This is a genomic window from Streptomyces sp. NPDC056061 (assembly GCF_042266885.1).
In the GTDB taxonomy this organism is placed as follows: Bacteria; Actinomycetota; Actinomycetes; order Streptomycetales; family Streptomycetaceae; genus Streptomyces.
This window is the reverse complement of record NZ_JBHJWQ010000045.1, coordinates 1-40,503: the sequence shown is the minus strand read 5'-3', so window position 1 is coordinate 40,503 and position 40,503 is coordinate 1. Positions and strand designations below refer to the sequence as shown.

Annotated in this window: 37 protein-coding genes, 3 pseudogenes and 1 riboswitch; of the genes and pseudogenes, 21 read left to right on the top strand and 19 right to left on the bottom strand. The window is 70.3% G+C overall.

Annotated features, from left to right (window positions below):
• The 3 genes from ACFC79_RS35415 to ACFC79_RS35405 form a co-directional block, all read left to right on the top strand.
• The coding region (locus ACFC79_RS35415) for a HEAT repeat domain-containing protein (RefSeq protein ID WP_376249008.1) at positions 1-1,050 on the top strand (1,050 nt) is incomplete at its 5' end.
• 165 nt (positions 1,051-1,215) lie between these two features.
• On the top strand, positions 1,216-1,911 hold the full coding sequence (locus ACFC79_RS35410; RefSeq protein WP_376249006.1) for a hypothetical protein: 696 nt from the start codon (positions 1,216-1,218) through the stop codon (positions 1,909-1,911).
• 153 nt (positions 1,912-2,064) lie between these two features.
• Entirely contained in the window at positions 2,065-3,462 is a 1,398-nt protein-coding gene (locus ACFC79_RS35405; RefSeq protein ID WP_376249012.1) for a Cmx/CmrA family chloramphenicol efflux MFS transporter, read from the top strand.
• Between the two features lie 34 nt (positions 3,463-3,496).
• On the opposite strand, the gene ACFC79_RS35400 is transcribed toward ACFC79_RS35405, so the two are convergent.
• Together ACFC79_RS35400 and ACFC79_RS35395 are read right to left on the bottom strand one after the other, a co-directional pair.
• Positions 3,497-3,841: a DUF4031 domain-containing protein gene (locus ACFC79_RS35400; RefSeq protein ID WP_376249005.1), complete on the bottom strand. Its 345-nt coding sequence runs from the start codon at positions 3,839-3,841 to the stop codon at positions 3,497-3,499.
• Positions 3,838-4,206, bottom strand: a complete 369-nt coding sequence (locus ACFC79_RS35395; RefSeq protein WP_376249003.1) for a hypothetical protein — start codon at positions 4,204-4,206, stop codon at positions 3,838-3,840. Before ACFC79_RS35395 ends, ACFC79_RS35400 begins: the two co-directional genes overlap by 4 nt.
• Before the next feature lie 146 nt (positions 4,207-4,352).
• Here ACFC79_RS35395 and ACFC79_RS35390 point away from each other — a divergent pair, with 146 nt between their 5' ends.
• The 3 genes from ACFC79_RS35390 to ACFC79_RS35380 all read left to right on the top strand — a co-directional run bounded on the left by ACFC79_RS35390 (position 4,353) and on the right by ACFC79_RS35380 (position 8,108).
• Positions 4,353-5,270 (top strand): MurR/RpiR family transcriptional regulator, encoded by a 918-nt coding sequence (locus tag ACFC79_RS35390; protein ID WP_376249001.1) that lies wholly within the window; start codon positions 4,353-4,355, stop codon positions 5,268-5,270.
• 126 nt (positions 5,271-5,396) lie between these two features.
• A complete protein-coding gene (murQ, locus tag ACFC79_RS35385) occupies positions 5,397-6,380 on the top strand; it encodes an N-acetylmuramic acid 6-phosphate etherase (RefSeq protein WP_376248999.1) in 984 nt (327 codons plus the stop codon).
• Between the two features lie 90 nt (positions 6,381-6,470).
• Entirely contained in the window at positions 6,471-8,108 is a 1,638-nt protein-coding gene (locus tag ACFC79_RS35380; RefSeq protein WP_376248997.1) for a PTS transporter subunit EIIC, read from the top strand.
• A 91-nt stretch (positions 8,109-8,199) separates the two neighbouring features.
• Here the strand turns inward: ACFC79_RS35380 and ACFC79_RS35375 are convergent.
• The 3 genes and pseudogenes from ACFC79_RS35375 to ACFC79_RS35365 all read right to left on the bottom strand — a co-directional run.
• Positions 8,200-8,319, bottom strand: a pseudogene (locus ACFC79_RS35375) (Uma2 family endonuclease); the annotation flags it as partial.
• A gap of 152 nt (positions 8,320-8,471) precedes the next feature.
• Positions 8,472-8,708, bottom strand: coding sequence for a hypothetical protein (locus ACFC79_RS35370; RefSeq protein ID WP_376248995.1), 237 nt, complete (start codon positions 8,706-8,708; stop codon positions 8,472-8,474).
• Complete coding sequence (locus tag ACFC79_RS35365) at positions 8,705-8,944, bottom strand: hypothetical protein (protein ID WP_376248993.1); 240 nt, start codon at positions 8,942-8,944, stop codon at positions 8,705-8,707. The genes ACFC79_RS35370 and ACFC79_RS35365 overlap by 4 nt, the downstream gene beginning before the upstream one ends.
• Before the next feature lie 732 nt (positions 8,945-9,676).
• Between ACFC79_RS35365 and ACFC79_RS35360 the strand changes: the two genes are divergently transcribed.
• Positions 9,677-11,317, top strand: a complete 1,641-nt coding sequence (locus ACFC79_RS35360; protein WP_376248992.1) for an adenosine deaminase — start codon at positions 9,677-9,679, stop codon at positions 11,315-11,317.
• Positions 11,318-11,377: 60 nt separating this feature from the next.
• Here ACFC79_RS35360 and ACFC79_RS35355 read toward each other — a convergent pair whose 3' ends face one another.
• The 3 genes from ACFC79_RS35355 to ACFC79_RS35345 all read right to left on the bottom strand — a co-directional run bounded on the left by ACFC79_RS35355 (position 11,378) and on the right by ACFC79_RS35345 (position 13,153).
• Entirely contained in the window at positions 11,378-11,593 is a 216-nt protein-coding gene (locus tag ACFC79_RS35355) for a hypothetical protein (protein WP_376248990.1), read from the bottom strand.
• A gap of 310 nt (positions 11,594-11,903) precedes the next feature.
• Positions 11,904-12,248, bottom strand: coding sequence for a hypothetical protein (locus ACFC79_RS35350; RefSeq protein WP_376248988.1), 345 nt, complete (start codon positions 12,246-12,248; stop codon positions 11,904-11,906).
• 290 nt (positions 12,249-12,538) lie between these two features.
• The gene (locus ACFC79_RS35345) at positions 12,539-13,153 is read right to left on the bottom strand and encodes a TetR family transcriptional regulator (protein WP_376248986.1); all 615 of its coding nucleotides are present in this window, start codon (positions 13,151-13,153) and stop codon (positions 12,539-12,541) included.
• 112 nt (positions 13,154-13,265) lie between these two features.
• Between ACFC79_RS35345 and ACFC79_RS35340 the strand changes: the two genes are divergently transcribed.
• The 4 genes from ACFC79_RS35340 to ACFC79_RS35325 all read left to right on the top strand — a co-directional run bounded on the left by ACFC79_RS35340 (position 13,266) and on the right by ACFC79_RS35325 (position 17,663).
• A complete protein-coding gene (locus tag ACFC79_RS35340) occupies positions 13,266-14,456 on the top strand; it encodes a cytochrome P450 (RefSeq protein ID WP_376248984.1) in 1,191 nt (396 codons plus the stop codon).
• A gap of 4 nt (positions 14,457-14,460) precedes the next feature.
• Complete coding sequence (locus ACFC79_RS35335; RefSeq protein ID WP_376248983.1) at positions 14,461-14,697, top strand: ferredoxin; 237 nt, start codon at positions 14,461-14,463, stop codon at positions 14,695-14,697.
• 656 nt (positions 14,698-15,353) lie between these two features.
• A complete protein-coding gene (locus ACFC79_RS35330) occupies positions 15,354-16,250 on the top strand; it encodes a hypothetical protein (protein WP_376248982.1) in 897 nt (298 codons plus the stop codon).
• A gap of 171 nt (positions 16,251-16,421) precedes the next feature.
• Complete coding sequence (locus ACFC79_RS35325) at positions 16,422-17,663, top strand: esterase/lipase family protein (protein WP_376248981.1); 1,242 nt, start codon at positions 16,422-16,424, stop codon at positions 17,661-17,663.
• Here the strand turns inward: ACFC79_RS35325 and ACFC79_RS35320 are convergent.
• Entirely contained in the window at positions 17,644-18,897 is a 1,254-nt protein-coding gene (locus ACFC79_RS35320) for an RNA-guided endonuclease InsQ/TnpB family protein (RefSeq protein ID WP_376248980.1), read from the bottom strand. The two genes, ACFC79_RS35325 and ACFC79_RS35320, sit on opposite strands and share 20 nt — an antisense overlap.
• Before the next feature lie 26 nt (positions 18,898-18,923).
• Between ACFC79_RS35320 and tnpA the strand changes: the two are divergent.
• Positions 18,924-19,334: pseudogene (gene tnpA, locus ACFC79_RS35315) on the top strand (IS200/IS605 family transposase); the annotation flags it as partial.
• 325 nt (positions 19,335-19,659) lie between these two features.
• Here the strand turns inward: tnpA and groL are convergent.
• The 4 genes from groL to thrC form a co-directional block, all read right to left on the bottom strand.
• Complete coding sequence (gene groL / locus ACFC79_RS35310; RefSeq protein WP_352280049.1) at positions 19,660-21,282, bottom strand: chaperonin GroEL; 1,623 nt, start codon at positions 21,280-21,282, stop codon at positions 19,660-19,662.
• A gap of 408 nt (positions 21,283-21,690) precedes the next feature.
• A complete protein-coding gene (locus ACFC79_RS35305; RefSeq protein ID WP_003967346.1) occupies positions 21,691-21,897 on the bottom strand; it encodes a cold-shock protein in 207 nt (68 codons plus the stop codon).
• Positions 21,898-22,342: 445 nt separating this feature from the next.
• Entirely contained in the window at positions 22,343-22,621 is a 279-nt protein-coding gene (locus ACFC79_RS35300) for a MoaD/ThiS family protein (RefSeq protein WP_376248978.1), read from the bottom strand.
• Between the two features lie 32 nt (positions 22,622-22,653).
• On the bottom strand, positions 22,654-23,976 hold the full coding sequence (gene thrC / locus ACFC79_RS35295) for a threonine synthase (RefSeq protein ID WP_376248977.1): 1,323 nt from the start codon (positions 23,974-23,976) through the stop codon (positions 22,654-22,656).
• Positions 23,977-23,994: 18 nt separating this feature from the next.
• Positions 23,995-24,122: riboswitch (SAM riboswitch) on the bottom strand.
• 153 nt (positions 24,123-24,275) lie between these two features.
• Here thrC and ACFC79_RS35290 point away from each other — a divergent pair.
• Complete coding sequence (locus tag ACFC79_RS35290) at positions 24,276-25,286, top strand: glucosyl-3-phosphoglycerate synthase (protein ID WP_376248975.1); 1,011 nt, start codon at positions 24,276-24,278, stop codon at positions 25,284-25,286.
• Positions 25,287-25,428: 142 nt separating this feature from the next.
• A complete protein-coding gene (locus tag ACFC79_RS35285) occupies positions 25,429-26,841 on the top strand; it encodes a trehalose-6-phosphate synthase (protein WP_376248974.1) in 1,413 nt (470 codons plus the stop codon).
• A gap of 31 nt (positions 26,842-26,872) precedes the next feature.
• Here the strand turns inward: ACFC79_RS35285 and ACFC79_RS35280 are convergent, their stop codons facing one another.
• From ACFC79_RS35280 to otsB, 3 genes are read right to left on the bottom strand one after another with little or no spacing between them, the layout of a single operon-like run.
• Positions 26,873-29,614: a KGGVGR-motif variant AAA ATPase gene (locus ACFC79_RS35280; RefSeq protein ID WP_376248973.1), complete on the bottom strand. Its 2,742-nt coding sequence runs from the start codon at positions 29,612-29,614 to the stop codon at positions 26,873-26,875.
• Positions 29,615-29,616: 2 nt separating this feature from the next.
• Positions 29,617-30,060, bottom strand: a complete 444-nt coding sequence (locus ACFC79_RS35275) for a hypothetical protein (protein WP_376248972.1) — start codon at positions 30,058-30,060, stop codon at positions 29,617-29,619.
• Positions 30,061-30,090: 30 nt separating this feature from the next.
• A complete protein-coding gene (gene otsB, locus ACFC79_RS35270) occupies positions 30,091-30,969 on the bottom strand; it encodes a trehalose-phosphatase (protein ID WP_376248970.1) in 879 nt (292 codons plus the stop codon).
• A gap of 304 nt (positions 30,970-31,273) precedes the next feature.
• On the opposite strand from otsB, the gene ACFC79_RS35265 reads away from it, so the two are divergent.
• From ACFC79_RS35265 to ACFC79_RS35255, 3 genes are all read left to right on the top strand, one after another.
• Positions 31,274-32,152: a helix-turn-helix transcriptional regulator gene (locus ACFC79_RS35265; RefSeq protein WP_376248968.1), complete on the top strand. Its 879-nt coding sequence runs from the start codon at positions 31,274-31,276 to the stop codon at positions 32,150-32,152.
• Complete coding sequence (locus tag ACFC79_RS35260) at positions 32,109-32,450, top strand: DUF397 domain-containing protein (protein ID WP_376248967.1); 342 nt, start codon at positions 32,109-32,111, stop codon at positions 32,448-32,450. The genes ACFC79_RS35265 and ACFC79_RS35260 overlap by 44 nt, the downstream gene beginning before the upstream one ends.
• Before the next feature lie 453 nt (positions 32,451-32,903).
• On the top strand, positions 32,904-33,188 hold the full coding sequence (locus tag ACFC79_RS35255; RefSeq protein WP_376248965.1) for a DUF4333 domain-containing protein: 285 nt from the start codon (positions 32,904-32,906) through the stop codon (positions 33,186-33,188).
• Between the two features lie 46 nt (positions 33,189-33,234).
• On the opposite strand, the gene ACFC79_RS35250 is transcribed toward ACFC79_RS35255, so the two are convergent.
• The 3 genes and pseudogenes from ACFC79_RS35250 to ACFC79_RS35240 form a co-directional block, all read right to left on the bottom strand.
• Entirely contained in the window at positions 33,235-33,597 is a 363-nt protein-coding gene (locus ACFC79_RS35250) for a DUF3263 domain-containing protein (protein WP_376248963.1), read from the bottom strand.
• A 188-nt stretch (positions 33,598-33,785) separates the two neighbouring features.
• Positions 33,786-34,064: pseudogene (locus tag ACFC79_RS35245) on the bottom strand (DUF664 domain-containing protein); the annotation flags it as partial.
• 129 nt (positions 34,065-34,193) lie between these two features.
• Positions 34,194-35,447 carry an ABC transporter substrate-binding protein gene (locus ACFC79_RS35240; RefSeq protein ID WP_376249010.1) on the bottom strand — a complete coding sequence of 418 codons (1,254 nt, stop codon included), beginning with the start codon at positions 35,445-35,447 and terminating at the stop codon, positions 34,194-34,196.
• A 568-nt stretch (positions 35,448-36,015) separates the two neighbouring features.
• Here ACFC79_RS35240 and ACFC79_RS35235 point away from each other — a divergent pair.
• The 4 genes from ACFC79_RS35235 to ACFC79_RS35220 all read left to right on the top strand — a co-directional run bounded on the left by ACFC79_RS35235 (position 36,016) and on the right by ACFC79_RS35220 (position 40,436).
• On the top strand, positions 36,016-36,948 hold the full coding sequence (locus tag ACFC79_RS35235; RefSeq protein ID WP_376248961.1) for an ROK family protein: 933 nt from the start codon (positions 36,016-36,018) through the stop codon (positions 36,946-36,948).
• Positions 36,948-38,102 carry an N-acetylglucosamine-6-phosphate deacetylase gene (nagA, locus tag ACFC79_RS35230; protein WP_376248960.1) on the top strand — a complete coding sequence of 385 codons (1,155 nt, stop codon included), beginning with the start codon at positions 36,948-36,950 and terminating at the stop codon, positions 38,100-38,102. The genes ACFC79_RS35235 and nagA overlap by 1 nt, the downstream gene beginning before the upstream one ends.
• A 243-nt stretch (positions 38,103-38,345) precedes the next feature.
• Positions 38,346-39,452, top strand: coding sequence for a 1-phosphofructokinase family hexose kinase (locus ACFC79_RS35225; RefSeq protein WP_376248958.1), 1,107 nt, complete (start codon positions 38,346-38,348; stop codon positions 39,450-39,452).
• A gap of 135 nt (positions 39,453-39,587) precedes the next feature.
• Positions 39,588-40,436 carry a ketose-bisphosphate aldolase gene (locus ACFC79_RS35220; RefSeq protein WP_376248956.1) on the top strand — a complete coding sequence of 283 codons (849 nt, stop codon included), beginning with the start codon at positions 39,588-39,590 and terminating at the stop codon, positions 40,434-40,436.
• The last annotated feature ends 67 nt before the right edge of the window (positions 40,437-40,503 follow it).

Genomic DNA, 40,503 nt, shown 5'->3' with positions numbered 1-40,503 from the left:
ATGGAATGTAGCGGCGCCGCCGGGGTCCTCTCCCCGATCGCCGAGGGAGCCGAGCACGAGGACGACCGGTACGAGGCTCTCGGGGCCCTGCTCGTCCTGGGTTCCGCCGACCTCCCGGCCGTGCTGTCGCACGCCCTGCGGGACCCGAGCGCCAAGGTCCGCGTCCTGGCGGCCGGTGCCGCACGCCGGAACGCGGCAGCCGGCCCGTGGGCCCCGCTGTCCGAGACCGTCCTCGTGGATCCGTCCCCGGCTGTACGTTCCGCCGCCGCGGAGAGCCTGGCCGGCGGCCCCGACGAAGCCCGGGAACCACTCGCACGGGCGCTTCTCCTCGATCCCGATCGTGCGGTGCGCCTGACGGCCGCCCGCTCTCTCGCCTCGTTCGGGGACGACGCGGCCCCCCACCTGATCCAGGCTCTCGCGGACCACGACGCCCGCGTACGCCGTGCGGCGGTGATCGGGCTCCGGTCCGCAACCACGCCCGAGGCGGTCCTGGCCCTGAGAACCCTGGGCGGCGTCGAGCGGGACGAGGAGGTCAGAGCGGAGCTCGTCGACCTCCTGACCGCGTCGGCCAGGAGCGGCGGACGGGGCTCGCGGGACGAACGGGAATCTCCGGACGGACAGGGGCCTCGGGACCGGTGGGAGTCTCGGGACGGACAGGGGCCTCGGGATGGGTGGGGGCCTCGGGACCGAGAGGCTGCCCGCCTCCTGTTCGATCCGGGTGCTCGATCCAGGGCCTTCACCTCCTGGCTCAGGGATCTGGCTCGATACCCGACCTCCGCAGGCGTCATTTTCTACGCCACCGGATACGTCCGAGTGGTGGCCGAGGCGACCGCGGGCGCGCTGTACGCCTTCCGAGTCCCGCAGGACGGCCTTCTCCGCATCACCCTGCCGGAACGGCCGGATTTCCGTACCGGCTTCTCCGTCACGGAGGAGCAGTTCACCGACGCGTACGGCGCGAGCCGGGGGCGCTACCGGCTGACTCTGGAGGACTTCGGACCACCGTTCCGGCAGGAGGAGGGCCCCGTTCACTTCTACTGCCTGAAGCGCTGACTCCTCCGTGCCGAACATGCCGAACATGCCGAACATGCTGAAAACACCATTCATCCCGTTCATGCCGTTCATGCCGTTCATGCCGTTCATGCCGTTCATGCCGTTTCCAGGACACCCGGACAGGACGGACTGACCTCGCAGCCCGGGGAGCAATAAGGTCGTGCCATGACCGACAGTTCGCGCGGAAGCAGTGACCCATCAGTCGCCCGCGGCTCGGGCGGCACCGAGGAGGCGCTCCGGGAGCGCTGGCGGCGGGCGCTCGTCGGGGCCCGGCGCGGGGCCCCGGGCCCCGATCCGCTGCCGTACGCGGACAACCTGCTGGCACGCTGGGCCGAACCGCAGCGGCGCTACCACACCACCACGCACCTGATCGCGGTACTCGACCACGTCGACACACTCGCCGAGTACGCCGCAGACGTGGACGCCGTACGCCTGGCCGCCTGGTTCCATGACGCGGTGTACCGGCCCGACCGGTCCGAGAACGAGGAGCGCAGCGCCGCCCTCGCCGAACTCGCCCTGCCGGAGGCGGGCGTACCGGCCGAGGTCACCGCCGAGGTGGCCCGGCTCGTCCGGCTCACCGTCACGCACAACCCGGCGGACGGGGACGCCGACGGCGAGGTGCTGTGCGATGCCGATCTGGCGGTCCTGGCGGCACCGCCCAGGGAGTACGCCGCGTATGCAGCCCAGGTGCGCGAGGAGTACGGCTTCGTGCCCGACGACGCGTTCCGGGAGGGGCGGGCGACGGTACTGCGTCAACTGCTCGAACTGCCAAAGCTGTTCCGCACCCCGTACGGGATCGCGAGGTGGGAGCCGCGGGCGCGGCAGAACCTGCTGACCGAATGGGAGCTGCTCAACCACTGAGACCGGCCGTCGAGCGACGTACGGGGAAACCGCCGAGGCGTCGGGCGCGGCAGGAATGTGACAACTGCGTAAATACGACAGGCGGTGGGAATCCCGCGGCGCCGAGCACGGTTGTCTGCTGTCATGCCCGACTCTCCCGCCCGACGTTCCCCCATGCCTCTGGCCGTCTACATCCTCGGTCTCTCCGTCTTTGCCCTGGGCACCAGCGAGTTCATGCTCTCCGGGCTTCTGCCGCCCATCGCCGAAGACATGAACGTGTCGATCCCCCGTGCCGGACTCCTCATATCCGCCTTCGCGATCGGCATGGTGATCGGCGCCCCGCTGCTCGCCGTGGCCACGCTCCGGCTGCCCCGCCGCACCACCCTCATCTCCCTGATCTCCGTCTTCGGCATCGGACAGGTCGTGGGCGCGCTGGCGCCGACGTACGAGGTGCTTTTCGCGTCCCGGGTCGTGAGCGCCTTCGCCTGCGCCGGGTTCTGGGCGGTCGGCGCGGCGGTCGCCATCGCGATGGTGCCGGTGAACGCGCGGGCCCGTGCCATGGCCGTGATGCTCGGCGGTCTCTCGATCGCCAACGTGCTGGGGGTGCCGCTGGGAGCCCTGCTCGGCGAGAACCTCGGCTGGCGCTCGGCGTTCTGGGCGGTCGGCGCGGCGTCCGCGGTGGCCCTGGTCGGGGTGACGACCCTGATTCCGCGTATCCCGCTGCCGGAACGAAAGCCGCAGCTCAAGCAGGAGATGGGCATCTACCGGGACCGTCAGGTCTGGCTGTCGATCGTGGTCACGGCGCTCGGCGCGGGTGGTGTCTTCTGCGCGTTCAGCTATCTGGCCCCGCTGCTCACCGATGTCGCGGGTCTGGACTCCGGTTGGGTGCCGACGGTGCTCGCGCTGTTCGGCATCGGAGCGCTGGTCGGCACGACGATCGGCGGCCGGATCGCCGACGCGCATCTCTTCGGGGTGCTGATGAGCGGTATCGCGGCCTCGACAGTGTTCCTGGTCGCGCTGGCGCTGCTCTCCTCGTACCAGGTCGCCGCGGTCGCCCTCTCGTTCCTGCTGGGCGTATCGGCGTTCTACACGGCCCCGGCACTGAACGCCAGGATGTTCAACGTCGCGGGCGCCGCCCCGACCCTGGCCGGAGCGACGACGACGGCCGCGTTCAACCTGGGCAACACCGGCGGCCCCTGGCTGGGCGGTGCGGTGATCGACGCGCACTTCGGTTACGCCGCGACCGCGTGGGCGGGGGCGGCCATGATGGTGCTGGCCCTGGTGGCCGTGGTGTGCTCGCTGAGACTCCAGAGCAGAGGCGTATCGCGAGGGGTGACCGGTTCACCCACCGCGGCGGCCTCCCCGGAACCATCGGCCGGGCCCACGCCCGGAGCCGAGCACCCGTCCGGGCCGGATTCCCCGTCGGGGTCGGATTCCCCGTCGGGGTCGGATTCCCCGTCGGGGTCGGATTCCGATTCCCCGGCCGGGTCCGACAGGACACCGGAGACGGAGACGTGCGCAGCAGCCGGTACCGCCGCCACCAAGACCGACACCGGCATCAGCACCGCCTGATTCCCGTACGACCGCACCCCGGCGCCCGTTCTCGTCAGCGGTCCCGCCGCTCCCGGACAGGGCCGAATGCCGGGGCCTGGACGAGGCCGGGTGCCGGGGGCTCGACGGGGCCGGATGCCGGGCGCCCCTTGGGCCGCCGCAGCCCGGCCTCCGTGAGGCGCCGGACGAGCTCCTTCGAGCCGATCTCCTTCGCCCCGGCGCGCACCGCGTCCTCGTACCGGACCTCCGGCACGTCGTAGTGGTCCCGTTCGAACGCGCGGCGCGGACAGCCGATGGACTCCGCGAAGGCGTGCAGTTCCTCGAATGACACGTCGCTGACCAGGTGCGACCAGAGCCGCCCGTGTCCCGGCCACTGCGGCGGGTCGATGTAGACCGTCACCTGCGGAGTATTCCGTTCAGCGAGCCGACCGGCGCCACCGCGACGGCGGCCTTGGTGCACACCCAGTGCGGGTCCGGGCCCAGCTCCGGCTCGACGTCCAGGGCGTGCGGGTCGCCCGCGTCGCAGACCGGGCAGAGCGGCCAGCGCCCGTGCCGTTCGAGCAATGCGTCCTGCACATCCTGAGCCACCAGTCCGACGACGAACTCGGCGCCCTCGGGCCACTGCTCCACCCACCAACGACGGTGGGTCACCGCGTCCTCGACCATCGAGACGATCCCGGCCTCGGCGACATCACCCGCGGCGAGATCCGCCATGACCAGGGCCCGGGCCGTGTGCAACGCCTGTTCCAGGGGATTCATCTCCATGGGGCCATTGTCACCCCGCCCACGAAGCGGTTTCTCGCGCCCGGTGCCGCCTTCCCCGCGCAGTGCGTGGCGGTCCACCACACGATTCCGGACATGGGGACCAAAGGGGGGTTGACGGGCACCCCGGTTGAAAATATCTTTCAAATGTGACCAGTGACCTGAAGGAAAGTTTCAGCACCGACTCCCCGCCCGCCCCGGCGGCTCTCGCGGCCAAGGTGCGTACGCTCGCGCCGTCCATGACCCGTTCCATGCAGCGGGTCGCCGAGGCCGTCGCTGGTGACCCCGCCGGCTGCGCCGCCCTCACGGTCACCGGTCTCGCCGAACTCACCGGCACCAGCGAGGCGACGGTCGTCCGCACGGCCCGTCTCCTCGGATATCCCGGATACCGCGACCTGCGCCTCGCCCTCGCCGGGCTCGCGGCCCACCAGCAGTCGGGCCGGGCCCCGTCCGTCACCGCCGACATAGCGGTCGACGACCCGATCGCCGACGTGGTCGCCAAGCTGGCGTACGACGAGCAGCAGACGCTCGCGGACACGGCGGCCGGCCTCGACACGGTCCAGCTCGGCGCCGCCGTGGCCGCCGCCGCCACGGCCCGCCGCATCGACATCTACGGTGTGGGCGCCTCCTCCCTGGTCGGCCAGGACCTGGCGCAGAAGCTGGCCCGGATCGGCCTGATCGCGCACTCCCACACGGACCCGCACCTCGCGGTGACCAACGCCGTGCAGCTCCGTTCCGGGGACGTCGCCATCGCGATCACGCATTCCGGCTCCACCGTCGACGTCATCGAGCCACTGCGGGTCGCCTTCGACCGCGGTGCGACGACGATCGCGATCACCGGCCGCCCCGACGGCCCCGTGACGCAGTACGCGGACCACGTGCTGACCACGTCCACCGCGCGGGAGAGCGAGCTGAGACCCGCCGCGATGTCGAGCCGCACAAGCCAACTCCTGGTCGTCGACTGCCTGTTCATAGGCGTCGCGCAGCGCACCTATGAACAGGCCGCACCCGCCCTCGCGGCCTCCTACGAGGCGCTGGCCCACCGCCACACCCCGCGCCCCCGCTGACCTGCCCCACCCCGCATTCCGCACTTCCCACTCCGCATTTCCGTACTCCGCATTTCTGTACTCCGCACCCGCACCCGCGCCGCACCCGCGGAACCGTACGAGACCGAGAAAGCAGAGCCTTCCTCCATGACCTCCACGACCGACGCCGACCACACGGACGCCGACTCCACCACCCCCGACGGATACGGTCGGCTGCGCGCCGAGCTCGAAACGCTCACCACCGAGGCGTTCCGCCCCGAACTCGCCGAGATCGACCGGATGGGCACGCTCGACATAGCCCGGATCATGAACGGTGAGGACCAGTCCGTCCCGGCCGCCGTCGGGGACCGACTGCCCGAGATCGCCGCCGCGATAGACGGCACCGCGGAGCGAATGGCCCGCGGCGGACGGCTCATCTACGCGGGCGCGGGTACCGCGGGGCGGCTGGGCGTGCTGGACGCCAGCGAGTGCCCGCCCACCTTCAACACCGACCCGTCGCAGGTCGTCGGGCTGATCGCGGGCGGCCCGTCGGCAATGATCAAGGCCGTCGAGGGCGCCGAGGACAGCAAGGAGCTGGCCGCCGCCGACCTGGACGCCCTCGGTCTCACCGCCGACGACACCGTGGTCGGCGTCTCCGCCTCCGGCCGCACGCCGTACGCGATCGGTGCCGTCGAGCACGCCCGCACCAAGGGCGCGTTGACCATCGGTCTGTCCTGCAACGCGGACTCCGCGCTGGGCGCCGCCGCCGAGCACGGAATCGAGGTCGTCGTCGGCCCGGAGCTGCTCACCGGCTCCACCCGGCTCAAGGCGGGTACGGCACAGAAGCTCGTCCTCAACATGATCTCGACGATCACGATGATCCGGCTAGGCAAGACCTACGGAAACCTGATGGTCGACGTCCGTGCCTCCAACGAGAAGCTGCGCGCCCGTTCCCGCCGGATCGTCTCGCTCGCCACCGGCGCGTCCGACGCGGAGATCGAGGCGGCCCTCGCCGCGACCGGCGGCGAGGTGAAGAACGCCATCCTCACCATCCTCGGCCAGGTCGACGGCCCCACCGCCGAAAGCCTCCTGACCGCGTCCGACGGGCATCTCCGCGCGGCTCTCGCCGCCGCTCCCCGCCCCACCACCTGACCCACTCGCACAACCAGCACCACCCACACCACCAGCACAACCGACTCCACGCACCACTGGCACCACCCGCACAGCAAGGCACCACGCACCATGGCACCAGAAGACAAGAACCGCGCCACTGCCGCCGCGATCCTTCCGCTCGTCGGTGGCGCAGCGAACATCGGCTCCGTCGCCCACTGCATGACCCGGCTCCGGCTGGGTCTGCACGACCGCTCACTCGTCGACGACGAGGCCCTGAAGGCGATACCGGCCGTCATGGGCGTGGTCGAGGACGACACGTACCAGATCGTCCTCGGACCGGGCACGGTCGCCCGGGTCACGCCGGAATTCGAGCGGCTGGTGGAGGAGGGCCGGGCGGAAACCTCCGGCCCGTCCCCCGCCGAAGCCACCGCGCTCCCGACGAACTCTCGGGCATCCGTGTCCACACCCGCATCCGCGTCCTCCTCGGCAACCACGTCCGGGCCCGCATCCGCATCCACGGATGCTTCCGCTTCGGCTTCTGCGGCGGAACTCGCCGCCCAGGGCGCGGCGATCAAGGCGGCGCGAAAGGCGAGGAACGCCACCCCGTTCAAGCTGCTCCTGCGCCGGATCGCGAACATCTTCGTCCCGCTGATCCCGGCGCTCATCGGCTGCGGCATCATCGCCGGTCTCAACGGCCTGTTGCTGAACCTCGGTTGGCTGACCTCGGTCACACCCGCACTTGCCGCGACGGCATCCGGATTCATGGCGCTGATCGCCGTGTTCGTCGGGTTCAACACGGCCAAGGAGTTCGGCGGCACGCCGATCCTCGGCGGTGCGGTTGCGGCGATCATCGTCTTCCCGGGCGTCGCGAACATCGAGGCGTTCGGGCAGAAGCTCTCCCCCGGTCAGGGCGGTGTGCTGGGCGCGCTCGGCGCGGCGGTCCTCGCGGTGTACGTGGAGAAGTGGTGCCGCCGCTGGGTGCCGGAGGCGCTGGACGTCCTGGTCACTCCCACCCTCACGGTCCTGGTCTCCGGCCTGGTGACGATCTTCGGCCTGATGTACGTGGCCGGCGAGGTGTCCACCGCGATCGGCTCGTTCGCCGACTGGCTGCTGTCCAGCGGCGGCGCGGGCGCGGGCTTCGTGCTGGGCGGCCTCTTCCTGCCGCTGGTGATGCTGGGCCTGCACCAGGCACTGATCCCGATCCACACCACCCTGATCGAGCAGCAGGGCTACACCGTCCTGCTCCCGATCCTCGCCATGGCGGGCGCCGGCCAGGTCGGTGCGGCCGTCGCGGTCTACGTCCGCCTCCCCCGAAACGGATCGATCCGTCGCACCATCAAGTCCGCCCTCCCGGCCGGTCTGCTGGGCGTCGGCGAACCGCTGATCTACGGCGTCAGCCTCCCGCTGGGCCGCCCGTTCGTCACGGCATGCGTGGGCGGGGCGTTCGGCGGTGGCTTCATCGGCCTGTTCAACCAGCTCGGCGACAAGGTCGGCTCCACGGCCATCGGGCCCTCCGGCTGGGCCCTGTTCCCGCTCCTCGACGGCAACCACGGCCTGGGCACCACGGTCGCGATCTACGGCGGCGGGCTCCTGGTCGGCTACCTGGCCGGGTTCCTCGCCACATACTTCTTCGGCTTCGGCAAGGACCTGCTGGCGGAGTTCAACGTGTCGCAGGTACCGGCGGATGTCCGGTCCCCGGTGCCGGACGGCCCGGCCTCCCCGACACCCGGCCCGGACACCCCGGCGAAGGAACCCACCGGGGTCTGATCCCGCTCGGGCCCGGCCCCGATGCATGGCTGAGGGTGGCATCCGCACAGCGGGTGCCACCCTCAGCCATGCATCGGCGGCAGCCGCTCAGCCCTCCGTCGATCTCTGCGCGCCACCCCTCGGGCACGTCCAGTTCACGCCATGTCTGAAGCAGGTAGTCCCACGGGCGGCCATCGTGGGCCTGGTCCGGCTCGACCATCGCGGCGGTCATCCCGGGTTCCTTCTCCTGTGGCCTGTGGCCTGTGGCCTGTGGCCTGTGAAAGGAACGTAGATCGACGGTTGTGCGGCGGAAGGCCGCCCACCGCTTCGGCCCGGGTCGGTTCCTCGACGGTCGGCCCGGGCCATCGGTGCGGCCTTCCGTCTTCAGCGCGGGAGCCGCCCCTCCCGGTTGATCTCCGTCACCCGTGCCCGCAGCACGAGCCCCGGCGGCGCCGGTCGTACGAGCTCGGGCGGACAGTCCCACTCCGCCCCGCCGCCGGGCGCCCTCAACCGCACGGAGACCCCGACGTGTCCGAGTACACGCCCCACCCGGCCGTCCCGAGTGTCCACCGCGAACGAGCCGGCCTTGAGGGTTCCCGGCTCGAAGCCCTCAGCCGTCACGTCCTGACCTTCCCCGCCGCCTCCAGCACCGCGCTCAACCGCAACGCCGTGTCGAGGTTGCACCGACCGAGATCGACCAGCGGCGCCGGATCGCTCCCCGCGCACGACACCGGATCGGTCCGCAACGACGGCAACGTGATCCCCACCCCCGAAAAACTCTCCTTCAACCGCGCCACCGCATCCTCCGCCTCCCGCACTTTCCCCTCCGCCGTCTCGCGCCGTTCCATCGTCGTCATGATCCATACCTTTCCACTCTGAGTAATGACAATGCATACCCAGCGTGTCCAACGCGCGTCCGGCCAGGAAGAGGCGCAGAACCCGCAACCGCACGTGTGTCAGAGGGAGTTGTCATGCCTCGCGCCGTGCCGGTCGCGGACCGCCGTCCCGTGACCGGGCGGGAGAGCCCTCCGAAGGCGTCCGGGGCCGCCCGAACCCGTTCCGGTACGCATCACTCCTGCGGGATCACCGCCCCGTTACCGGCGTCGAACCGCGACCGGCGCACCGCGCGATGCCCGACGGGACGGCAGCCGGATCGGGAACAGGCCGTATACATATGTGCCGGTGCAGGGCTCCCAGGCGTTCGTCCGACGGTCCGCGTCACCGCCTCGGCCCCCGGACCTCGCCCGCCTCGTGCGGGTGCATGACGACGTCGCAGGACGTGGCGAGCGCGACGCCACACGGAACCTCGGGGAATTTGGTACCGATGTCGAGGTGGGCCGGGTGATGTTCACCAGGCCCGACGGCGGCCGGAGCCCGGCGGGCGTCGAGGAGAAGTCCCGGTGGCGGACCCGGTCGAGGGGGTACTCGTTCCCGCCGGGATCGGCGGCGCGCACGGTGTACTTCTTCCACTCCTGCCGGTCCGCCCGAGGGCGGCGGCCGAGCCGCGCCCCCACTCGACCGGGTGGGGGTTTTCAGCCATAAACATGGTTTCAGTGCGAATCATCATCGCCGGAGGCCATCATTCCGCCGTGATCTCATCGAACCGGACGGCCCACCGTCCCACGGCCTTTCGGACGGCCCACCGTCCTACGTCCCTTCTTCCTGCCGGACTCGGCGCGCTCACCGTGCTGGCCCTGCTCCCAGCGGTACCGGCCGCCGCCACGTCCCCCGCCGGGGAGGCGCAGCCGCGCCCGGCCGCCGCGCCGCTCTCGCCCCGCGCCGTGACCCCGGCCGAACGCCGGACCTCCGCGTACCTCGACTCGTTACGGAACCGGCCCGGACAACTGAAGTCGTTCTTCAAGGCGTTGCCCAAGGGCGGTGACCTGCACAACCACCTGTCGGGCGCCGCGGCGACGGAGTTCCTGATCGAGCTCGCGGGCAAGAAGGGCCTGTGCATCGACGCGACGACGACGGCCGTGGCCCCGCCGTGCGGACCGGGCAAGCGGCCCGCCGCCGACGCGCGGACCGACGCCTCGTTCCGGCAGAAGATCATCCGGGCCTGGTCGATGCAGGACTTCCCGGCCGGCGAGTCCGGGCACGACCACTTCTTCGACACGTTCGACAAGTTCGGCATGGCCACCTGGGACCGGGGCAAGCTCCTCGCCAACGTCGCCAACACCGCGGTCGAGCAGAACCAGTTCTATCTGGAGACGCTGGTCACGCCCGCCTCGGACAGCGCCAAGGCACTCTCCGAGAAAGTGGGTTACGACCCCGACTTCGCCATGTTCCACCGCAAGCTGATGGCCGGTGGGCAGCTCGACCGGGTGGTGGACGAGGCGGTCAGGGAAGCGGACGACGCCGACGTCGAATTCCGGGCAGCCGCGCACTGCGACACCTCCCGCCCCGATCCCGGCTGCCGGCTTCCCGTTCGCTGGATCTCCCAGGTCTCCCGGGGCAGTACACCGGCCCGGGTCTTCACGCAGATGGCGGTCGGCATGCGGCTGGCCGAGCGCGACCCGAGGTTCGTCGCCGTCAACCTCGTGCAGCCGGAGGACTGGGACAGCTCGCTGGCGAACTACAGCCTCCAGATGCGGATGCTGAAGTACCTGCGCGGCGTCTACCCGGGCGCCCACCTCACGCTCCACGCGGGCGAGTTGGCACCCGGCCTGGTCAAGCCGGAGGACCTGCGGTTCCACATCCGTGAGGCGGTGCTCGTCGCCGGAGCCGAACGCATCGGGCACGGGGTGGACCTGGTCCACGAGGACAACTGGCGGCAGCTCGCCCGGACGATGGCCCGGCGCAACGTCGCGGTGGAGGTGCCGTTCAGCAGCAACAAGCAGATCCTCGGCGTCTCCGGGGCCGAGCACCCGTTCGACGCGTACCGCCGCTACGGCGTCCCGGTGGTCCTGGCCACCGACGACCCGGGCGTCTCGCGGATCGACATCAGCCACGAGTACCAGTACGCCGCCAAGACGTACGGCCTGCGCTACATCGAGCTGAAGGACCTCGCCCGCGCCTCGCTGGAGTACGCCTTCCATGACGGCCGGAGCCTGTGGGTCACCGGCTCCGCACCGTCCGGCTACCGCACGGTCGCCGCCTGTCGCGCCGACCGGCCGGGCGCCGGGACCCCGGGCACACGCTGTGCCCGCTACCTCGCCGACAACCCGAAGGCGGCGACCGAGTGGCGCCAGGAGGCCGCCTTCGCCGCCTTCGAGCGCGGTCACCGCTAACGGCTTGCCCCGCGATTGAGATCGGGGCGTGTGGGCCTGGCGGTTCGGCTGGTGGGTGATTCAGCAGGCCATCGCGCAGACGGGCACGAGTTCGGTGCTCGTCTTGCGTCGGGTGGTGCGCTTGGCTGCGCGGTCGGAGACGAGCCCGGCGATGGCCCGATGGGTGTCGCCATAGGTCTCGCGGCGTCCGGTGTATCGCTGCAGCGGACGCCACTGCCTGTGTTCGGCGTTGGCGTGCTCGACGCAGATCCGGCGGGAGGACTGGCGACGGCGCATGTCGCGCCATCCGTACCTCTCGCTCAGCGGTGCGTCGTCGAGATCTTCCGGTTTCCTCGGCGGCGCCGAGATCTGGTCGGGAAACTCGTTGGCCTGCGGCCACCCCGGCGCCGCTCGTGCCGTCCGGACTCACAACGTGCTTCCCAGCGTGGCGCGAGTTCCTCGATCAACTCGCCGAGATGTTGGCGAGTGAGGCCGCACAGGGCAGGATGAGCCATGGCCGCGCGGGCCTGCTTGGTCTTCACACCTCAAGAACCCGCTCGGCCATCGTCATGTCACGGCCGTCCCGCGATCAATCGCGGGACGGCCGTTAGGGTTTACGATCGGGCAAGGGCTCGGGCAGCCCCGCGTACCAGCCCTCGACGACCAGCCAGAACCCGGCCAGCGCCAAGGCGAGGAGTGCGGTGCGTCCCGTGTACCCGGCCACCGACGGCCCGACTCCCCATCGCCGGGGCAACAACCACGCAGCCAGGGCAACCACTACACCGGCAAGAACGGTCAGCGGGAGTTCCGCGTAAAGGACGTGCCAGTCCGGCCCTGCCGCGAATCCGGCGCGCGCCCGGAGTTCGGCGTCCGCGGCCCACCCCAGCAGCCCCGCAAACCCGCCGACCAGGGCTACTCCGATACCGCTCAGTGCTTCAATGCGTTCCCTCATGATCATGGAAGACGCCTGCCGCGTCATGGAGGTTCCCGAGGAGCCGACGAGTGGCTTGCGGATGAGCGCTCCCTCGGACGGCTCCAGCTCTCGCAGGACTAACGGCCGGCCCGTTCCCTATCGCGGGGGAGGCCATAAGCGCTGCCCCGTAATCCCTGGCGGGCGGGGCTTTCGACACCCGCCCCAGATCCGATTCGGGTCACCGCGAGTTGCCGCATCGGGCAGCGCTCGCCCCGTCGGGGCCCGGTCCCGGAGTTCCCGCTCCGGAACCGGGCCCCGACGCACATCCCCTACTCCCGCTCCCCCGGCCCTCCCTGCCGCCGCTCCGGCGCCGCCCAGAGGTGGTCGAGCGCGCCCAGCACGAGTCGGCAGACGTCGTCCGGATCGGCGTCGGCCAACGGCTCACGGGCCACGACCGTCCGCATCAGACCTATTCCGAGCAGCCACGCCATGGCCAGATCCGCCCGCAGGGCACCGTCCACCGTGCCGGAGAGACCGGACAGCGCCTTCTGGTACTCCTCGCCCAACTCCCGCAGGGTTCCGGCCGCTTCGTCGCCCCGTCCGATGGACCGCAGGTAGACCTCCAGCGTGCGATCGTCCGTATCGCCCGCGCTGCGGGTGAGCATCGAGCGCAGTGCGGCCTCGAAGAGTTCCTCGGGCGGCGTCGAACGCAGCTGTTCCAGCCCGCCCTCGGCCAGGACCTCGGTGAGCAGCCCCTGCTTCGACCCGAAGTACCGGAACAAAAGGGCCTGGTTGACCCCGGCCCGTTCCGCGATGGTGCGGACCGTCGTTCCCTCGTAGCCGTGCTCCGCGAACAGGTCCCGGCCCGCCTCCAGCAGTCGGCGTCGGGTGGCTGCCGCGTCCCGGCGGCGCTCTTGGGACGGCGGTGCGGGGGCGGACTCCATGGCGGCCTTCCTCTCGGAGCGGCCCGTAAGGATAACGGCTGGAAGGCGTCGTTGACCGGCCATGAGGTCACTCCTACCGTTGTAAGCAGCTGCTTACATATGGAGGCCGCACATGACCACAGCAGAAGCCGCATCCATCGCCTATCCCTTCAATACGGCCGAGGGCCTGAGCCTCGCCGAGGAGTACGAGCGCGTACGCGACCAGCCGGGCCTGTTACGCGTCCAGATGCCGTACGGCGAGCCCGCCTGGCTCGTGACCCGCTATGCCGACGCCCGACTCGTCCTCGGCGACCTGCGCTTCAGCCGGGCCGAGGCCGCCTCGCACGACGAACCGCGGCAGTCCGAGGGCCAGCGCGACGGCGGCATCCTCGGCATGGACCCGCCCGACCACACCCGGCTGCGCTCGCTGGTCGCGAAGGCTTTCACGGTTCGGCAGGTCGAGAAACTGCGCCCGCAGGTACGGGAGTTGACGGCCGAGCTGCTTGACGGAATGGAGGCGGCAGGTCAACCCGCCGATCTGGTCGATCTGTTCGCACTGCCCCTGCCGGTCGCGGTGATCTGCCGGATGCTGGGCGTTCCCACCGAGGACCGCCCGAAGTTCCGGGTGTGGAGCGACGACGCGCTCTCCACCAGTTCCCTCACGGCGGAGGAGTTCGAGCGCAGCCGCGACGAACTGCGGGCCTACATGGCCGGGTTGATCGCGCAGCACCGCAAGAATCCGCAGGACGACCTGATGACGGCCCTGATCGAGGCCCGCGACGGCGGCGACCGGCTCTCCGAGCTCGAACTCGTCGACCTGTGCATCGGCATCCTGGTCGCCGGACACGAGACCACGGCGTCCCAGATCCCCAACTTCGTCCTCACCCTGCTCGATCACCCGGACCAGCTGGAGCGGCTGCGCGCCGAACCCGCACTCGTCCCGAACGCGGTGGAGGAGCTTCTGCGCTTCGTGCCGCTCGGCAGCGGCGCCGGTCAGCCCCGGTACGCCACCGAGGACATCGAGGTCGGCGGCACGCTCGTGCGGGCCGGTACTCCGGTCCTGGTCGCCGTCGGCGCCGCCAACCGCGACGCGCTGCGCTTCACCGCACCGGGCGTGCTGGACGTCTCCCGTGAGGGCAACCAGCACCTGGGATTCGGCCATGGCGTCCACCACTGCCTGGGTGCCCCGCTCGCCCGGATGGAACTCCAGGAGGCGCTGAGCGCCCTGATCACGCGCTTCCCCGGGCTGCGGCTGGCGGACGATGTGACGTGGAAGACCGAGATGCTGGTGCGCGGTCCGCGTGTCATGCCGATCGGCTGGTGACCCGATGACCGACTGGCACGTACGCGTCGACCCGGATCTCTGCCAGGGCTCCGGCATGTGCGCCGGAACCGTCCCCGAAGTGTTCACGCTGGACGGCCGGCAGTCCGGCCGGGACCATGCCCGAGCGGTCGCGGACGGGATCGAGCCGGACGAGCGGGTCCTGGACGCCGCCGACATCTGCCCGGCCCTGGCGATCACGGTGCACGACGGCAACACGGTCATCGGCCCCCGCCGCGACTGAGCCCCACCCGCCCCCGGTCCGGACACCGGCCGAGCCCGGTCGGCGCCCGGCCGGGGGCCGACCGGGCCTCACGTCGTCCCGGGCACCATCTCCGGGGTCAGGTCTCCGGGGTCAGGTCTTCGGGTTCACGACTTCGAGGTCACGACTTCGAGGTCTTCCTTCATCCGCACGGCGAACCCGGTGGATTCTGCGCGGGGTTCATCCGGGTGCCGGACCTGTCCTGGTCGCGGATCGAACAGCCCTCGGAGGCCGTGGAGCCCGGACGACGCGTCACCACCGAGGCGATCACGTCCCGGACGCGGCAGGAACAGGTCACCGTCTCGCCGAAGACCCTCCCGGAGAACCCGTCCGCAGGACACACCACCACACACCACCACGCCTCCCCCCACACACACCACACACGGCGGACGTCCCGCAGTGGCCTCCCCGCCCCCGGGGCTCAAGCCTCGCCACCCGAGCGCTCTTTCAGAGGAATGGGTGGTGGGCCACTTCCCACCCACCCTCCCCTGCCGAGAAGTTGACCCGAGGTGACCGGTTTGCCACGGACCGTCGCAACGCTCTAGCGTGCGGAGCGACACACAAAACGACCCCTGCCGGTGCGGGAACACCGAACAGGGGTCTGACCAACACGATCGACGATTAAAGGAAACCGATCCGTGGCTGTCAGCCAGCTTAGTGGCGCCCCGCGCCCGCCGCACGCACCCCTCCCCGTACCCTCGCAGTCCCACCCGATGGCCAACCCGGGTTACGGGAAGCGCTCCGCCCCCTCGCAACTCCCCCGCACCGAACGGGACTTCTCCCACCTCGCACCCCGCGAGGCGGCCATCGCCGCCTACCTCGACCGGCTGCCCGACGGCGCCGACATCTCCGTGAAGACGCTGGCCAAGGTGCTGCCGTACGGACAGTGCGCCCTGCGGACCGCGCTCAACCGCCTCCAGGACGCCGGGCACCTGCGGCGCGGCAGCGAGTGCGTCGCCAACGACCACAGCCTGCTCTGGGTGACCCGCACGTTCTTCTCCCGCACCGCGCGCGACGACGCCTGGTGGGCGGCGTTCGCCAGGGGCGACGTACCGCCGGAGCAGCGTCGACGGCCCACCCGGTCCCGGGCGTTCGTGCTGCTGGCCGCGCTCGGGCGCACCGTTCCCTCGCTCACCCTGTCGGCGGCCGACTGCGCGCGGTTGGAGCCGCTGGTCACCGAGTGGTTCGAGCGCGGTGCCGCGGAGGTCCACGTCCTGCACGCCCTCACCGACGGACTTCCCACCCCCGTCCACCACGCCGCCGGTCTCGTCCGCCGACGGCTCGCCGACAAAATGCCACCCGAACGGATCACCCCGGCCGCCCGGCGCGCGACGCTGCTCACCATCGAATGCAGCGAATGCCGCGCCCCCGGAAGGCCCGAAGCCCTCCTCGGCGGCCGGTGCGCCCCGTGCCGGGGCAATCCCGACGCCATGCCCGCCGAACCGGCCGGAGCTCTCCCCGCTCGTCAGGTACGCGACCGGATGAACGAGGTACGAGCCGCGATGGCCCTGCCCCCGCAAAGGGCATACCGATGAGCACGCCACGCATCCGGCACGTCGCACCCTGCCGCGATCTCCGGACTGCTCCCATATGGCCGAAACCTGCTCCCACCTGGGAGTGGTTTGATCCACTTCCCGGTGCCGCGACTACTCCCCGTGTTCACGATGGCGCCTGTCGTAATGAACCGGCCCAAAGGGGAACAACCTGTGTCCGAACCGACCCGCGAGCAGATCGCCTCGGCGCTTCAGAGCAAGCCCCCCATCACTCTGATCCCCGGCCTCCGCCGGGACGCCGAGCCGCGCGGTGCGCTTCCGCTGCTGCCCAGGACCGTATGGGACCTGCCCGGCGGCACCGCCTGGGTGTATCACGGCGAGGGGAACCGGGGTCTCGTACGGCCCGTGGTCTTCGCCGACGGATTCCACACGGGGCCGAGCAGCCTTGACTTCGTCTGGGAGGTCATGGAGTTCGGCGACTACCCCCTGATCAGCCAGTTGCGCCGCCGGGGCCACGATGTCGTCCTCGTCGGCTTCCACGAACGGAGTGCATCCGTTCTGGACAACTCCAGGACCGTGCAGGCCGCGATCATGCAGGCAGCCGCGGAGCAGGAGGGCGACACGCCGCTGGCCGTCGGCGGGTTCAGCACGGGCGGGCTGGTCGCCAGGCACGCCCTGGCCACGCTGGAGCACCGGCGCGTGGATCACCGGACGGCGCTGTATTTCTCCTACGACAGCCCGCATCGCGGCGCCTGGATCCCGATCGGTCTCCAGGCGTTCGCACACTACGTCAGGGTCCTGGACAGCCGGTTCTCCGACCAGATCAACAGCCCGGCCGCCCGCCAGCTGCTGTGGCGGCACATCGAGGAATGGAACGGGACACCGGGGCAGAGCGCCGAACGCGCCACGTTCCTCGCCGAGATGCGGCGGGTCGGCGAATGGCCGCGCAGGCCGCGACTGATCGGGGTCGCCAACGGCACGGGCGACGGCACCGGCAGCGACGTGCCGGCCGGTGAACTGGCTCTGGAGGGCAGGGGTCCGTCGGTCAGCGGCACCGAGCTCCACACCCAGGCACCCGGCGACGACGAACGCGCCGCGAAACTCCACGTGCTGACGTTGAAGCCGCACGAGGTGCGCACGCGCGGCCTCCCGTCCCTCGACGGCGCCCCCGGCGGCCAGCTGGAGGGCTTCGGCATCCTCGCCGACGGCCTCAACGCGCTCGGCCCGGCACTCGGGTTCAAGACCGACGTCCGTATCCGCTCGCACTGCTTCGTGCCGTCCGTCAGCGCGGTCGACATCCGCGAGCCGGACACGGACGAGACGTTGTACGCGGACATCTCCGCGCTTCCGCCGGAGGACAGCGGACTCGACGAGTTCAGACTCGCCGCCCGCAACGAGGGCCACAGCCTGGTGACGGAGGAACTCTCCACCTGGATCATCGACCGGCTCCCTTGACTTCCGCTCCCTGGCCTAAAAGCCGGGGATTCCTACCACGGTCGGCTGACCCGTCTCGGTGGGTTCCTGCTTCACCGCGCCGGGCCGGTACGAGTACCGGTCTTACCTGCGCTCGACAGGCTGACACCGCCAGTCCGGCGGCCTTGGCGACGTTGACCGCCACGTTGATGTCCCGGTCGAGGACGGCCCCGCAAGCCCCGCATTCCCATACGCGGATGTGCAGGGGTTTGGGGCCGTCCTTGACGCCGCACTGCGAGCAGACCTGGGAGGTCGGTTCGAACCGTCCGATGCGGTGGAAGCCGCGGCCGAACTTCGCGGCCTTGTACTCCAGCATCGTCACGAACGCGGACCATCCGGCGTCGTGGACGGACTTGGCCAGGCGTGTGCGGGCGAGTCCCTTCACCGCCAGGTCCTCCACGGCGACCGCTTGGTTATCGCGGATCAGCCGGGTGGAGAGCTGGTGGTGGAACTCGCGCCGTGCGTCGGCGACCTGCGCGTGAGCGCGGGCGACCTTGATGCGGGCCTTATCCCTGTTCCTCGATCCCCTGGCCTTGCGGGACAGGCGGCGCTGTTCCCTCTTGAGTTTCTTCTCGGCCCGGCGCAGGAAGCGCGGAGCGCCGATCTTCGTGCCGTCGGACAGGACGGCGAAGTGCCCCAGCCCCAGGTCGATGCCGACGGTCCGATCGGTCTCGGCCAGTGTGACGGGCTCGGCCTGCACAACGAAGCTCGCGAAGTACCTTCCGGCCGCGTCCTTGATCACGGTCACTGTGGAGGGCACACAGGGGAGGTTGCGGGACCACTTCACCCGCACGTCCCCGATCTTCGGCAGGGACAGGTCCCCGCCCGCGGTGATCTTCCAACGGGCGTTCGCGGTGAACCGCACGGCCTGCCGGTTGTCCTTGCGGCTCTTGAAGCGGGGCGCTCCCATGCGCGGGCGCTTGCCCTTGAGGCCGTCGAAGAAGTTCCGGTACGCGGTGTCCAGGTCTCGCAGGGACTGCTGGAGGACGACGGCGGACACCTCACCGAGCCACGCGCGTTCTTCGGTGAGCTTGGCCTCGGTGATCAGCAGCTTGGACAGGTCCCCGGTCTTCACGAACGCCTCGCCTGCGGCGCGGGCGGTCTCACGGGCGCGGAGCGCATCGTTGTAGACCACCCGCGCACACCCGAACGCCCTGGCCAGCGCTGAGCGCTGAGGACCGTTCGGATACAGGCGGAAGCTGTACCGAAGCTGCATACCGCTCACCGTACTACGGTTGGTTTATGGCCGAGTATCAGAACATCCATACTGGTAGACACTGTGTTTTCGTCCTTCACGCGCACTTGGTTTTCGTGACGAAGTACCGGCACGAGGTCTTCAATGACGCCCACCTGACGCGCATGGAGGAGATCATGCGGGCCGTCTGCGAGGACTTCGCATGCGAGCTGGTCGAGTTCAACGGCGGGAACAACCACGTCCACCTGCTCGTGAACTTCCCGCCGAAGGTTGCCCTGTCCAAGCTGGTCAACAGCCTCAAGGGCGTCAGTTCCCGCAGACTCCGCCAGGAGTATCCAGAACTGGTCCAGCACTACTGGCGGGCACAGCGCCTGTGGTCCGGCTCCTACTTCGCCGGGTCGGCCGGCGGGGCTCCGCTGTCGATCGTGAAGCAGTACATCGAGCAGCAGAACCGACCCGTCCGAGCCGAGGTCGACAGCGCGGACCCGTACGCACAGCACGAGTCGGAGCACTTCCCAGAAATCACTTCACCACCGGGCTGAAGCCCGGTGCACTGCGATGAGAACCGGTAGCCCGACACGAAGACCGAATCGCACACCGAATCGCCCACAGCCACACGGGTACTCGGCACGTGGCACCCGGCACGTCCATGGCCCCGGCCCCAGACCCAGACGCGCACCCGGATACATACGCACGACGAACGGCGCAGGCCCCCGGGACCGGAAGGGTCCCAGGGGCCTGCGCGACAGCTGAGCTGTATATGAACTGCCGATCCGCGCGGGATCAGAAGTCCATGTCACCGCCCGGCATGCCGCCCGGAGCAGCCGCGGCGGCCTTCTCCGGCTTGTCGGCGATGACGGCCTCGGTGGTGAGGAACAGCGCGGCGATGGACGCGGCGTTCTGCAGCGCGGAACGCGTGACCTTCGCCGGGTCGAGGATGCCCTCGGCGATCATGTCGACGTACTCGCCGGTCGCGGCGTTCAGACCGTGGCCGACGGCCAGGTTGCGCACCTTCTCGACGACGACGCCACCCTCCAGGCCACCGTTGACGGCGATCTGCTTGAGCGGGGCCTCCAGGGCCAGCTTCACGGCGTTGGCGCCGGTCGCCTCGTCACCCGAGAGCTCCAGCTTCTCGAAGACGGCCGAGGCCTGGAGCAGAGCCACGCCACCACCGGCGACGATGCCCTCCTCGACGGCGGCCTTGGCGTTGCGCACCGCGTCCTCGATGCGGTGCTTGCGCTCCTTCAGCTCGACCTCGGTCGCGGCACCGGCCTTGATGACCGCCACGCCGCCGGCGAGCTTCGCGAGGCGCTCCTGGAGCTTCTCGCGGTCGTAGTCCGAGTCGGAGTTCTCGATCTCGGCACGGATCTGGTTGACGCGGCCCTGGACCTGGTCGCTGTCACCGGCGCCGTCGACGATCGTCGTCTCGTCCTTGGTGATGACGACCTTGCGGGCGCGGCCGAGCAGGTCGAGACCGGCGTTCTCCAGCTTGAGGCCGACCTCCTCGGAGATGACCTGGCCACCGGTGAGGATGGCGATGTCGCCGAGCATGGCCTTGCGGCGGTCGCCGAAGCCCGGGGCCTTGACGGCGACGGACTTGAAGGTGCCGCGGATCTTGTTGACGACCAGGGTCGACAGGGCCTCGCCCTCGACGTCCTCGGCGATGATCAGCAGCGGCTTGCCGGACTGCATGACCTTCTCCAGCAGCGGAAGGAGGTCCTTCACGTTGCTGATCTTCGAGTTGACGATGAGGATGTACGGGTCGTCGAGGGACGCCTCCATACGCTCCATGTCGGTGGCGAAGTACGCCGAGATGTAGCCCTTGTCGAAGCGCATACCCTCGGTGAGCTCCAGCTCCAGACCGAAGGTCTGGGACTCCTCGACGGTGATGACGCCTTCCTTGCCGACCTTGTCCATGGCCTCGGCGATCAGCTCGCCGATCTGGGTGTCGGCGGCGGAGATGGAGGCCGTGGAAGCGATCTGCTCCTTGGTCTCCACGTCCTTGGCCTGCTCCAGGAGAGCGGCGGAGACGGCCTCGACGGCCTTCTCGATGCCCCGCTTGAGAGCCATCGGGTTGGCACCCGCGGCGACGTTGCGAAGGCCCTCGCGGACGAGCGCCTGGGCGAGAACGGTGGCGGTGGTCGTACCGTCGCCGGCGACGTCGTCCGTCTTCTTGGCGACCTCCTTGACCAGCTCCGCACCGATCTTCTCGTACGGGTCCTCCAGCTCGATCTCCTTGGCGATGGACACACCATCGTTGGTGATCGTGGGGGCGCCCCACTTCTTCTCAAGGACGACGTTGCGACCCTTGGGGCCAAGGGTGACCTTGACGGCGTCAGCGAGCTGGTTCATGCCGCGCTCGAGACCGCGCCGGGCCTCCTCGTCGAACGCGATGATCTTGGCCATGTGAAGTGGTCCTCCCGGACAGGGGTGGATTTCTCCGGACCGAGTGGCGCCCGCGACGGACGGCCTGCATGCCGGTGGTTCCTTGCCCCACCGGACCTGCGGGCCTCGCCGGCCCGGTCCAAGTTCTGTCACTCTCACCTGGAGAGTGCTAACGCCAATGATTAGCACTCGACCCCCGAGAGTGCAAGCGCCTTCGGGGAAGGTTGGCTCGGGGTCGACGGTCCGGCGACGGGACCTCGCCCCTCGACGACGGACCTCACCCCCGCCCGACCCGACCCGCCACGCGACCGGCCGCCCAAGCAGTGCCCCGGTCGCCCACTCACGCGCGGAGGGCCCGTCCCCTGGGTGTCCCCGGGGTACGGGCCCTCCGTGCGTGAGTGGTGTCGTTGTTGGCCGACCGCGCCGTACTCAGCCGACGGCGAGCTTGACCATGTCCGCCTGCGGCCCCTTCTGGCCCTGCGAGATCTCGAACTCAACTCGCTGACCCTCTTCGAGGGTGCGGTAGCCGTCCATCTGGATCGCGCTGTAGTGGACGAAAACATCCGCACCACCGTCGACCGCGATGAAGCCGTACCCCTTCTCCGCGTTGAACCACTTGACGGTGCCCTGAGCCATGCCTAACTCCCCTATTACTGGCCCTTGCGCAGGACCGCACTTCGCGGACCCGGGTCAGAACCCACCCTCCGACAGGAGAAGGTGTGTGTGCGCCGGAACGCGTCGACCGCGGCTGAATGTATCTGCCCAACTGCCCTGTGCAACAGGTCAATCCGACGAGAATTCCGGGCACGACCGACCGCCCGGATATGAAGAATTCACAAGATTCCGGGGCAAGTCGGGCCGGGCAAAGGCGACTTATGGCGCATGAAGATCGAGCACATTGGCCACTTCTTGTCGTGACCGGGCGCATTCTCATAGGCGGGCGGCACGCGAAGCTGGGGGGACTTCCCACACTCTACCGCGCTCAACCATGCAGAATTGCCCCCTCCGTTTGTTCCGGAGAGGGCAATTCGATAACGCGGTGAAACTGCCGGACGGCCGCCGGACGGAGGATCGGAGGGGGTCAGCAGCCGCCCGCGACGGCGGGGATGATCGAGATGCCGGCACCGTCCGGCGTCGCCGTCTCCAGCCCGTTCTCGAAGCGCACGTCGTCGTCGTTGACGTACACGTTCACGAAGCGGCGCAGCTTGCCCTGGTCGTCCAGGACCCGGGCGGCGATGCCGGGGTGGTTCTGCTCCAGGGAGGAGATGACCTGGGAGAGGTTCTCGCCCTCGGCCGGCACCTCGGCCCGGCCGCCGGTGTAGGTGCGGAGAATGGTGGGGATACGGACCTTGACGCTCATGGCGGATGCCTTTCTTCGGTCTCGGTAGGGGCTCAGACGGAGGCGAGGCCGGCGGCGCGGAACGCGTCCAGGCTCGGGCGGATCGTCGCGGTCGCCTGGGAGGTGGCGGCCACCGCGTCCAGCGTCTTGAGGCCGTCGCCGGTGTTGAGGACGACGGTCGTCAGCGACGGGTCGAGCACGCCGTTCTCGATCAGCTTCTTCGTCACACCGACCGTCACCCCGCCCGCAGTCTCGGCGAAGATACCCTCGGTGCGCGCCAGCAGCTTGATCGCGTCGACGACCTGTTCGTCGTCGACGTCCTCGACCGCGCCGCCGGTGCGGCGGGCGATGTCCAGGACGTAGGGGCCGTCGGCCGGGTTGCCGATCGCCAGGGACTTGGCGATGGTGTTCGGCTTCTGGGGCCGCACGACGTCGAGACCGGCCTTGAACGCGGTGGAGACCGGGGAGCAGCCCTCGGCCTGGGCGCCGAAGATCTTGTACGGCTTGTCCTCGACCAGGCCCAGCTTGATCAGCTCCTGGAGCCCCTTGTCGATCTTCGTCAGCTGCGAGCCGGACGCGATCGGGATGACGATCTGGTCGGGCAGCCGCCAGCCGAGCTGCTCGCAGATCTCGTACGCCAGGGTCTTGGAGCCCTCGCCGTAGTACGGGCGGAGGTTGACGTTGACGAAGCCCCAGCCCTCGCCGAGCGGGTCGCCGATGAGCTCCGAGCAGAACCGGTTGACGTCGTCGTAGTTGCCCTCGATGCCGACCAGCTCACCGCCGTACACCGCGGCCATGACGACCTTGCCCTGCTCCAGGTCGTGCGGGATGAACACGCAGGAGCGGAAGCCGGCGCGGGCGGCGGCGGCGCCCACCGCACCGGCAAGGTTGCCGGTGGAGGAGCAGGACAGGGTGGTGAAGCCGAAGGCGCGGGCCGCCTCGACGGCGATGGCGACGACGCGGTCCTTGAAGGAGTGGGTCGGGTTGCCGGAGTCGTCCTTGACGTACAGGCCGCCGGTGACGCCCAGCTCGCGGGCCAGGTTGTCGGCCTTGACCAGTTTGGTGAAGCCGGGGTTGGTGTTGGGCTTGTCCGCGACGTCGGCGGGGACCGGCAGCAGCGGCGCGTAGCGCCAGATGCTGTTCGGCCCGGCCTCGATGCGCTTCCTCAGCTCCTCGGGGGAACCGGTCGGCAGGTCGTACGCCACTTCGAGCGGCCCGAAACAGGACGCGCAGGCGAAAATGGGGCCGAGTTCGAACCGCTCGCCGCATTCGCGGCAGGAAAGCGCTGCGGCGGCACCGAGATCGACGGGGGAATCGCCTGCGACAGGGGCATCGGCGGAAGAAGCGGTATTCGCTGCGGCGGTCTGCACGGCCATGATGGCGGAGGCCCTTTCTCCTCATCTTCCTTGCGGCGCGTTTCGCCGCAAGCCGGAATTGGCACCTTCCCCACCGTGACCTCGCGGTCGGCAGGAGGGTTGCCGGGACGTCAACGGGCCGTTCCCTCAGTCCCTCTGGATGAGCGCTGTGGCACTGGATCAATGGTCCAGGCGTTTGTCGGCGGACCGACCCCGACATGCGACGGTCGTCCGCGTTGTTCAAGACTGTAACCGAAGCCCCGGACTGTTGAGATAGTCGTCCGAACCGCGAGATGGATCACATACAGGGAGTATCGACCGTGCTGGAAGAGGTCGAACGCTGGCTGACCAGGCGTTCCTGGTCAGCCGCCGACCGCCCGCTGGACCGCCTCCTGGCGGCCAAGGCCAAGGACCCGCGGCGCGGAAGCGTGAGCGTCGTCCTGCCTGCGCTGAACGAGGAGGCGACCGTCGGCGAGATCGTCACGACGATCCGGCGCGAGCTGATGGAGAAGGTCCGGCTGGTCGACGAACTCGTGGTGATCGATTCCGGCTCCACGGACAACACCTCGAAGGTCGCCCGGGAAGCCGGCGCCCGGGTGGTGCACCGGGACGACATACTCCCGCGCATACCCACCGTGCCCGGCAAGGGCGAGGTGCTGTGGCGGTCACTGCTGGTGACCGGCGGCGACATCGTCTGCTTCATCGACGCGGACCTGAGGGATTTCTCGGCGGACTTCGTCTCCGGCATCGTCGGCCCGCTGCTGACCGACCCGGAGGTGCAGTTCGTCAAGGCGATGTACGACCGGCCGTTCGGCGACACCCCCGAAGGCGGTTCCGAGGGCGGTCCCAAAGGCCCTTCCGGTCTCGCCACCGGCCGGGCCGCCGCCCAGGGCGGTCGCGTCACCGAACTGGTGGCCCGCCCGCTGCTCAATCTGCACTGGCCGCGGCTCGCCGGTTTCGTCCAGCCGCTCGGCGGCGAGTACGCCGCACGCCGCTCCCTGCTGGAGCAGCTGCCCTTCCCCGTCGGGTACGGGGTGGAGCTGGGCCTCCTCGTCGACGCCCTGCACACGGTCGGCCTGGACGCGCTCGGCCAGGTCGACGTGGGGGTGCGCAAACACCGCCACCAGGACGGCCAGGCGCTCGGCCGAATGGCCGCGACGATCTACCGGACCGCCCAACTCCGCCTGTCTCGCGGGCACTTGGTGCGCCCCTCGCTGACCCAGTTCGAGCGCGGCGACCACGGATTCGTGCCGCGCACCCACCCGGTCGACACCGAGGAGCGGCCCCCGATGCGGGAGATCGAGGAGTACGTCGCCCACCACGCCGCGTGACCCCGCGGGCCGCCGCGCCACCTGCCCCCGCCGGGCGCCGCCCGGCGTGACCCCCTCGGGCGTCCGCCATCGGGCCGGGCCCGCCGGGCGTGGCCCGGCTTCGCGCGTTTGGGCGGTTCGTGATCGGGCTAGGTTCCGCAACATGGTCTCCGAGCACGCAGCCCAGCCCGACGCCCGGCCCCGGACCCGGCCCGCCGCGCAGGTCCTCGTCGCCTCCAACCGCGGCCCGGTGTCGTACACCCTCGCCACGGACGGTTCGCTCGACGCCAGGCGGGGCGGGGGCGGGCTCGTCTCGGGACTGAGCGCGGTCGACGACAAGCTCTGGGTGTGCGCCGCGCTCGGCGACGGGGACCGGGAGGCGGTCCGGCGCGGGGTCGGCGAACCGGGCGTGCGGATGCTCGACATCGACGCCGCCGTCCACGCGGACGCGTACAACGGCATCGCGAACTCGGTGCTCTGGTTCGTCCACCACATGCTCTACCAGACCCCGCTGGAGCCGGTCTTCGACGCGGAGTTCCGGCGGCAGTGGGCGTCGTTCGAGACGTACAACCGGGCCTTCGCCGAGGCCCTCGCCGAGGAGGCCGGGCGGGGAGCGGCGGTACTGGTGCAGGACTACCACCTGTCGCTGGTGCCCGGCATGCTCCGCGCGCTCCGCCCCGACCTGCGGATCGGCCACTTCTCGCACACCCCATGGGCCCCCGTCGACTACTTCCGCCTGCTCCCCGACGACATCGCGGAACAACTGCTGCGCGGCATCCTGGGCGCCGACCGGGCCGCCTTCCTCACCCGTCGCTGGGCGGACGCCTTCACCGGCTGCTGCGCGGAGATCCTGGGCGGCACCGGGGACACCCGGATCGGGGTGCACGGACTCGGCGCGGACGCGGACTTCCTGCGCCGGCGCGCGCACGAGGCGGACGTGGACGAGCGGATGGCGGCACTGCGCGAGCAGATCGGCCCCGGACGGCGGACAATCGTCCGGGTGGACCGCACGGAACTGTCCAAGAACATCGTGCGCGGCCTGTTCGCGTACCGTGCGCTCCTCGACGAGCGGCCCGAATGGCGCGAGCGCGTCGTCCACGTCGCCTTCGCCTACCCCTCCCGGCAGGACCTCGCCGTGTACCGCGACTACACCGCCGAGGTCCGGCAGGTCGCCGACGACATCAACGAGGTGTACGGCACGACTGCCTGGACCCCGGTCGTCCTGCACGTCAAGGACGACTTCGCCCGCTCGCTCGCCGCGTACCGGCTGGCCGACGTGGCCCTCGTCAACCCGATCCGCGACGGCATGAACCTGGTCGCCAAGGAGATCCCGGTCGTCTCGGACCACGGCTGCGCCCTGGTGCTGTCCCGGGAGGCGGGCGCGTACGAGGAGCTGGGCAGCGACGCGCTGGTGGTGAACCCGTACGACGTGTCCGCGACGGCCGAGGCACTGCACGAGGCCCTGACCATGGCGGACGACGAACGGTCCGCGCGCACGGAACGCCTGGCCGCGGCGGCGGTCGCGCTGCCGCCGCAGCAGTGGTTCCTGGACCAGCTGGACGCCCTGCGGGACTGACGGGCGCCCGGCAGAGTCGCGCGACAGGCTCTCAGCCCCGCACCACCCGAGCCCGTCCCTTGGTCCGGAAGCCAAGTGCGTGCCTATAGATCTCCGGCAGCCGGTAACGCCCGTCGTTGTCCCTGGCCAGGGCTCCGGCCTCCTCCAACGTCACGATGTCATTGGCATCGAGACCCACAGCCTCCGCCTCGAAGGGCATCATCACCTCGTCGGCTCTGGAACCGACCGACCGCAGAAGGTTCCCGAGACTCGGATTCTCCTGCTGCAGCTCCTTCAGCTTCTCGGTGCTGCCCCGCACCAGCGCCGAGCGCAGCGCGGACGGGCTCAGCAGCCGGTCCTTCCAGTCCTCGTCGTTCATGGACAGCTCCGCCGCGTCCCGAAGGAAGCGAACGACGTCACGGGCCTGTACCTGCTCGTTGAAGTCGGCAAGAGCGGCAGGGATCCACCGCTCGGTCCATGCCTCCCGTGAGTTGTCCCGGCCGAGCTTCGCGCCCCAGACCGGAATCAGGGCCTGCGACACGGCGTCCGGGGCCATCAGAGCCAGCTCCCCCTCCGGTTGGAGGACCGCATCGGCCGTTGTCGCCACCCAGAGCGCGAGACGCAACGCCTCGTGCGCGTCCCAGCGCAGTTCGTAGGGGTCGTACCGGTCGAGGAATTGGCCGACGTTCTGCCGCAGCGAGTACCGGACCAGGTCCTTGCGGGCGAAGATCACCAATCCGAGTCGCCGACTGCGCATCATGCGGAACCAGTCCGGAACATCCGTGAACAGCGCGCGCAACGCAATGCGCTTGGCCTGTGCATCGGATTCGAGGTCCTGGAAGAAGTCCTCCAGCCCGTCGAACACGAAGAGGACGGGGTTCGAGAGGTTGCGGCGCATCAGCACGTTCTCCGCGTCCGCGTCCAGTGCGTGGGGCCCGTCGGCCGCCACGGCCATGCAGCGCAGCCAAGTAGCGCTCCAGAACCGCTGGTCCTCGCGGTACTCGCTGTTCAGCGCGTCCTGGAGAAGCGAACGAATGTCGTCCGGACGTGCGCCTTGCCCCCCGGCCGAACGGTCCCGCAGCGTCTGCGGTCCCTCGGGCGAAGCGCCGGAGCCGTACTGGTCCATGTTTCCCGGGTCGAGCACGGGGACCACTGGTGCGTCGGCCTGGACCGACTCCTGTGCGTGTTCGGCGAAGGCAGTCCATCGCCCCGCCGCGCACAGACGTGCGTAGGTGAAGGTCTTCCCCGCGCCCTTCGCACCGACGACTACCGTCACCGGCAAATTCGTGCGGTGGTCGCCCACCAACCGGCGCAGAGGCTCCGTCGACAGGAACCCGAGACCGCTGTCGAGACCGCTCCGCTCCGCGAAGACCAAGGAGCGTGCTCTCTCGTAAAGAGCCCCCCTGCGCTCCTCCAGGCTGCCTTCGCCCTCCGGCGGAAGCGCCCCGGCCACCAAGGACACCGGAACTTCCGGGACCAGCTTCCCCACCAGTTCGCCCACCCCGCACCGCCGTACGACATCGATCACGTCGTCCCAGCTACGGGGCAGCGCGAGCAGTTCCTCACGGAACGGGCTGAGCAGCGGCTCCGCCCGGACGAATGCGTCGACACCACCGGTGTCGGCCGCATCGGCTTCACCGCTCTCCAGGCCCTGCGACTGCCCCTGGTACCTGGCGGTGAAGCATTCCAGCGACGCCGTCAGGCGCGCCTTGGCCTGCTCCGCCTCCGCCGTGTGGGCGTCGAGCCGGTACTGGGTCACGACGGCCGCCGGGGACGGGTCCCGCCCCTCCACGCAGGGAGCCTTGTTGCCGAGCTGGCAGATGAGGTGTTCCGTCCCCTCAAGGGACTGGCTGCTCAACGTCGTGACGAACACGCGCTGTATCCGCGGGTCCAGCAATACGGGGGCGGACAGTTCCGAGGCACCGGCACGAAGGTCGACGAGAACGGTGTCCAGACCTGCCGCCGCGGCGAGTTCGGCCAGCGACTCGGTCAGGAAGTGGGCCGGACGGTCCTTCGTGATCAGGTGGGCGGGCTCGATGCGGGGCGGGCCCAGCCGGACCCTCCTGCTCGCCGGCAGAACGACAAGGGTGCCTCCGCCACGATGGCGCGCCACCTCCTGGTTCGCCAGGTAGGGGGCGGCAATGGCAATCGCCTCCTGCTGGCCTCCTCGCGGCGTACCGTGCAGCAGCGCGAGCACGTCTTCGTAGGCGACGTCGCACGCTCCGCCCTGCGCCTGGTACATCCAGGTGATGCCGGGGGCTTCCAGATCCCCGTCCACGAGCAGGACCCGCCGTCCGCGCCGTGCCAGTTCATCGGCCAGCGCGACGGCGTGAACGGTGCGTCCCGCTCCTCCTTTGAACGAGTGAAAGGCCAGCATCTGCACGTCGGAAGCAAACGAATCCTGCGCGGGCCGCTGCATGAAGTCGGCCAGATCGGCGGTGATGCGCCGTTCCATCAGCCGCGGGTCTCGACGGCTGCGCACGTACTCCGTGTCGGCGACCAGCGTCACCGGCAGGCCGGTCGTTTCCATCCCGGCCGGACGGTCCAGCGCGAGGACCAACTCCCCGGGGTCACCGAGGGCCGACCCCGTACCGAATACCTTGTCCAGCCATCGGCGGACATCCGCCTCCCCGGCACCGGCGCGAACCGTCAGCTCCAGGCCGTCCCACCAGGCATCGGCCTCCACCAGCCAGTCCGGCCAATGTCCCGCCGCCGCCTCGATGGACAGACGCTCGTCGACATCGACCCAGGTGAACAGATTCACTGCCTCGGCAGCCCGGTAGCCTTCCACCATCGTTACTCCACTCCCGTCCTGGACCCCGCGATCAACGTACGCAGTGCCCTCAGCGCCCGCGCTTCATCCTCCGGATTCAGGTCCGCGCCGTACCGCCACGCCTGGTGAAGACTCGGCGGATCAACGGGAGCGGGCTGTCCGGTCCCATGCCCGGTACCGCCGCGCACGGCCTTCCGCCGACAGGGAGTCAGCCCTGTCTGGGTCGGAGCGGACAACCGCAGTTCCTTCGCCAGCGCGCGCAGATCGTGGTTGCGCAGGTGACCGGGGAGCTGGGAGGTGTCCCGGCTCCCGTTCATGGCCAGGATCTCGGCCTTGAGCCCGCATTCCGCGCTGTAGAAGAGCATCAGCCCGGCCGTCTGCGGATCGCCTTCGGCCTGCGCCGCCTCGCCCCTGCGCTCCAGCCTGTCCCGGCTCCTTCGTAACTGCCTCACCCCGACGTCCACCATGGTCGGAAATCTTACTGACCCGGTGACGGCTCAGAGGCGTTCGGCAAGGGCCGCCAGGTAGCGGACGACGGCGGGCGGCCCGTCCAGCAGCAGGTCGGCCCGTTCCGCCAACTCGGTGACCTCGGCGCTGCCGCTGCACACCAGCAGGCCGGGGATGCCGTCGGGTCCCTCGGAGCGAAGCCTCTCGACGGCGGCGTACGCGGCGAGGTCGCCGAGGTCGTCGCCCGCGTACAGGACGGACTCGGCGTCCGCCTCCCGCAGGTACCGCGTGAGCGCCACGCCCTTGTCCATGCCCGGCGGGCGCAGTTCCAGGACCAGTCGGCCGGGCTCGACGACCAGCCCGTGCCGGGCGGCGAGTTCGCCGAGCGGTTCGCGCAACGCCTCGAAGGCACCCTGCGGGTCGGCGGCGCGGCGGGTGTGGACGGCGAGCGCCCTGCCCTTCTCCTCGATCCAGGTGCCCTGCCAGGCGCCGAACCGGTCGAGCACGCCCGGCAGTTCGGCGCGGACGGCGGCCACGCCGGGGTGCGGGGCCGGGGCGTGGACGGTACCGGTGACGGCGTCCCAGCGTTCGGCGCCGTAGTGCCCGAGGACGACGAGGTGATCCAGCCCCGGCACCCCGGCGAAGCCCCCGTACCGGACCGCGACACCGGCCGGGCGGCCCGTTATCACGGCGACGGAGGCGACTTTCGGGGCGAGCGCGGCCAGCGCGGCGACGGCCCCGGGGTGGGCACGCGCCCGATCGGGGTCCGGGACGATGTCGGCGAGCGTGCCGTCGAAGTCGAGCGCGACGACGGCACGGTCCGGGCGCGCGAGGATCGCGGCAAGGGCCTCTCGGCCGGACGCGGTGGTGGGAGTGGGGAACTCGGACGGGGTCTCGCTCGGCGCGGATGCGTGCGGGTTGCTGCCCATGGGGCGAGCCTATAGCGGCGGGGCGGGGCAGGGCGGGTACGGCGAGGATGGTCTCCGTGCGATACGTCCGTGCCTCCCGGCGGAGGCCGGAGCCCAGGGTGCCGATGTGCGGGGCGTCGAGGCCCCGGCGCGGAGAACGACGGGTCCGGAGTGCCGGTGTGCCACGCGCCCTTCCTCGTGCACGGGCAGTCCACGTCCACCTTTCGTTGCCTGCTGTGACGAACACCTCACGCAACGCCGCGCGGCGTTCTACCGTCAAAGGGTTTTCCGCTCCCGCACCGCACGGCGTGAAAGGTGATCAAGCGTGGCTACGCGCAAGGAGATCGACGGCTCGGCAGGCGTCCCGCAGTTCTACGGCAAGGAACTCCGCTACCAAAGGGAGAAGGCCGGGCTGACCCTGGAGAAGCTGGTCGAGGGCAGCTTCTACGGCATCACGTTCCTCAGCGAGATCGAGCACGGCAACCGCCGCATCCCCCTCAGGCTCGCCCAGCACGCCGACCGGGTGCTCGGCACGGACGGCTACTTCGTACGGAACTGCGACGACGTACGGAAGGCGAGGCGCAAGGGGCACGCGGAGTACTTCGAACGAGTGCTGGAGGAGGAGAAGCGCGCCCAGGTCATCGAGCAGTGGTCACCGACGGTCTTCCCGGGACTGCTCCAGACTGGGGCATACGCACACGCCCTGTTCCGTGCCGAGCGAACGCCGGAGCTGCCGGAAGAGATCGATGCGAAGGTTGACGCGCGTCTGGAACGTGCTCAGCTCTTCGAGGAGAGCCATCGGACCCCGCAGTACTGGAACATCCTGCACGAATCCCTGCTGCGGCTGCCGATCCTTCCGCCGCAGGAGATGGCCGAGCAGCTCGACCACATCGCCGCCCTCATCAGGCGCGGCCGGATCTTCACGCAGATCCTTCCGTGGAACTCGGGGGCTCACGCCCTCATGCTGGGAAACGCCATGGTGCTGGACTTCGCGGACGCGCCGCCGCTCTTCTACACGGAGAGCCAGCACCACGGACACACCATCGACGAACCGGCGCTCGTGAAGCAGTATCGGAGGTCCTACGATCTGCTCAGGGCCGCAGCCTTGCCGCCGGGTGCGTCCCTCACCATGATCGAGAAAGCGGCAGAGGACTACCGAAATGGCCTACAGCCGACTCGACTTGACCATCGCGACCTGGCGTAAAAGCAGCTACAGCAACACATCCGGGGGCGACTGCCTCGAAGTCGCCCAGGAGTTCGCTCACTGGCGCAGGAGCAGCCACAGCAACACCTCGGGCGGCAACTGCCTCGAAGTCGCCCAGGGCTTCGCCCCCTGGCGCAAGAGCAGTCACAGCAACCCCTCCGGGGGCAACTGCCTCGAAGTCGCGGACGGCGCCCCCGGCCTCGTCCCCGTCCGCGACTCCAAGCGCCCGGAAGGGCCTGCGCTGGTCATCACCGCTTCCGCCTGGACCCCGTTCGTCGAGTCCGTCAAGGCGGACTGAGCGGCATCGCCCGAGCGGGGTCGATCAGGCTCGGGCGACAACGCACGGAACGGTGGGGCCGTGGGCGGAGGTTCGGCTACCGGAAGTGGCCGACGGCCTCCGTCTCCTTCTCCGCCTGCGCCGCCGGAGCCGGAGAGCTGCCCATGCGGCAGACGGGAATTGCGGCGTGAGGAGGTATCACTCCTTGCGCCGGCCCCCGGAGCGTCGGCGTGCTGCCGGGGTCACTCATGGAGTTGATGGGCGACCGAACGCACCACGGTCGGCACGCCGAGTCGCACGATCGGTCGAGCCTCCCCGTCACAATCACCACCTGTTCGGTCAACATCTGCTCCTAGAAGCGGAGTTGGCGCCTCGCAATCGCTCCCCCGGCTTGGCCGGGACCACTTGTAACAGCGGTCACAGGAGCGGTAGGAAACTCGCATGACCGAGCACGGTTAGTTCGCCCGCACCCTCGTGGGGTTCTCGTCCGTCGTCGTTGCCACCCGTGCCGTCGTGGTGACGGTCAAAGTGCCCAGCGGCCACCCGCCGCGTCTGCTCGACCAGGAGGCGATGGAGCGCCAGGTCGCGGCCACCGCGCACGGGGACAGCAACATGTCCAGGGACGGGGTGAACTGCCCCACTGCCGTGGAGGCCAAGAAGGGCAACACATTCAAGTGCAGTGTGATAGGCCGCGACGTGGCGTATGTCAAGGTCGAAGTCGTCGACGACCAAGGCAACCTCAGCATGGACAAGATATGACCCCGCGCCGGGGCGGCGCCGCTCCGGGTGCTCCGGCGCGGGTCGGTCAGCGGCGTCCGCGGCGCGCGTCCCGGACGCGACGCAGGCGGTTCACCGTCACCGGGTCCTCCTCCAGAGCGCGGCGGTCGTCGAGGAGCGCGTTCAGGATCTGGTAGTAGCGGGTGGGCGAGATCCCGAGCTGTTCGCGGATCGCCCGTTCCTTCGCCCCGGGACCGGTCCACGAGCGCCGCTCGACGGCGAGCACGGCGCGGTCCCGGTCGGAGAGGCCGGCGGCCGGGGAGACCGGGTCTGCCGGGCCCGACGGGACGACCTGCTCGGCCGGGGCATCGGTGTCGGACGCCGGGCCGTCGGAGCCGTGTGCCCGGTCGTGGGGGTCCTGGTCGTCGGGGTCGCGGGCGGGGGTGCTCATATCAGCCAACCTATCGCCCGGCCGGAGGACCGCCACCGGGCGACCGGAAGGCTCGCGCGATGCCCGTGCGCGGGTGAGGGGATCGCGGCACAGCCCCGGGGCGAATCGGCACCGGGTTCCTGGCGGCTTCATCGCACAGGGCCTTGACCAGGACTTCGCGTTCCGCCGTCACACCCGTGTCGCATCGCTCAAGCCTTGATCGGTGCGGCCGACCTGGCGGCCTGCTCGATCTTCGCGCAGTGGGCTGCACGGGCTTCCTCGTCGATCTGCTTCTCGTGTGCGGCGCGCAACCCGGTCCGGCCGTCGAGGCCCTCGCGGGGGATATCGGCGTGCCCGGCATGCCGGATGGACTCGCCGAGGACATGGACCATGACGGCGAACAGGTTCGTGTTGGGATAGGGCTCCAGCCATCACTGCACGCGGCCGGGGGCGTCGAGGAGAAGCTCGTTGCTCGTCGCGTCCGAGTGGGCGACGTCCCTGATCGCCCGGGGCGTCGCCCACGGGGCCGCATGGCCGGTGCCGGGCTGGTCGTCGACGTCATGCGCGGCCGGAGCCGCTCGGACTGGCCTCCTCCTGGCCGATTGCCGGGCGGGACGTCACTCCGCCGCCTCCGCCGCCTCCGTGTCGCGCGCAATGCGGCCCAGTACGTTCGCGGGGCTCCCGCCGGGATCGACCGCCTTGCCGATGTTCTTCTTGATCGACTCGCTGGTCCGGGCCCAGGACGTCTTGTTGTACGGATAGAACTCCGCGTCGGGCAGCGCGGCCAGGAACTTCCGCAGCGGCTTGTGCTCGGTGTCGGACTCCATCGACTCGGAGGCGCTGTTGGTGACCGGCAGCAGGTCGTACGCGTCGACGAAGTCGATGACGTTCCTGTCGGTGAACAGGTACTCCAGGAACTTGCCCGTCTGCACCCGGTGGCCGCGTTGCTTGAAGCCCATGATCCAGTCGGCGACGCCCATCGGGCCCCGGCCGTTCCCGTCGATGCCGGGCAGCGGCACCATGCCGACGGAGACCCCGTTCTTCCTCGCCTCCCGCATCAGCGTCGGGTGACCGTTCAGCATGCCGACATCGCCGCGCGTGAACGCCTCGAACGCCTTCGCCCGGTCGAGCGAGCCGGGCGCGACGGGTCCCACGAGCCGCTTCTCGACAAGGTTCTTCTTCAGCCAGTCGAACGTGTCGATGTTCTCGGCCGAGTCCATCTCGTACGAACCGGAGTCGTCGATGTAGCCGCCGCCTCCGCTCAGCAGCCACATCATGGTCTCGCCCTGCGCCTCCTCGGGGCCGAGCGGCAGCGCGAAGGGGTACTTCACCCCGCGTTCCTTGAGGGCCTCTGCGTCCTCGCGGATGTCGTCCCAGGTCTCCGGGGCGCCCAGCCCCGCCTCGGTGAACAGGTCCTTGTTGTAGAAGAGCAGCCGGGTGCTGGCGACGAACGGCACTCCGTACTGGATCCGGTCCACACTGCCCGCGTCGGTCAGGCGCGGCAGGAAGTTGGCCTGAGTGCGGATGGACAGCAGTTCGTCGGCACGGTAGAGCTTCCCGGCCTTCGCGTAGTCGGCGTACGAGCCGATCTGGGCGATGTCGGGGGCCTGCCCCTTCTTGACCATCGCGGCGACCTCGCGATCGATGTCGTTCCACGAATAGACGCTGACGTCGACCTTGATGCCGGGATGGGACGCCTCGAAGCTCCTCGCGAGGCCGTCCCAGTACTTCTCGGAGCTGTTGGCCGGACCGATTCCGTAGTCCGCCGCGACGAGCCGGAGTGTGACGTCCCCCGAGTCACCGCTGCCACCGCCGCATCCCGCGAGCACTGCCGTCAGTCCCAGCGCGGCCACAGCCGCGGTCCGTCTCAAGTAGCGCTGCCGCACAGCCCAGTCCGATCTCGTGGAGCCCTCCGGATGAGCAGCGATCCTCCCCGGTCGTCCGTCGAAGGTCTACACCAAAGACCTATCGCTTTCGCAACGAGCCCGCGCCCGCGCCCGGTTGATCCGCCGGGGCGCCGCCGTGACCTGCGCCGACGCCCAACCGATGGGAAATGCTGGGAGCTTCACCATCGGGCCGTCGTCCGGCCGCCGATCCGCGCCCAGTGGTCCGGACCGGCACCGCCGCCCCTGCCATGCCCTTCCGGGCGCGGGGCCGGGACACGCGGGGCCGGGACACGCCAGGTCGGGACATGCCAGGTCGGGACATGCCAGGTCGGGACATGCCAGGTCGGGACACGCCGGGGCCCGCTCGGCCCGGCAGTCGTCGGAGGAAGCCCCGGCAGTCGCCGGATGGCGGCCCAGGCGGCCTCGGGGGCCGTCCGGCAACGCCCCGGGGAAGGGCGTGCGAACATCCTGCGGACACGATTTTGTATAGAACCGCAACAAACCGACAGAGTGGACTAGACCTATCGGGGTCACTCGGGCGAGACTGTTTCCCGTGAAACACGTCATCGCCCTCGATGTGGGCGGCACCGGAATGAAGGCCGCACTGGTCGGGGCCGACGGCACCTTGCTGCACGAGGCGCGACGGGCCACCGGCAGGGAGCGCGGCCCCGAGGCCGTCGTGGAGTCCATCCTCACCTTCGCCGCGGACCTGCGGGCGTACGGCGAGCAGCACCTCGGCGAGAGCGCCCGGGCGGCCGGTGTCGCCGTGCCCGGCATCGTCGACGCCGACAACGGGATCGCGGTCTACGCCTCGAACCTGGGCTGGCGGGACGTGCCCATGCGGCGTCTGCTCGGCGAACGGCTCGGCGGCGTCCCCGTGGCGCTCGGCCACGACGTACGCACCGGCGGGCTCGCGGAGGGCCGGATCGGTGCGGGCAAGGGCGCCGATCGTTTCCTCTTCATACCGCTGGGCACCGGCATCGCCGGGGCCATCGGCATCACCGGCACCATCGAGGCCGGGGCGCACGGCTACGCGGGCGAGATCGGCCACATCGTGGTCCGCCCGGACGGGCCCGACTGCGGTTGCGGCCAGCGCGGCTGTCTGGAGACCCTGGCGTCGGCCTCCGCGGTGACCCGGGACTGGGCAGCAGCCTCCGGAGACCCGACGGCGGACGCGGCGGACTGCGCGAAGGCCGTCGAGTCGGGGGACCCGGCGGCCCTGGAGGTCTGGCGGAACGCCGTCGACGCGCTGGCCGCCGGACTGGTCACCGCCCTGACGCTGCTCGACCCCCGCATGCTGATCATCGGTGGCGGGCTCGCCGAGGCGGGGGAAACCCTGTTCACACCACTGCGTGCGGCCGTCGAGGAACGCGTCACGTTCCAGAAGCTGCCCCGCATCGTCCCGGCAGCCCTCGGGGACACCGCCGGATGCCTGGGCGCGGGGCTGCTCGCCTGGGACCTACTCGACACGGAGGTATCCGTCTGATGGCCGGAAGCGCAGACAGCACAGTTCTCGCAGGTGCCCGGGTAGTGCTTCCCACCGGGACGATCGAGAACGGCCGGGTGATCGTCGAGGACTCCCGGATCGCCGGTTCGGCCCCGGAGGACGCCCTGTCCGTCGACTTGAGCGGTCACTGGCTGGTCCCGGGCTTCGTCGACATGCACAACCACGGCGGTGGCGGCGCGTCCTTCACGTCCGGCACCGTGGACGAGGTTCTCACCGGCATCCGCACCCACCGCGAGCACGGCACCACCACGCTGGTCGCCTCCACGGTCACCGGCGAGATGGACTTCCTCGCCCACCGGGCCGGCGTCCTGTCGGAACTCGTCGAGCAGGGCGATCTGGCCGGCATCCACTTCGAGGGTCCGTTCATCTCCCCGTGCCGCAAGGGCGCGCACAGCGAGGACCTGTTGCGGGACCCGGACCCCGCCGAGGTCCGCAAGCTGATGGACGCGGCGCGCGGCACGGCGAAGATGTTCACCCTGGCCACCGAACTCCCCGGAGGCATCGATTCGGTGCGGCTGCTGGCCGAGCACGGTGTCATCGCCGCGATCGGCCACACCGACGCCACGTACGAGCAGACCGTCGCGGCGATCGACGCGGGCGCCACCGTCGCCACGCACCTGTACAACGCGATGCCGCCGCTCGCCCACCGTGCCCCCGGCCCGATCGCCGCGCTCCTGGAGGACGAGCGGGTCACCGTCGAGCTGATCAACGACGGTACGCACCTGCACCCGGCCGCCCTGGAGCTGGCGTACCACCACGCGGGCGCCCACCGCGTCGCGCTGATCACCGACGCCATGGACGCGGCAGGCTTCGGCGACGGCCGCTACCAGCTCGGCCCGCTCGCGGTCGAGGTCAAGGACGGCGTGGCACGACTTGTCGAGGGCAACTCGATCGCGGGCTCCACGCTCACCCTGGACACCGCGTTCCACCGGGCCGTGACCATCGACCGGATCCCGGTCGAGGACGTCGTGCAGTCCATCTCCGCCAACCCGGCCCGGCTGCTCGGCGTGTACGACCGGGTCGGCTCGCTGGAGCCGGGGAAGGACGCCGACCTGGTGGTCCTGGACGCCGACTTCCGGCTCAAGGGCGTCATGCGCAAGGGCGAATGGATCATCGAGCCGCAGATCGGCTGATTCGCCCGGTTGTACACGGATCAATTGATTCACCCGGTTACGTGAAGATTCCACCCCTTTATTGACGGTGAGTCGAATACGTAACGAAGAGACGGCGGTTGGTCCGGAGGTCTGGGCCGACCGCCGTCTCTTTGACATGATCGTCCCGGAAACGGGCGGCAGGTACGCCCGGCAACAGGCAGAGAAAGCGCGTTCCATCCCGAGGGTTCGCGCTCCAGAGCAGGGATCGAGGGAGCGGCCGCGGTGATCCTCACGGTCACACTGAATACGGCACTCGACCTGACGTACGGCGTCCCGGAACTCGTCCCGCACGCCAGCCACCGCGTCAGCGACATCTCCGAGCGCCCCGGCGGCAAGGGCCTCAACGTGGCCCGGGTCCTCTCCGCGCTCGGCCACGAGACGGTGGTCACCGGCTTCGCCGGCGGCTCCACCGGAACGGTGCTGCGCGAACTGCTGGCCGGTCTCTCACCGCAGGACACCCGATCGCGGAACACGGAACCGGGCGCCCCCGAGGCGGACGTCCCACGGACCGGACCCCGGACCGGCGCCACCGGCACCTCCCCGGAGGGGCAGGACGACCGCGCGATACCCGCCGACGCCGCCCCCGCCCCGCACGCCTCCTCCGCCGCTCGTTCCGCCCCGGCCCCGATCACCGACGCCCTCGTCACCGTCGCCGGGAACACGCGTCGCACGATCGCCGTCGTCGACCGGACCACCGGCGACACCACCCAGCTCAACGAACCCGGCCCGCTCGTCAGCGCCGACGAGTGGTCCGCCTTCCTCGTCCGATACCGGGAACTCCTCGCCGGGGCCGACGCCGTCGCCCTCTGCGGCAGCCTGCCGCCCGGCATCCACGTCGGCGCCTACGCCGAACTGGTCCGTCCGGCCCGCGCGGCCGGCGTCCCGGTGCTCCTGGACACCAGCGGCGAGCCGCTGCGCCGCGGCATCGCCGCCCGCCCCGACCTGATCAAGCCGAACGCCGACGAACTCGCCCAGCTCACCGGCTCCCGCGACCCGCTGCGCGCCACCCGCGACGCCCGTCGCCGGGGCGCGCACGGGGTCGTCGCGTCGCTGGGTCCGGACGGCATGCTCGCGGTCACCCCGGACGGCGTCTGGCGGGCGTCCCCGCCGGACAGGGTCCGGGGCAACCCGACCGGAGCGGGTGACTCCGCGGTGGCCGGTCTGCTGTCCGGCCTCGTCGAGGGGCTGGCCTGGCCGGACCGGCTGCGGCGGGCGGTGGCGCTGTCGGCGGCGACGGTGCTCTCCCCGACGGCCGGTGACTTCGACCGGACGGCGTACGAGGAGCTGCTGCCGCGCGTGGACGTCGAGGAACACCGCCCGGCGGCCTGAGAGCCCACCGGATGAGCCACCACCCGCAACCGGCCCGCCCGGTCATCCGTACCGGACCGCCAGGTCCACCCGCACCGGCCCCACCGGCCGCCGAGGCCGGGCGAGCCGTTCAGCACAGAAGCAACAGAGGTCAGCATGCCGCTCGTCAGTACCGGTGAACTCGTCTCCGCCGCCCAGGCCGAGGGACGCGGAATCGCCGCCTTCAACGTCATCACGCTGGAGCACGCGGAAGCCATCGCAGCCGGCGCGGAACGCGCCGGAGCCCCCGCCATCCTGCAGATCTCCGAAAACGCCGTGAAGTTCCACGGCGGCCGGCTCTCCCCCGTCGCCGCCGCCGCTGCCGCCGTCGCCCGTGCCTCCGACGCCCCGCTCGCGCTCCACCTCGACCACGTCGAGTCCGTGGACCTGCTGCACCGGGCGGAGGCCGAGGGCTTCGGCTCGGTGATGTTCGACGCCTCCAAGCTCGGTTACGAGGAGAACGTGCGGGTCACCGCCGAAGCGGTGGCCTGGGGCCGGGAGCGCGGCATCTGGATCGAGGCCGAGCTCGGCAAGGTCGGCGGCAAGGAGGGCGAGCCCCCGCTCGACGCCCACGCCCCCGGCGTACGCACCGACCCGGCCGAGGCCGCCGCGTACGTCCGCGACACCGGTGTGGACGCGCTCGCCGTCGCGGTCGGCTCCTCGCACGCCATGACCGAACGCACCGCCGCCCTGGACCACGAGCTGGTCGGTCGACTGCGCGACGCGGTCCCGGTCCCCCTGGTGCTGCACGGCTCCAGCGGTGTCCCGGACGACGAGATCCGCCGGGCCGTCGCCTCCGGCATGGTCAAGATCAATGTGGGCACGGCGTTGAACACCGCCTTCACCGGCGCGGTACGCGCGTACCTGGCCGGGGACACCAAGGGCGTGGACCCGAGGAAGTACATCGCTCCGGGGCGCGAGGCGATGGCCGCGACCGTGGCGGGCTTCCTGGCCCTGATGGGCTGACCGGCGCTCCGGGCCGGACACGACGGGAGAGGGGCCCGTTGCCGCACACCCGAGGGTGCGCGGCAAC

What these genes read in the sequence shown, in the direction of transcription:
- ACFC79_RS35410 (WP_376249006.1), top strand. Translation starts at nt 1,216, where the DNA reads ATGACCGACAGTTCGCGCGGAAGCAGTGACCCATCAGTCGCCCGCGGC.
- ACFC79_RS35405 (WP_376249012.1), top strand. Translation starts at nt 2,065, where the DNA reads ATGCCTCTGGCCGTCTACATCCTCGGTCTCTCCGTCTTTGCCCTGGGC.
- ACFC79_RS35395 (WP_376249003.1), bottom strand. Translation starts at nt 4,206, where the DNA reads ATGGAGATGAATCCCCTGGAACAGGCGTTGCACACGGCCCGGGCCCTG.
- murQ (WP_376248999.1), top strand. Translation starts at nt 5,397, where the DNA reads ATGACCTCCACGACCGACGCCGACCACACGGACGCCGACTCCACCACC.
- ACFC79_RS35380 (WP_376248997.1), top strand. Translation starts at nt 6,471, where the DNA reads ATGGCACCAGAAGACAAGAACCGCGCCACTGCCGCCGCGATCCTTCCG.
- ACFC79_RS35365 (WP_376248993.1), bottom strand. Translation starts at nt 8,944, where the DNA reads ATGACGACGATGGAACGGCGCGAGACGGCGGAGGGGAAAGTGCGGGAG.
- ACFC79_RS35355 (WP_376248990.1), bottom strand. Translation starts at nt 11,593, where the DNA reads ATGCGCCGTCGCCAGTCCTCCCGCCGGATCTGCGTCGAGCACGCCAAC.
- ACFC79_RS35350 (WP_376248988.1), bottom strand. Translation starts at nt 12,248, where the DNA reads ATGAGGGAACGCATTGAAGCACTGAGCGGTATCGGAGTAGCCCTGGTC.
- ACFC79_RS35345 (WP_376248986.1), bottom strand. Translation starts at nt 13,153, where the DNA reads ATGGAGTCCGCCCCCGCACCGCCGTCCCAAGAGCGCCGCCGGGACGCG.
- ACFC79_RS35340 (WP_376248984.1), top strand. Translation starts at nt 13,266, where the DNA reads ATGACCACAGCAGAAGCCGCATCCATCGCCTATCCCTTCAATACGGCC.
- ACFC79_RS35335 (WP_376248983.1), top strand. Translation starts at nt 14,461, where the DNA reads ATGACCGACTGGCACGTACGCGTCGACCCGGATCTCTGCCAGGGCTCC.
- ACFC79_RS35320 (WP_376248980.1), bottom strand. Translation starts at nt 18,897, where the DNA reads ATGCAGCTTCGGTACAGCTTCCGCCTGTATCCGAACGGTCCTCAGCGC.
- groL (WP_352280049.1), bottom strand. Translation starts at nt 21,282, where the DNA reads ATGGCCAAGATCATCGCGTTCGACGAGGAGGCCCGGCGCGGTCTCGAG.
- ACFC79_RS35305 (WP_003967346.1), bottom strand. Translation starts at nt 21,897, where the DNA reads ATGGCTCAGGGCACCGTCAAGTGGTTCAACGCGGAGAAGGGGTACGGC.
- ACFC79_RS35300 (WP_376248978.1), bottom strand. Translation starts at nt 22,621, where the DNA reads ATGAGCGTCAAGGTCCGTATCCCCACCATTCTCCGCACCTACACCGGC.
- thrC (WP_376248977.1), bottom strand. Translation starts at nt 23,976, where the DNA reads ATGGCCGTGCAGACCGCCGCAGCGAATACCGCTTCTTCCGCCGATGCC.
- ACFC79_RS35285 (WP_376248974.1), top strand. Translation starts at nt 25,429, where the DNA reads ATGGTCTCCGAGCACGCAGCCCAGCCCGACGCCCGGCCCCGGACCCGG.
- ACFC79_RS35280 (WP_376248973.1), bottom strand. Translation starts at nt 29,614, where the DNA reads ATGGTGGAAGGCTACCGGGCTGCCGAGGCAGTGAATCTGTTCACCTGG.
- ACFC79_RS35275 (WP_376248972.1), bottom strand. Translation starts at nt 30,060, where the DNA reads ATGGTGGACGTCGGGGTGAGGCAGTTACGAAGGAGCCGGGACAGGCTG.
- otsB (WP_376248970.1), bottom strand. Translation starts at nt 30,969, where the DNA reads ATGGGCAGCAACCCGCACGCATCCGCGCCGAGCGAGACCCCGTCCGAG.
- ACFC79_RS35260 (WP_376248967.1), top strand. Translation starts at nt 32,109, where the DNA reads ATGGCCTACAGCCGACTCGACTTGACCATCGCGACCTGGCGTAAAAGC.
- ACFC79_RS35250 (WP_376248963.1), bottom strand. Translation starts at nt 33,597, where the DNA reads ATGAGCACCCCCGCCCGCGACCCCGACGACCAGGACCCCCACGACCGG.
- nagA (WP_376248960.1), top strand. Translation starts at nt 36,948, where the DNA reads ATGGCCGGAAGCGCAGACAGCACAGTTCTCGCAGGTGCCCGGGTAGTG.
- ACFC79_RS35220 (WP_376248956.1), top strand. Translation starts at nt 39,588, where the DNA reads ATGCCGCTCGTCAGTACCGGTGAACTCGTCTCCGCCGCCCAGGCCGAG.